Source organism: Parasynechococcus sp. (genome assembly GCF_045559935.1).
Taxonomy (GTDB): Bacteria; Cyanobacteriota; Cyanobacteriia; order PCC-6307; family Cyanobiaceae; genus Parasynechococcus.
In genome coordinates, this window is record NZ_JBJLJL010000010.1 from 1 (window position 1) to 47,925 (window position 47,925).

Consider the following 47,925-nt stretch of genomic DNA (forward strand, 5'->3'; position numbering starts at 1 on the left):
TTTCCATCGAGATGGTGGTGATTATTTGATTGTCTTCCATGGCTCACTCGGGTGGAGAGAAACTGAATTCAGAGGCCATGGGATTGGCGCACGATCCAGGCTGATGCGGCTTGCTGTTGTTTCCATGCCACCAACAGTTCTTTGGCGATGCTGCGCAGGGCTGGCACATCATCCGAGTTGTCGATCTCGCGTGAGAATTTCTCGATTTCAAATTTCTGGCCCAGAGTCAACGCAATCGGTTCCATCAGCTTGTGGCGTCGTGAGCGGAACGTACCCCAGAACTTCTGCTGCAGCAAATCAAAAATGTAGTGTTTGCAACCGATTGGAAGGAAGAATGATCAGCCCAATACATTTCCTCCGTTACAGAACATTTCTGAATGCCGCTGATCACTCGGATCGCCGAGGCTTATGGCTTTAGAAAACATTTGTAGGCCTGGCTCTGATGCATTTCTCCTGGGAAAAACATCGAGAATTATCTCGGAATGTAGCTGTTGCGTCAGACAACAACCAGGGAATGGCCCTCGCTCTCATGGGTATTGCATTGACGATGCTGGCTACGGATCTTCTGGTCCATGAGCTGCAAACCTCAGCCTTGCCGACTTCGAGATCCTGATGCTTCTGCAGGTCTGAGCTCAGATTGATCCCTTCGATCTTGGCCCGTGATTGTGTTCGGTCAGCTCAGGCTGATCAAGGAGATACCTGCAACAAACAGCAGAACGGACAGCACAAACAAGCCTCCAGTCATCGGTAGCCGTGCCTTTTGATTGATTGCATCCCCTGGCGTGCAGCCCGGCGCCCCAGATCCCAAGCTGCTTGGGCGATGTTTTTGATCGCATCCTTGGCGGAGCTGCGAACCCGGCGAGGGCTGCGCTGCATGGCATCGGGCCAGGATCCTTCCGGCCACCGCGGCATCCGGCCTGTGACTCGGTCACCAAGTTGAAGCAGGGATCGTCGCAGCTGGCCGGCCACAGCTCTCAAGCAACAGCATCAATCTGCTGGCGCCACGGCAAGGGTGCAGTGCCCAATGACACCAAGGGCGTCTGGTGCTTTGATTCGTTCCTTGGAGTTGGTTGATCAGGCCTGCTGATTTCCCGCCATCACCAAGACCAACAGTTCGGCCATCGAGCGTCTCTCCCACCAGCTTGCGCGAAGCCATTGTTGTCAGCTCGCATGGCCCTGAGTCCGGCTTTGATGTCACCGAGTGGCTTCATCCTTCTTTGGTTGCTGGGTCTCTGCGTTCTCCACTCAGGGGAGAGATAGCTGAGTGGTTGATCCGTTCAAAGCTCAGACAGGGCTGAATCAAGGCCATCGATGACGGCTGCCAAGAACGGCAGATCCAGGGTTTCGATCGTGTCGCTCATCTGGTGGTAGTTCGGATTCCGCATGAACGACGTGTCCGTCACCATCAGGGCGTCGTAACCGCGATCCCAGAAGGGGCTGTGATCGCTGAGCCTCACATCCGGCACATCACGGCCTGCTCTGGGCACCGGCAGCGCCTTGGTGATCACGTGTTGGCCCATGGCATGGGTGAGCTGAGTGAGCATCAACGCAGCCCCCGCATTGGCCACCAGTGCAATGAAATCACCGCGGTCGCCGTACACAGCCCTCATGGCGGGATGGGGGTAGTTCTGCTCTTCGCTGGTGTAGGCCAGCATCTCCAAACTCACCATCAGCTTCAGGGGCTGTTGGTCTGTACGGAGCTTTTCGGCCAGTGCGGCACTGCCGAGCATTCCCCATTCCTCCAGATCGAAGGCGACCAGCCACACCGGTCGCCGCGGTGGGTGGGCCGACCAGCGGCGTGAGAGTTCAAGCAATGCGGCCACTGCGCTGGCGTTGTCGTCGGCACCGATGGAATGCAGTGGGCCGTCGTAGTGCGCTCCAACCAGCAGGGGCTTCAGCGTCGGCTGACGTCCGGGCAGCTTGAGGATGAAATTGACACCTTCCTCGCTGTTGCTGATGAAGCGATGCTCCTCGACAGGTCCGATGGAGGCAAGCGATTCACGAACATGGCTGCGCACCGTCATCAGACCCAGCGGATCCCAGCGCCCGTGACGCGGGATCGCGATGGTGGTGAGGTCTTGAAGGCTGGTTGGAGTCAGCGCTGCCATCGCGTCAGTCTGTGAGCCGATTGGTCTTTCCGCTGTCAATTGGTAACTCCCCCTCGCGCCATGTCTTCCCATCACGCTCCGATCACCGGTCTGATCGAGAACAGCGAAAGCTGCCGACGCTGCTGTGCCGGATTGTGTGCACCAGGCCGCAAGCCTGCCCCGTTCGCGAGAATCGAGGTGTTGCTTTGATCGATCAGGGATGGAGTGGAAGACCCTGGCCCCCTGTGGCGCACTGTTGTCGGCGTTGCTGCTGTGTTCTCCCGGTCCGCTGCTCGCCCACGGCGATGCCAAGGGCCCGTCCGTGATGCCGTCCACGTCTCAGGCGACAGGTCCGGCCATGACGATCTACCGCTCAGCCAGTTGCGGCTGTTGCACCCAGTGGGGGCAACACATCGCCGCAGCGGGATTTCGCATCAACGATCAGATCAGGGAAGACATGGATCGCGTGAAGCAGGCCAACGGCATCGCCTCAGACCAGGCCTCCTGCCACACCGCCATTGTTGAGGGGTATGTGATTGAAGGCCACGTGCCGGCCACATCGATTCAACGCCTGCTGGCCGAACGGCCCGATATCCGTGGCCTGGCGGTGCCGGGGATGCCGATCGGCTCGCCTGGCATGGAGGTGAAGGGAAGTAAGGCGGATCCATTTGCGGTGATGGCCATCGCCCACGACGGATCAACAACCGTGTTCGATCGTTTCTGAACCATGGAGCTCCGGCTCGAATCCCGCTCGATCCAGCAGGCGCTGGCCCAGGCCAGCCAGCTGCTGAAGGATCGCCGCCTGGTTGTCGTCTTCGGGGATCGTCTCTCGCTCACGTCGTTTGCCCTGGCGGATCCGATCCGCTCCTCCCTGGTGGGGGCCGCCACCACCGAAGACGAAGGCGTTGAGCTGGTGCTGCGCACCCGGCCGGATCTGCTGATCTGCAGCTCGGATCTGGAGATCGGCTACGGCGTCAACCTGCTGCGGCGCGTGAAGGCGGAGTTGCCCACCTGTCAGCTGCTGATCGTGCTGGTGCGCGAAACCAAGGAGGTGGTGCAGGAGGCGATGCTGGCCTCCGCCGATGGGGTGATCTTCAAATCAAGCCTCGGCACCGGCCATGGTGATCTGATCGGCGCTCTGCAGACCATCGCCACGGGCGGTGTGTACTACCCCGCCGAGATCCGTCGCATCGCGGCTGCCGCCCCTCGGCCGGAGCTGCCGCCGCTGGTGGAGGAACTCACCCCTCGCGAGCTGGAGGTGGCAGCAGCGGTGGCCCGCGGCCTCACCAACAACGCCATCGGCGATCTGCTCGGCGTGTCCGTGGAAACGGTGAAGACCCACGTGGGCAATGCGATGGACAAGCTCGGTGCCCGCGATCGCACCCAGATGGCCGTCACGGCGATGCTCTACGGCTTGATTGATCCGTTGCCCTGATCGGCTTAGGTCACGGACTGTCCCCGGATTGGGGTGGTCGACCCGCCAGGCGCGAGGCATGGTGAGTGCGTTGCAGGCACTGGATCCTGCGGCACGTCAATCCAATGAAAATTGAACTCGCCCACGCCTACCCGATCGGCACGATGATCCTGGAAGGCCATCATCAGCCGTTTCACGCCCTGGCTTGTCCGCTGAAGCCTGTGATCATCAAACGCGCTCGTCGTTGAGTTCGGCCGATCAACGGGGCCTAAACGGCGACCTTCTTCGAGAGATCCGTCTGAATCATCAACATCAGCCGCTCCGGCGATTTGTACTGCCGCGGCAGGGAACGGTGAAGCAAGCGCAGCCGGTCCCAGCAGACGGTGCGTTGAAGTTCCCTGCCTGTTTTGCCTTGCCGGATCAGGATCTTCAGTGCCTTGCAGTACAGCGGGTAGCTGGCCTCGAGCTCACCGATGCTCAGGCTTGATGTTGTCATGCAGCACCTTCGTTTTTGCTGCGTCATTGTGCGCTGCCATGCCGGATCGCATCGCCTCCCATTTGGGGACATTCGTTCTGTCCCCGGATGGGGGTAGTGAGCACAGCCCGCATCGAGGTTGTATGACCTCGAGTTGCAGAACCACGGGTGGACACGATCGAAACCCATATCGCCAAGGACCGCGAGGAACTGGCCAGAGCCCAGGCCAGCGGTAACGAGGCCAAGGCACGGCATTACGCCACGGAACTGGAGGGGCTTGAGACCTACCGCAGCCATCACCCCGACGATCACAAGGATCCCACCTCGCTTGAGGTGCATTGCGATCTCAACCCAGACGCCCCTGAATGTCGCGTCTATGACGACTGACAACGGCGATTCCGGAATGATTCCTCTGCCTGGCAAGGATGGGCAGAGGGAGCAGCTCTGGGATGGATCTGACGCCGTATCTCCAGCACCAGCCAAGGTCGGTTGACGATGAGCCGCTGTTGTCTGTGGCGATCACAGGCAGGATTGCGCTGGCGATGAAGGGGCGTTTTTTTCTGCGTTGCTTCTGTGAAAGTCTCACGGAACGGGCCCAGATCGGGTGCGCCGTGACCGATGAAGAGTCCTGCTTGACGTATCTCGATCAGGACCAGTTTGAATTGCTTCTGTGCACCGATCTGCTGGAACGTGGCAATGGTTTTGAGTTGGTTCGCAAAGCAAGGGACAAGCAGCCGGATCTGAAGGTTGTTGTTCTGGCTCTGAGCGATGCCATCCCGGTGGAGTACGACGCTGCCCCCTGGCTTGAGGCTGTGGTCGCTGAAGCTGACATCATCGAAGATCGCAAACCCCTGGAAGCTGCCGTGCTGGCCGTGATGGGACATCACTCCTATCGCAGCCCTTCGCTGCGCTCCGACGAGCTTCCTTACCTGAGCTGCCCGAGGCTGACCCCCCGGGAATATGAAGTGCTGGATCGTCTTGCCCGCGGCATGTCCGATCGGGAGATCGCCGAGGATCTTGTGGTTACCGAAGAAACCGCTCGCACCTACACCAAGCGCCTGCTGCGCACGCTTGAGGTGAATAACAGAGTGCAGGCGGTGCTGAAGGGAATGCGTTGCGGAATGGTTCAGATCTGAGCCATTGATTCACCCCAGATGGGGGTAGATCCCGTTGGAACGGAGACGCGTTAATGCAACACAATCAACCCCACGGAGCTCATGACGGCTATCACATTCACCCATGAACCGACCATTGCTGAGCTCTGTGAAACCGAAGCTGTTTACATCCGTGCCATGGACTATCTCGTGGCCGATGGAGTGAAGGAAAGCGAAGCCTGCAAGAGCGTCTGCTGGCGTCGTCTGAATCGTCTGCATCAGGCCATGCCGGATCGCTACTGCGATCCACGCAGCCTGTTTCTCTCGCTTCACCAGGCCCGCCGGCGTCGCCTTGCCGTTCAGCCCAGCTCCAGGCATGCCAGACCGTAGATGTTCTGATCATGGCCGTTGTCCAGGCTGCCCCTGTACATGCGATGGGTGGCTCCCATCCGCCGGAACCCCTTGGCGCCCGCCACGGTTCGGGCGGATCGGTTATGGCCTGGGGTGTCGATGAGGATGATGCCCTTGTGCCGGTCCATGGCATTGCTCAGCAACAGGGATGCGATGCCCGGTTCTTCCGCCAGCAGAGGGCCGATGCGCCAGCCCTGCCCGATGGGCAGCAGGCATGGGCGGATGCGCACGTAGCCATGGCATTGCTGCGTTGCATCCATGGCCACGAACACATCCCCTGCCCGGTGATTCAGCCACTGTTCCAGGAAGTGAGGTCTCGGGCTGATTTCATGGCGTTCGTCATAGGCCTGAACGGCATCGATCGAGATGTTCCCGAGTGGAACAACCGTGATGTCGTTGCGATGCAGCAACCGGCTGCTCGGATGGGTCGATGACTCCTCCAGGCACAGATGTTGCCGCCGCGTGGTGATGGAATCCCTTCGGAACCCTTCACGCTGGTAGAACTCCACCATCGTCGGTGCGGCTTCCAGCCCGATGCACGTCACATCAGCGAGAGACGTCAGTGCGTGTTCCCACAATCGCTTGCCGACACCACGGCCGCGATGGTCCGGGTGAACCACGAAGAGACCGATGAAGCCGTAATCAGGGTTGTATTTCACGGCGGCGATGCAGCCCACGGGCTCGTCGTTCTGCCATGCCAGCCACACACCCTGGTTTCCCGTGTTGGCGTAGATCGCGATGTCGCCAACACCGGGAGCGAAATCTTCCTGACGCGCCAGTTGGGTGATGAAGTTGAGGTCCGTGTCCTGAAAGGCTCGGATCTCCAGGGACGACTTCACGGCAGCACTCACACCAAGCGTTGGCCGTTGTTGCTCACTTGTCGCTTCTCGGCCGTGCGATCCGGATCGTGCTTGGCCGCAGTGCACAGGCCAGAGCATGGAAGGGTTGGTGGGTTCCCTCAACAATCAGGCTTCCCATCGGTTGTGCCTGAGCCAAGTCGAGTTTCATGGCATTGCCTCGAACTGGTTCTGTCTACTCCGGCTGAGTCCTGAGGCCCAATCCCCATCTGGGGACAACCTTGCTTGCTGGATGTTTGTTGGCTTACACAGGCAAGTTGTGTTGCCTCCGCTTCTGATGTTCTGACGGATTGATGACAGACAGGCCCTCAATGACTTAGCAATCAAGAAGGAGCAACAGGATCGACATGGTCATGACACCGATGTCTGTCAAGCCGACCGAGGACACCCTGATTGATGCACTGCGGGGTTGCCAGGGGCGCCAGGAACTGAAGCAGCTCGAACAGCGACTCGCCACGGTGGAGGATGCGCCTCCCCTGTTCGACTGGATCTGCGACCTGCTGGTCAAGCGGCGTCTTTCCAGAATCCTGGCGGCGAAGCTGCTCTTGCAGCTCCATCAGACCTGATTCGCGTTCGGCTCGATCTGTTATTTGATGCCGTACGTCTCGATGGGATTCTCTTCCCCCATGGCCTGACGCCGCCTCAGCTCGAACTCCAGCTGCCGGAGCTTTTCGGCGTTTTTGATGTTTTCTCCTTCCGTCCAGTGATGCGGGTGAGCTAACCGCGACTGCAGCTCTGCGATGTGACTGATGAGTTGTCTCGCGGGGGCCTCGGAGCCTTGGGTCAACATCACTATGGTCGGCCCACCGCAAAGGTCACTCAGCGGTTCTACTCATGCGGCCCGCACGCCGGCGCTCATCCTGGGACCGCCGTTTCAGTGCCGCATGGCGGAACGCCGTTTCCAGCCGGGTGAGTCTTGGTTGTTTGTCCTTCACGGCCGCTTCCCCGCGGGCGCGGGCGGCGTTGATGAAATCGTCAGCCTTGGTTCCACTCAATCCGCTCATGTTTCGTGTTCATCTCTCTTCACGATGCCCGCAAGCTCGTGTGAACAGTTGCAATCAACAGCCCTTCTTTCGAATTGAAGCCTGAAAACCCCTTGGCATGAAGCCGGAAGTGCACAAAAAAACCGGGCCGATGTCGGCCCGGTTTGCAAGGTTTGGGTCTGGGCAATCAGCACCAGTTGGCAGCCATCTCCTCGTAGGACACGCCACGGACGTAGGTGTTGCCGCGGTAGGTGAGAGGGGTGGCTGGGTTGCCACCGGCAGCTCTGTTGCTCAGATAGCTGCTGCGGCGATAGGTGAGTTGAACCGGTGCGGAGGCATCAGCAGAAACCTGCTGGTTGTACTCGGCACCGCGATAAAGCAGAGCGGACATGATGAGTTCCTCGAAGCAAGCTCAGGTCCCCGTTCCATGGCCTGAGTCGAACTGCGCTTCGCAGCGATTGCGAAGTGAACGTGTGTAGCTGTTGCTACGACCCTTTTATAAGACTTTGGGCGGTTGGATGGTCGTTCAGGTTGATACCGAACTCTCAAGATCGTTCCCAAGGGGAAGGCCGCCCCTCCCGGATGGGAAGGACGGCCTATCTCGCTCGTTTGTGCATAGCAATCGACCTAATCAGTGATGCTTCAAGGGTGTTGGAACCTCAAGCAAATGGACTGAAGAAACGGTCGAAGCGTCTGGCTTGATGGCGCCTGGGGCCAGGGAGTCCAGAGGTTGGGCCGGCATCCTTCAGGGCACCTTGGTCTTGGGCGGTGCAGAGGATGGTCGACTGGTCGGACGCACAGCTGTGTCGTCGCAGACGAAAGGCCCACGCATGGGTGGAAACTGTTGGAGCAGGGGCCGGAAAGTCAGGCTGCTTCTGGGATGTGCTCAGGTGGAGTGTCGGCCGTCATGGCTCCTCCGATCTCGATGCACACAGTGTTGGTGTTCCAGGCGACAAAGACAATCGGTGTTAAGGCGCATTGCCTCGAGGCAGCGGAACGCCGAAGTTGGAGACGGCGTGCCTCGAGCGACTGGGATCAGCCGCTCAGAACATCGACATCGCCTTGATTTTGCTCACCTTCTTCTGATCCAGTCCCTGGAGATCATCCATGGCGATCAGCTTCTGTTTGATCATGTCGGCCAGTACGAACAGCACGTTGCCTTCCTCAAATTCAGAACGTCCTTCGTATTGATAACGTTCAGTACTGAGATAGTCGTGTAATTTCCAAACGGATTCTGCTGAATCAAGCTGGCTTGATTGCTCCTGCAATGTGTTGATCAAGGCAGTGATCGAACGATGCTTGCCGAGCTCAAAGGCATGTCGGGCAACGGTTTGTTCTTCGAGTGTCCAGTCTGTTGCCGACATGAAAAAGATTGTGGTGAGGGGGAATCAGGTGTGATCAGGGTCGATCAAGAGCGATGATGATCCCGAAGCAGTGGCAGCTGAAACCAGGGTGTGGATGGCGAATCATGATGTTCACGATGATAGCCAAAGTGGTAACAGGCTGCGAAAGACAAGACAGGATTGAGCGCCAGGCTGCGAGAGGTAATGCCCGGTTGTGACGTCACTCCTCTCCGGTGTGGCATCCAGGTTCCCACCAGAAACAACTGACATGAACTGATGATCAGTGGCAGAACGCAGAACAGCAGTAATGGCAGTGCATGATCGGTCTGATGGTGGCGCGTCAGGTTGAAGAGAACGAACCAGAAGCCACTCAGGTTCAGCAATTGTTTCCAGCTCAGATAGTTGCCCATGAAGTGGACATACCAACTGAAGATGCCGTCATTGGTGGAGCGTTGATAGTCAGGATCCCGATCGGATTCAGGTGCCTGATGATGGTGTCGGTGGTTCCGGCAGCAGAGCCTGTAGGACAGGCCGGCGTAAAGAAACAGGCAGACCCTGCCGATCAGGCGGTTCAGCCCAGGCTGTTTTGGAACGAGGCTGTTGTGCATGGCGTCGTGGGCCACGATGAACAGTCCCGTGTGCAGAAACGCCCTGACCAGGACAACCGCGCCGAGCAGCAGCGGTGGGATCTGATCCAGCGACAGGTTCAGGCTGAAGGCCAGCGTCAGCAGCCAGGCTGATCCGATCAGACCAGCCAGGGCAAGACCCTGCTGGCCCTGACGGTTCAACTCACTTACCACCCAGTTTGAGCAATTCAGCCGGGGAGGCGAGCAGGTCGATGGCCACAAAATAGATCTTGTCGTTTTCATCCAGCAGGAAGCGCCAGGCCACGTTCATGCCCACCTCGCGTCCGAACCAGGGCGTCTGCACCTTGCCGGTGACCTTGATCTGGTTGAAGCCGCCCTCGGTCGGCTCGCCGTATCCGCCCTGAGGCATCAGCTTCAGGTTCTGGCAATCCCGCTTGAAGAACTTGAGGATGGCGTCGCGTCCGACGATCGGACGCTGGAACGGGGGCTGCAGCGCGCCGTCATCCAGGAAAAGATTGATCAGCTGATCGAAGTCGTTGGCGTTGAGCAGCTGCATGTAACTCAGGATGGTCTGGTTCAGCACCCCGGGAATGAAGATCTCCTCGCGCTGATCCTCCGGGGTGGGAGCCACGATCGGCTCGGTCACCACATCGCTGTCGTTCACGTCAGGGTCATAGCCCATGTCGACCACGAAGTTGCGAAGCAACGTGATCTGCTGGCCCTGCTCCACTTTCTTGACGGCCTCCAGCACGGAATTGGCGTTGGCAGACAGCCTGTATCCCTGAGGGATCGGCGCCACCTTGCCCTGACGCATGAATTCGCCCAGTTCGTACCAGAAGCAGAGCTTCACGTTCACCGACCAGTAGGCGTAGCGAGCCGAAATCGGGCTGTTGATCTTGGCGGCCAGGTCACACATCACCTTGGTCTGCTCGTCGAAGCTCATCGCCAGGATCTCGTCCAGCGTCGGTCGAGCCAGAGCCATGCGGGCTGCGCCGGGGGCCGCCACCGTGATGGTCTGCCCCATCTCCAGATAGGCAAACCAGATCAGAGCCAGCTGGTCTTCCGCGCTCAGCAGCTTGAAGCGCGCCGTGATCGCCGGAACGGCATCCGCGGTCAACGTGTCCGGGAAGATCTGGCGAGCTTTGTCGAGCGTGAACATCCGCGGAGGGCACAGAGCGGCCGAACCGTAACACTATGTTTCGGGTTCGCGCGTACCTGGCGTGTCTTCGCGCTGTTGCGGCTGTGATCTGGTATAAGTCTGTCCGGTTTGTCCGACGGGTCGCCCCCGGTCACGGCTCGTCAGGCAGCGAAACGTCCGCTCCGCCTGGTGCTTTGCGGATCTGATCGGGCCCGTCTCAAAGGGGAAGGCCGCCCCTCCCGGATGGGAAGGACGGCCTATCTCGCTCGTTTGTGCATAGCAATCGACCTAATCAGTGATGCTTCAAGGGTGTTGGAACCTCAAGCAAATGGACTGAAGAAACGGTCGAAGCGTCTGGCTTGATGGCGCCTGGGGCCAGGGAGTCCAGAGGTTGGGCCGGCATCCTTCAGGGCACCTTGGTCTTGGGCGGTGCAGAGGATGGTCGACTGGTCGGACGCACAGCTGTGTCGTCGCAGACGAAAGGCCCACGCATGGGTGGAAACTGTTGGAGCAGGGGCCGGAAAGTCAGGCTGCTTCTGGGATGTGCTCAGGTGGAGTGTCGGCCGTCATGGCTCCTCCGATCTCGATGCACACAGTGTTGGTGTTCCAGGCGACAAAGACAATCGGTGTTAAGGCGCATTGCCGTGATGGCTGCCGCCGATCCAGTCTTGGGGTGGCGTGCCTGCCTCCGTGGTCACGGTCGGACACCACCATGTGAGAGGGTGGTACGGACCGCCTTTCTGGCCGAATTTTTTGACGATCTTCATTGGAAATCTCTCCTGGGACGCTGAGAGAGAGGACCTCATCCATCTGTTCACCCAGTACGGCGAAGTGAGCAAGTGCTCCATGCCCCTGGACCGTGAGACCGGCCGCAAGCGTGGCTTCGCCTTCGTCGACCTGGCGAATGAGGCGGACGAAACCTCCGCGATCGACGATCTGCAGAACGTTGAATGGATGGGACGCGGCATCACCGTGCGCAAGGCTGAGCCGAAGCGCTGACCCCGTTCGTTCGAACGGGTTCATGCAACATCCCCCGATCGGGGGATGTTTTTTCGTAGGCATCCGCTGAAGCTGATCCCATCCGGGGGAGTTCCCCTCTCCGCAAGCAAGCAGGTCGGCATGACCCCAGCACACGTCTGCTGTTGCCTGAGCGCACAGGCCTGCCGATGAAATGTGCATACTCTGGAGTCATGTCCGAGACCACCACGCCTCAGCAACTCGAGCGCGACCTTCATGTCGCCCGCCATCACGGCCGTTGGCTCAGTGATGAGGAACGTCTCGAGCTGGAGCGAGAGGAGTCTGAGCGACTGCAGAACGAGGAGCAGCAGAAGCAGCTGCGCACCAAGCTCACCGTTCTGGCCGGTGTGTGTGTCCTGCTGCCCCCCATGTGGCCGCTGGCCCTGGGTCTCACGCTTTACCTCCTGTTCCCGCGCACCATGACCCGCGTCGGCTTCGCCGCCGGCGCTTTCATCGTCACCGGCGCCATCGTCGGAGCAGGTCTGCTGATCGCGCTGATCGCCTGGTTGTTCACGGTTCTGCTTTGAGCTGTCGGTCCTGACGGCGTTGATACACCATTCGGCAGGTTGACTCGTTACGTTGTGTGAAAGGTGTTTGACCAGGGCATGGCGGGACGTTTCGGAATTATCGGTTGTGGGTATGTGGGCAGTGCTGTCGCTCTGCACATGCGCAACAACGGCATCGAGGTCACCGGCACCACCACAAGCCCTGATCGCCTGGGCGAGCTCTGCGCCGTGGTCGACCATCCCCGCATCTTCAAGGCCGGGGATCCATCCGCCGACACCAGCTTCCTCGACCAGCTCGATGGCCTGTTGATCGCCATGGCACCCACAACGTCGACCTACGAGGAAGATCAGTACAAGGCGGTCTACGGCGAGGCGATTCCCGCCCTGGTTCAAGCGATCCAGCAGCGTTCCGGCAAGCAGTCACTGCATGTGACCTACCTCAGCAGCGCCGGTGTCTACGGCGACAAAGCTGGACAGGTGGTCAACGAGCTCACACCCCCCGATCTCAGCAACCCCACCAACGCCCTGCTGGCGGATGCCGAGTCCACAGTTCTCACGTTGAACTCCTCCTCGGTGCAGGCCAGCGTTCTGCGTCTCGGCGGGATCTACGGCCCGGGCAAGAACATCGCGGATTACATCCGTCGTGCCTCCGGACGGCAGGTTCCCAAGAACGGCAATCACATCAATGCCTGGGTGCATCTCATGGACATCATCCGTGGTGTGGATTTCGCCTTCCAGCGTCGTCTGCAGGGGCTCTACAACCTTGTCGACGACATGCAGATGACCCGACGCGAACTCTCCAATGCCCTCTGCGATGAGGATGGCCTGCCCCCGGTGATCTGGGATAACCACGATCGTCCGGACACCCGTGTCTTCAATGCCCGTGTCAGCAATGCCCGGCTCCGGGCGATGGGATTCACGCCCAGGGTCGCCTCGATGCTTGAGCAGGTTCCTGCTCTGTAGTTCGCTGTTGGTCCTTTGAGCAGACCCCTGATCGGCCTGGCGGTGATCCTGACCCTTGCGTTGCTGGTCACCTGCGGTTCCAGGGTCAGGGTTCGCATCCGTTACCGGGTCGTGCCCCAGCAGCAACCTGAGCAGCCAGGGCTGCGAGGGCCGGTGGCTCCGTCCAGAGGACTGCTGATCTGATCAGACGTCAAAGTCCTTGCAGCCTTTTCTCCAGGGGTGGGTGGCACAGTCCATCGCCCAGTAGTCCAGGGGTGGTTTGTTCACCGGTGCGCTGGTCCGTGGATCGGCCACCGGCGCTGTGCGGCGCCGACCGATGCGGGGCAGATGGTCAGTGATCAGGCTCAGGTTGAAACGCGCCATCACGGATTCCTTCACTGATCAAGGTGTAACGCGCAGCACAGGGAATGTCCTTGGACGGATCTGAGTTTTTTCTGTGAAGGTGTGATCGGCTCACCAGAGCTGTGTTTCCGGCGCCAGTCGGCAGGCCCGGGGCATGAAAAAGGTTTTTTGTAGCAACTGGAACAGTTGACAGCCCGTCCCTGAGTTCTCATGGTTTCAGTCTGAACTCAATCCGTTTTGGATCTGATCACCACACCCTGTGATGTCGCCGGTCTCCACCGTCTCAGCATCGGAAGTGTGGTCGGTGCCCTCTGGCTGCAGACCCATTTCCCCAGCGCTGAATGGGACACCCTGCTGGCGGGTCAGGCAAGTTTCTCGTCTGACTGTGTCGATAGCCTGATGGCCGACGCACGCTCAGCTGGCCTGAATGTTCAGCAACTCGTTGTTGTCGAATCCTGAAAATCTGACCGTGTCAGGAGAGTCGAACTCTCGCTCGGTTCAGTGTTGTCGGTGACCTTTTTTCTGTTCAGCATCCATCAGAACGGTCACCAACAGCGTCAGCACGAATGGTCCTTTTTTACGACGACGAGGATCAGATCCTTCCACTTCTGATTCACCGTGTGGATGCTGGTATGCCACCCTGCCGCTGCAGGGATTGTGATGGCATCCTTCGTCGCATGAACGAGCTGGGGCTTTCTGAGCACGAAGAGGCTGCTCCACTTGTGGCTTGAAGCCAGGGACGGCGATCCGGGTTTGTGAACACCGATTGCGAGCATCCACAGATCGCACCGCCCAACTTTTAGAAATCTTGTGTGGTCTGAATGGCTTCAGTGTCAGAGACGTTCTGTCGTGACTTCGGTGTGTCTCTCGCAGTTCTGTTGCTCGAGATGAAGGCAACACTCGAGGATTTTGAAGACCAGCTCCTGAGCTCCGGACAAGCAGAGCCGGAGTTGGAAGGTGTGAGTGGATGATCGAGCAGATCCGCGCTGTTTTCGCTGATCCGCAGGTGTCCGGTCTGGATCGCCTCTACGACGCCATCAATGCTGCCCGGGATCTCGCTCCCGATTCTGATTTCCAGGCCTGCTACGACATCGTCATGGCCGGCGGCGGACCGGAGGCAGAGGCCTGGATCAGTTTCACGGTGAACACGGCGATGCGCTTCCCGATCGATCAGCAACCCGAGCCGGAGCAGTTCCTGGCCGTTCTGGAAGAGGTCTGTGACCGCCATCGCGGTCTGTGAGTCTCAGCTTTCGGAATACCTGAGAGCCTTCAGGCTCATCACCATGTGGGTGCGCACGCTGCCCAGTGCCATCACCTGCTTCGTTGTGCGCGTTTTGCCCACCGAATCGCCCTGTAGCTCCAGCCACTGCAGCAGTTCCCTGGTCTGGTCAGCCCAGGCCGACAGGGCAGCCCTCAGCAGATCATCCTCATCAACCCCCATCTCACGCTCCTGAGCACCCCTCTCAGCTGCTTTGAGCAGGGCGCTGAGCTGCAGATGGCTCAGGGCATCAGGAACAGAGGGATCGAAGTCGATGCTTAAGGAAATCTGAAGTGATGGCTCAACCGTAGGCCCGGATGCCCCTCGCGTGCCAGTGCTTGGTCTCAGATGTCATCCATGAGGCTGCTGATCCGGGTCCACGGGCAGTCCTCGCAGGCCGAGAGCGAGTCGGCGTGCCAGCAGCAGTCCCGGATACAGCGCTTCGGCGCGGCTGCGATCACGGAACAGATCCCGCAGCACCATCAGCAGCGGATCGCTCGGCTGCATCCGTCGGCTCAGTTCGGCGATGGCAGCGCTTCCGTGCCAGGCCTGTTCCCCCTCCATCAGCACGGCACCATCCGCCAGACGCATCCCTCTGGCTTCGAGCGTCCGCCGCAGGGCATCATCGGCCCGGCCATCAAGAATCTTCAGGTCCGGCAGGCCGCCGAGCAGCTCACTGCGGAGGGCGAAGCTGCGGCAGAAGAGGCAGCCGCCGTCGTAGACGAGGGTGAGTGGCATCACCGGAGTCTGTCGTGCTTCACCTGCTCGTTGCGGCCCTGCTGCTGATCCTGTGGGCCCTGCCGGTCTCCGCCGACTGGCTCTGTGACGGGGATCGGCTCCAGCTCGAGCGTGTCGCGGGGGCGGTCGATGTGCGCGGTCTTGCCGGTGGCATTCCCAATTCCAGCGATGGCACCCTGCCGGGGGATGGAATTCTGCTGACCTGGCGTGGAACGACCCTTCAGCTTCCGCGCACCAACAATGCGGGGCCGCCCAGCTACACGGATGGCCGCTGGTGGTGGCGTGAACCGGTCGGCGAAGCTCCGGAGTTCCTGGAACGGCGTGGTGACGTGATCGAACACGCCTGTGAGCCCCTCGTTGACGCACCAGTACAAACGCACTAGAACAGGTGTATCAGTCCAGCGCTTCCCATGGCTCCCAGCTCCCCCTACGCCACATTCCGTGCCGAGGAATGGATGCGTGCATCCCAGATCCGCCCCCGCAAGGTTCTCGCAGAGCTCTCCCCTGTGACGGTGCATCCCCCGCGTCGTCGGCAGACGCGTCGGCCAGCCTGCGGTGTGATTCAGGGCGAGCTGTTTCTCTATCCCGTCGTGGCCTGCTGAGGTCGCCGCTGTCTCCGGCGTCGGGTCCGCCTGCGGGTTCCTCCGTAGCGATATCCCTCCTCAAGGCTCGTCGTTGGCCAGCAGCCAGGGCAGACGAAATGCCACTCCGGTCTCGCTGTTGTCGACACCCGGTAGTGAAGGCTGCCGTCGCTGCTGCAACGCTCGCAACACGCCATGGGCAGGACGCACAGAAGCATCAGGTTTCAGTCGTAACAGTTTTTCCACATGACTGTGTGCTGTGATCGCGTCCTTTGTCGCGTTGATCTCAGAAAGTCCTCGTCAATCCGCCTCTTACGGTCTGTTGTGAAGACTGGATCCTGCCTGGATCATTCTGGCTTTTCACTGGTTGGTACCATTCGCTGAAAACGCCTACTGGAATTGGGGTTTTGAGGCTTCGTCGCAGTTCGGATCCGCTCTGATTCCGGAGTTTTTCGGCTTGGTTTCGACACACTCGGTTGCCTTGCTCCTGTCCTGTGTCAGCGCCCATTCAGGCCGCGCGAGGGGCCTGTGGAAAACCTGTGTAAAGCTTCGCTGATCAGGCTGCCGTCGCCGCTTTCAGGGCGGCCATTTCATGGGCGTCGCGACCGCTTTCGATCTCGTCAGGATGCGCTTCGAAATGGCGCAACCACTGCTGATAAGCCTGCTTTCGGGCCTCCGTTGCGTCCCGCTGACCGGCAACCGCCACCTCACCGATCTGCAGCTGGCTCTGCAGCAGTGCCAGCTGCGATTCCACGCAGCGCAGCCGTGCCTCCATCGCGATGGGCGGCGTGGTCTCGAGATGTTGCTTCAGGGCTTCCAGCACCACCTCGCCCCGGCTGGTACCGGTCTGCTCAGCCCTCTCTCTCAGGGCGCGCCGCAGCTGCCTCGGCAGTTTCAGCTTCAAGAGAGCCAGATGCCACCACGCATCAGGGTCTCCCAGAGTTCCTGCCGGGTCTGATCCTGTTCAGCGACCGCCACCGGTGCTGAAGACCGCAGGATGCGCTCCGGTGGCGTCCACCAGTCGTGCAGGCGATCCAGCCAGCCGGTGCGTCTGGGCCAGGGGCAGGAAGTCATGGCGCCTGCGGAAGCAATCTGGCTTCAGTGGAGCGCGCGCATCGCAAGACGGCATGCGTGCTTACACCTAATCGTTTCCGTGATGTCTCGGGGCCTGCCATCGTGCAGTCCGTTGCTTGTCGCCCGGGCATGAACGGTGAGGATCCAGTGACGCCGATGACGGCCCTGGTCGTCGACGCGGATGGCCGGCTCACCTACATGGGTGAGGACGGACGCCGCCGCGTCATCGTCGGTGATCAGGAGCTGCTCGACCGGCTGCAGAGCCTGCGGGCTGACTCCGACGACAACACCTTTGAGGGGGGGTGCGGGATCTGAACCCGGACTCCAGGCCCTACGTCAGCGGGCGGTTGTGCACCTCGGCTTCCCGGACCATCGTCTGCGCTTCCCACAGTCCTTCAACGCGACAGCAGTGGTGGTCGGCGTCGCAGGCCCAGTACCAGCCGTCCCCGAGGGATTCGATCGTGCTTCCACGCACCGTATGGATGATCAGTTGGTCCACAGGTGGATTAGTGACGTCTTTCAGTCTTGTCACAGATTGAGTCCAGAATGCAACCGATTTGGACCAGCTGGGGCTGGGCCGATGGATTCAGTTGCTGCGGCCGAGAGCCAGCACAGCATCCATGCGCTTCACCTCGGAATTCAGAAAGAAATCCGCCCACATGCTCATCAGAAAAGTGAGTGTGCCGATGGCGCGCACCTGTTCGGGAGAGCCGGCCGGTGTGTACTTGAAATCCATGAACATGCGATCTGCCACCTTCTGTTGCTCGCGGCAGCGGGCGTCGATCGACATCTCAGTTCTCCTTGCGCAGGCTGGGAAGGTCCGAGGGTTGCCTCAGCACGTAAGCGACCAACCCTGTCAGCACGAGGCTCACGGCGATCAGAGCTTCGATGGCAATGGAATAATCCGTCATTGAGGGCCTGTATGTGAAGAAAAGTTAACAAGGGTCGGCGTCGCTCTGTGGCGATGCTGTTGCTCAGTGCGCAGATCCGTTGCGGCGCAGTCCTGATTCCCGGGATGTCTGGCAATCTGATCGGTGATCTGCGTTGTTCGGCTCATGCTGTTGTTCGCCTCCCAGACGGCTCCCGGCGGTCCTGCCGTGATCCTTCCGGCCCTGTTGATCACCGGTCTTCTGGTGGCTGCCTCGCAGGCTTTCGTTCCCAAAGGCGGCAGCGACGACTGATCGCGAACCGGTTCAGCGGTCTGCCAGGGATGTCTCAGCCTGGCTTCAGAACCGGATGCCGACCTCTCCATACGTTGAGGAGACGTCGTTGTCGAAGCCGTGAAGCGTTTCCTGTTCTTCACCCAGCTGGTTCTGTTTTCCTCGTTTCTTCAGTTGCTCGATCCGGCGCTGGCTCTCTCCTGTCATCCCCTGTTTGGGGGATGTGCATCCTCTGAAGCTGAATTAATCAGGGATGGAGAGCCTCACCTGCCTCCATGCCCCCTGTCTACGACCTGATTCTGGAGGTGAATGGCGATCTGCTCATTCGCAGGATCCTGGCGAATGGCCAGCGGGATGCCTGGGCCATGGCCAGGCGGTTGCACAGTGGCCGGGTGAAGGGAATTGTGTGTCGCGATGGTGAGGAAGCGGATGCTCCGCTCGACTCCCACCGCTAGAACGTCAATGAGCATCGGGCTCTCCCGTGGATCTACGTGTCGGATCGCCGGAGATGCAGAGGGTCACCGCGGAATGCCGCGACCTGCTTCGCGGCCAGAGGGTGCTGCTCTGCTTCGGCGACCATCTGGCTCTCTGTGCCGTCGCGGATGCCGAGGTCTTCAGCGGGGGCGTCAAAGCGGCGGTGACCACAGAGGAGGAAGGGGTGCAGCACGCGCTGCGGCATCGCCCTGATCTGGTTCTGGCCAGCGAGGATCTCGAGCGCGGCTACGGCATCCGCCTGTTGCAGCGTCTCAAGCAGGCTCTGCCTCAGACCCGTCTGCTGATCTTTCTGCGCCGCGAAACGCAGGCGGTGGTGCAGGAGGCGATGCTGGCCGGTGCCGATGGCGTGCTGTTCATATCGGCCCTCGGCGGCGGCAGCGGCAATTTCGTCAAGGCCCTGCAGGTGACGGCCCGAGGCGGGTTGTTCTATCCGGGAGCGGTGCGTGCCGCTCTGAGGCCAGTCGGCGATCCTCCCTCGCGCCTGGAGGCCAGGGACACCCTCTCGGAGCGGGAGCTCGAGGTGGTGTCCTGCATCGCCGGTGGCTACCGCAACAGCGAGATCGCCGAGCAGCTGCAGATTTCAACGGAGACCGTCAAATCCCACATCAGTGCGGCGATCCAGAAGCTGGGCGTGCGTGATCGCACTCAGCTGGCCGTGCAGGCTCTTCTGCACGGATGGATCTCGGCTCAGTAGACCCCGTAACGGATGCCGCGGTAACGCAGCTCCAGCCCGGCGGTTGCCTGCTGTTGATCCCGATTCGGCTCATAGGACACGCCCCGGTAGCAGAGCGTCCTGCGGCTGTCCCGGCGCACGGCGGTGTGCTGTGTATCGGTGTGTTCGGCGTTGGCGTAGTCCCTCGTCATCTGCAGACGAGCCCGCTCGACGGCCTGACGGCGCATGGTGCGGGTTTTGATCAGTTGAAGCGTGTTCATCACAGGCTCCTTGTACAGCGCCCGCGTCCCCGTTGCCTGACGCGGGTCTGACTGCAGCCCCGATGGACGGGGCTCAACGTGCTCTGATCATAGAACATTTCTGTAGCAACAGCTACTTTTTTGCCGTCCGGATCCGGCTGCCAGCATGGCGCCATGGACCCCGCGATTCCCGTTCTCTGCATCTGCGGCCCCTCCGCCGCCGGGAAAACCACCTTTGCCGCTGCACTGGTTGACCATTTCCGTGGTCGCGGCCGGTCTCCGCTCACCGTCGCCTGCGACGACTACTACCGCAGCGACTGGACCCCGCATCCGCTGTTCGGTTACGACACGGTCGAGGCCATCGATACGGACGCCCTGCGCTCGGACCTCGAAGCGGCGCGATCCGGCCGGGCCGCCAGCCTTCGCCTCTACGACATGCGTTCCCGCACGGTCGGGCGTCGCGTCATCGACGCTGCCTACGACCTTGTGGTGCTGGAAGGGTCCTACGGCCCCCAGGATCTGATCCAGGGTTTTCCCTTCGATGGACTGATCTATCTCGAGGAGTCGCTGCCCGTCCGACTGGTCCGCCGTCTGAGCCGTGATGTGCGCCAACGCCACCGCTCACCCCGTTACGTGATCCGTCAGATGCTGCGGGAGATGCTGCCCGGAGAGCGCCGTTTCATCCGCCCGCTGCGGGAGCATGCCGATCTGGTGGTCCGGGATCCGCAGCACGGCATCACGGCCGTCGGTCGTCTGATCGGCGACAGCTGATCCGCCGAGGTCTGGCTAACAACCAGGCAGATCTCCTCGTTCCATGGCCACGTACAAGATCAGCATCGAAGGCGGTGCCAGCTTCGACTGTGCTGACGACGTCTACATCCTCGATGCGGCCGAGGAGGCCGGTGTGGATCTTCCCTACTCATGCCGAGCCGGAGCCTGTTCCACCTGCGCCGGAAAGCTGATCAGCGGATCCGTGGATCAGACCGACCAGAGCTTCCTGGATGACGATCAGATCGGCCAGGGGTTCGCACTGCTCTGCGTCAGCTATCCCACAGCGGACTGCGCCATCAAGGCCAACGCCGAAGACGACCTGAACTGATCACGCCTTTCGCGTGATCACCGGTTTGCGGCGGTCGGGATACAGCTCCCTGCAGAGGGGGCAGACCCGTCCGTCGCATCCGCGTGCCGTGCAGAATTCGCGCCCGTAGAAAATGATCTGGAGGTGGAGCCTGTTCCAGGCCCTCTCCGGAAACAGGGCCTTGAGGTCCCGTTCGGTGCGCGCCACGTTCTCCCCGTTGCTCAACCCCCATCGCTGAGCCAGGCGATGGATATGGGTGTCCACCGGGAAAGCGGGCACGCCGAAGGCCTGGGACATGACGACGCTGGCGGTCTTGTGCCCCACCCCGGGCAGAGCCTCCAGCTCCTCGAAACTCTGCGGCACGGCGCCGTCATGGCGCTCCAGCAGCAGCTGGGCCAGCCGGCGCACGTTCTTCGCCTTGGTCTTCGCCAGTCCGAGCTGGCGGATGAAGCCGAGGATCTCCCCCTCATCCAGCTCTGCCATCGCCGCAGGAGTCGGTCCTGCGGCGAACAGCGCCGGTGTCACCTCGTTCACCTTCTTGTCCGTGCACTGAGCGCTGAGCAGCACGGCGATCAGAAGCGTGAACGGATCGCTGTGGTCCAGGGGGATCGGTGTTTCGGGGTAGTGCTCCTCGAGGCGTTGCATCACCCGTTCGGCTCGCTCCTTCTTGCGCACGATCGATCAGTCCTCTCGCCCACCGCCGAAGCGGCGGAACAGTCCCTTCACCCGGTCCTTGGCGCGTCGCACCGCCCCCGCCCGGGCTGCCGGCGTTTCGCTGGCGGGCTCCGGCTCGGGCGATGGCTCCGGCGATGGTGTGGGTGTGGGTGTGGTGGCCTCTGCCTGGCTGGGCAGCCCTGCCAGTCCGGCGCCCAGTCGCCGTTGAAGATCGGTGCGGGCCGTTTTCAGCACCAGCACATCCCGGCGCCAGTGCGCGAGCACGGCGTCAGCCCGTTGCAGCTGCAGAACCAGATCCTGCACGTCCCTGGGCAGACTGTCCCGGCTGTAGCGGTTGCCGTCGATCTGAAGCAGCGGGGGCAGCGGAGAGGGGCCTGAACGCGTCATGTCGGGAGCCGCTGATCCTCGAACTCATTCTCCCATCGATTTCTGGGCGTGGGATATTGTTTAGATATGTGGTTAATATCGTAACGATATCGTGCAAAGTTGCCTGTTCCGCAACAGTGAGTCAGATCCTGTTCGATCTTGACGGTGCGCCTGCGGCGGCGGATTCGCTCTGCCTCCTGTCTTCTTGTCTCGCTGACCATGCTGACCCTCGGCTGCGGCCGGGAGCCGGTGCAGCAGGTCGCGGATCGCCGTCCGACGGTGCTCACCACCTTCACCGTGCTGGCGGATCTGGCCGCCAATGTGGCCGGCGAGCGTCTTCAGGTGCGCTCGATCGTCAAGCCCGGGGCGGAGATCCACGGCTATCAGCCCACCCCCAGCGACATCGAGCAGGCCGCGGGAGCGTCCCTGATCATCGAGAACGGATTTGGTCTGGAGCTCTGGGCCCGGCGCTTCACCGCCGCGGCCGGCGACATTCCCACGCTCACGCTGACGGAGGGAATGCAGCCGCTCCTGATCGGAGAGGACGCCTACGCCGGCAAGCCCAATCCCCATGCCTGGATGTCGCCGAAACGGACCATGGCCTATGTGGATCGTCTGGTGCAGGCCTTCACGCGTCTGGATCCCGCTGGTGCGGATGTCTTCGCCGCCAACGGCCGCCTCTACAAGGATCGTCTCAAGACTCTCGACGACGAGCTGCGCCGCACGCTGGCGGGGATTCCTGAGCAGCGGCGCGTGCTGGTGAGCTGCGAGGGGGCCTTCTCTTACCTCGCGGATGATTACGGCCTTCGCGAGGCCTATCTGTGGCCGGTCAACGCCGAAAGTGAGATCACCCCGAGGCGGATGGCCCGGTTGATCGACCTGGTGCGGGAACGGCAGGTGCCGGCGGTGTTCTGTGAGAGCACCGTGAGCGATGCGGCTCAGCGTCAGGTGGCAGAAGCCACCGGTGCCCGCTTCGGGGGAACCTTCTACGTCGATTCCCTGTCTTCAGCGGATGGCCCGGCATCCACCCTGCTGGACCTGCAGCGGCACAATGTGAAGCTGATCCGCGACGGTCTGGCCGGAGGCAAGGGGTGATGCGCATCGAGGCGGAGCAGCTCTGCGTCGATTACAACGGCACGGTTGCGTTGTACGACGCCAGCCTGCATCTGCCTGAGGGTTGCATCTGCGGGCTCGTGGGCATGAACGGTGCCGGCAAGTCCACCCTGTTCAAGGCGCTGACGGGCTTCGTGCGGCCATCCCGTGGCCACATCCGCATCAACGGCCGCAGTGTGCGGGAGGCCCAGCGGCAGCAGGCGGTGGCCTACGTCCCTCAGAGCGAGGGCGTCGACTGTCAGTTCCCAGTCTCTGTGTGGGATGTGGTGATGATGGGCCGTTACGGCTCCATGAATCCGCTGCGGATCCCCCGCAGCAGCGATCGTGTCGCCGTGGGCGATGCACTGCAGCGGGTCGACCTGCTCGAGCTGCGCAACCGGCCGATCGCTGCGCTCTCAGGCGGCCAGCGCAAGCGCACCTTCCTGGCCCGGGCCATCGCTCAGCGGGCTGATGTGCTGCTGCTGGATGAGCCGTTCAATGGCGTGGACGTGCGCACCGAACAGCTCATGGCTCAGCTGTTTCTGCAGTTCCGCGAGGAAGGTCGCACGATCCTGATCTCCACCCACGACCTCAGCCATGTGCGCGACTTCTGCGATCTGGTGGTGCTGATCAACAAGACCGTGCTCGCCTACGGAGAGACCTCTGAAGTGTTCACTCCTGAGAATCTGGCGATGACCTTCGGGGGGCTGCCGCCGGATCTGCTCACCGGCAACAGCACCCCTGAAGCCCCGCACTGATCACGCCTGGTCAGCGGTTGTCGAACCGCGTTCCATCACCCGGTTCAGCACGGCCTGTTTGATGCGGGCCCGGTCCCGCTCCACATAGATCTCGGCCCAGTGCTCGGGTTTGGATTTCTGCTGAACCGCCTCCAGCTCGCGTTCGAGTTCGTCGAACACGGCATCGACGAACCCATCCGGGTTGTCGCCGAAGCTGTCATGGCGGTTCAGAACCTTGTCGAGACGACGGATCAGTCGGGTGGCGCGGGACATGGCGGGGAGGGTGGAGATCGTGGAAGGGGATCAGGAGCCGTTGGAGGGCTCGGAGTCGTTCTGCAGCAGCCGGATTCCCGTGCTGTCCTGCAGCTGCTTGAGCAGGGTGGCCAGGGACAGGTTGACCTGCCCCTCGCGCTCGCCGATCAGGGTCACTTCTTCAACCTCGACCGGCTGAACCGTGTCGCTCAGCATGGTGAGCAACGGCTCCAGCTTTTGCAACAGGAACAACCGTTTGGCGTCGTCGCCGGAGCGTCGGAGCGACTCCACCAGTTCCCGGAGACCCTCGGCCTGGGAACGACCCTGTTCCACGATCGTGGCGGCCTCACCCTTGGCATCGGCGATCATCGTCAGCGATTCGGATTCCGCCGGTGCGATCACATCGGCTTCGAGCTGTTGCATCACCTGCTTGATGCGTTCCTCCTGCACAGGCACTTCGGCCTGGGCCCGGGCCAGCTCGGCTCCGACCATCGCTTCCACCTCCGCCACCAACGCATCACGGCCGGTGAGGGCATCCTGCATGCGTTTCTCCGCCTCCGCCGTCGCCACGGCCAGCTCCTTGTCCAGTCGCCGCAGCGCGGTGATCCGCTCGTTCTCGGCCTTCTTCACCGCTGACTGGGAGCTGGCCTCCGCTTCGGCGATGCGCGAGTCCCGCTTCAGCTCCACCAGCTGCTTGCGACCGATCGAATCGAGATAGCGAACGTCATCGGAGATGTTCTGGATCTGCAGGGTGTCCAGCACCAGTCCGAGTTTCTGCAGATCGTCCTCCGCCTCCTCCAGCAGGGTGCGGGCGAAGGTCACCTTGTCCTCGTTGAGCTGCTCGGGGGTGAGGCTGGCCATCACACCGCGCAGATTGCCCTCCAGCGTCTCCTTGGCGATGTGTCGGATCTCGTCCTGTGATTTGCCGATCAGGCGTTCGATCGCGTTGTGGATGCCCGGCTCATCACCGGAGATCTTGATGTTCGCGACGCCGGAGACGTTCAGGGGAATCCCGCCCCGGGAGTAGGCGTTCTCCACCCTCAGGTCGATGATCATGTTGCTGAGGTCAAGGCGCATCACCTCCTCAAGCAGGGGGATGCGCAGGGCGCTGCCGCCTCGCACGGTGCGATACCCCACCGGCTGACCGCTGCCGGTGGTCCGCCGCAGGCCAGCGAAGATCAGCACTTCACTGGGCTGGCAGATGTAGTACAGCTGACGCAGCAGCACGACGAACGCCCAGATGCCGGCGGCGCCGGTGAGACCGAGTGCGATGAACATCAGTGATTCTCCTGGGAGTTGGTCAGGGTGCCGAGCAGATCGATGCCGAGAATCTCGTTCACCTGCTCGAAGAACTGGCGCACCACCACGTGGTTGAGGGCCACAAGACTGGCGAGGGACTGGGCGCCGTTGCCATCCAGAGCGGTGACCCGCTGAAGTTTCAGGCGGGCCGGCAGACGCGTGGCCTGGGAGAGCACCATCTCGATCTGCTGCAGCAGAAACACCAGCTCCGCGGTGCTGCCCGCTTCCTCCCACACCTGGGTGAGCAGGTCATTGACCAGAGCGCTGGCCTTGACGTCCTCCGCCGTGGCCGCCGCCTGGCCCCGGGCCCGCAGTTCCTTGGCCTTCTGACTGGCCTGGGCCGGCAGCACCTCCTCCGCCTTCAGCCGCAGGCGCTCCAGCTCCGCACGCACCCTCTGCAGCTGCTGCTCGGCGCGGGCCCTGGCCTCCTGCTCAGCCGCCTTCGTGCGCTCCTCCTCGGAGCGGGCCTGCTTGTCCATCTGCGCCACCTTGGTGCGCACCTCATTGGTTTTCTGCAGCACAACGGTGTCCGCCTCGGTGCGCATCACCTCGGCCACCTCCTCCATCTGCGCTTCCACCCGCTCGGCCTGACCGATCGCCTCCGCTTCGGCGATCTCCGCATCGCGGACGATCTGGGCGACGCGGCGTCGGCTGATCGAATTCAGGTAGTCCACGTCATCGAAGACGCTCTGGATCTTGAGCGTGTCCAGCTGCAGCCCCAGTCGACGCATGTCCTGACCGACATCCTCGGCGATCTGCTCGGCGAAGCGGAGCCGGTCTTCGTTGACCTGTTCGGGGGTGAGCTGGGCCAGCACACTGCGCAGATTGCCCTCGAGGTTCTCCTTGGCCACCTGCACGATCTCCGAGGGGTCATGACCGAGGAAGCGCTCGATGGCGTTGTTGCGCACCTCCGGATCGGTGCTCACCTTGACGTTGGCGATGGCCTGGATGTTCAGCGGGGTTCCGCCGTGGGAATAGGCGTTGCGCACCTCCACCACCACCGGCAGCAGCGTGACGTCGACACGGCGGGCGGTTTCGAGAATCGGCTTGACGAAGGTCCAGCCACCGTTGGCCACCACCCGGTATCCCTTCATGCCCTGGCTGCCCTGGTCCGAGTTGGAACCGGTCACCACGAGCATCTCGTTGGGTCGGCAGATGCGGATCATCCAGCGGCTGATCAGAGTCAGGGCGATCAGGCCGATGAAGACACCGCCGACAGCGCCCAGCACAACGGAGTTGTCACTGCGCCCGTTGCTCCACATCGGCGGGGATGCCGGTTGCACCTGCAGCAGGGGCTGCTTCTGAAGTGGTGGCCCTTTCATTCGATTCGGCAGGAGATGTCTTCCCTAGCGCCGATCCTGTCGATCCGCCATCAAATGCGATCCACCCGCAGGGTGTGCCCGTCACTGGCCACCACCACCACCGTGGTGCCCTGAGGCAAGCTTCCCCCGTTGCTGACGGCCGGTCGGCGGATCAGGCTGCCGCGGGCCGTCAGCTCCACGAAGCCGCGGCTCTCCGCTTCGATCGCCAGGGTGACGATGCCCTCCCGCCCGATCAGATCAGCGCTGCGCACCAGGCTGTCGACGTCCCGCCGGCCCATCAGGCCCAGCAGCCGTGCTGCGGCCAGTCCCATGGCCACTCCCATCCCAAGAGCCACGACCACCGTCGGCAGAACGGTGCCGCTGCGGGTCAGCAGGCTGAGCAGCAGACCGCACAGACCGAACCCGCACAGGCCGAAGGACCAGAACGGGGTGCTGAACAGCAGGCTGAGATTGCCGCCCGCTCCATCGGCGTCGGCCCCGCTGTCGCCCTCCAGAGACAGGGCGATGAGCACACCCCCGGCAAGCAGGCAGAACAGGTAGGTGAGCAGCATGGTTGGCGGTGCTCACTCCAGTCTGGCTCGCATCAGCTCCGTGAGTGCCTGCTCGAGATCGTTGGTGAGCTGCTGCACGGCCCGGCGGCGGTTGCTGCGGTAGTCGGCCACCCGTGGTTGCACGGCGAGCGCCTCCCCGAGACTCAGTTCGACCCGCTGCGGACCGAGGGAAGGCTTGCCGTTCCAGGGGCTGGCCTCGATCCATCCGATCGCCTCCTCCACCAGCAGCACCATCTCGGCGAAGCGGTCGAAGTCCGGTTGATCGCTCACGTAGTGACCGCTGACGCTGGTGAAGTGCTCCACCAGGCGCATGCGCGTCAGCTGCTGATCCGCTTCTCGCGCCTCCCAGTCCGCCAGGCTGCGCTCGAGCGGTGGCAGCTGATCGAGGTTCTCGCGGTAGATGCGGTCCCAGGCCGCCTGTTCGATGCGGCGGCAGCGCTCCTGCAATGTGCCGCTGGCCCGCAGTCCGAAATGGCTTTCAGCCTTGCGAAGTCCATGCAGTCGGTAGGCCTCGATCCGCTGGGTCAACGGTTGATCCGGCTCCGGATGCAGCCGTTCCAGCTGTTCGAGGGCCTCGATCAGCTCCGCGCCGATGCGCAGAAGCCGTTCCCGGCGGTTCCCCTGATCCTCCGGGCTCAGCCCGAGGTGCTGCTCGAGTGCGGTCAGCCGCGCTTCCAGAGCCGCCCAGTCCGGTCGACGCCAGCTGTAGCGGATGCCGACAGGAATCACATGAAGCGGACGGGGATCGTCCGCTTCATCCATGTCTTCCGCTGCCCAGAAGGCCAGCTGGGCCACCCCCGGTTCGAGGGGAGCCATCTCGCCGGAGAGGTTGTTGGTCGCTCCTTCAGGGGCCACCACCAGGGCGTGGCGACCCTGGGCCAGAGCATCGCGGGCCTGTTTCAGTGCAGGTCGGTCGAGCCGTCCCCGGTGGATTGCGATGCCGCCGCACCGCTGCAGCAGCCAACCGATCAACGGTCCGGCCCAGAGCGGGATGCCGCGGTCGTAGAGGAACCGCAGTTCGATCGGGCGCGGCAGTGTCAGTCCAAGCCGGCGCGCAGCCTCAGGCACCCGCGTCCAGAACAGATCCGCCAGCACCAGCGGATCCCGCGGGCTGGGATGCCGGAAGGCGAGCAGAAGGGTTCGCTCCCCCTGCTGCTGGGCGGCGAATTCCCGCGCCAGCCCCTCGTCGGCATTGCCATGGTCCAGTTGCAGCCGCTGACTGGCGAACACCCAAGGCAGCAGACGACGCAACACGCCCTGCACCGTGCGGCTTGCCCGGGTCGGCAGACGCCTCAGGGCTGGTCTGGCGGACTGGATCGAAGCGTGCGGCACGCGTCAGAGGCAGACCACCCGAGCCTGATCGGCTGCTGGGGAATCAGGTCCCTCCCCGGGACGGACCCGCACCTGGACCTGCCCGGTCGACCGGACTGAAAGACTGAGGTCTGCGGCCCGATGCGGCGGTGATGTCGTTCCTGCTGGACCCCCTCAGTCATGCCTTCATGGTGCGGGCGCTGCTGGTCAGTGCCCTGGTGGGAGGAGTCTGCGGTCTGCTCTCCTGCTACATGACGCTCAAGGGCTGGGCGCTGATGGGCGACGCCGTTTCCCATGCGGTGCTTCCCGGCGTGGTGGTGGCCTATGCCCTCGGCCTGCCGTTCTCCCTCGGTGCCTTCGTCTTCGGCGTCGGCTCGGTGGCTGCCATCGGCTTCGTCAAGCAGAAATCGCGCGTGAAGGAGGACACGGTGATCGGTCTGGTGTTCACCGGTTTCTTCGCCCTCGGGCTGGTGCTGGTGTCGAAGACCCGCAGCAACATCGACCTCACCCACATCCTGTTCGGCAACGTTCTGGGCATCTCCTCGGCCGACCTGCAGCAGACCCTGCTCATCTCCGCTCTGGTGGTGTCGCTGCTGCTGCTGTTCCGGCGCGATCTGATGCTGTTCTGCTTCGATCCCACCCACGCCCGCTCGATCGGCATCAACACCGGACTGCTCCACTACATGCTGCTGGGGCTGCTGTCGCTGGCTGCCGTCGCCGGTCTGCAGACCGTCGGCATCATCCTGGTGGTGGCGATGCTGGTGACCCCCGGGGCCACGGCTTACCTGCTCACGGATCGCTTCGATCGGATGACCCTGCTGGCGGTGCTCAGCAGCGTGCTCTCCAGTGTGCTGGGGGTGTTCATCAGCTACTGGAGCGACAGCTCCACAGCCGGTTGCATCGTGCTGGTGCAGACGGCCCAGTTCCTGCTGGCCTTTCTGCTGGCCCCCCGCCATGGTGTGCTGAGGAGTCACTCCAACCTCAGCCCCTGATCCGCGGTTCGCATCCATGACCGAGACCACTGTTCTGGATTTCAGGCTCAGCAACAGCTTCGAGGAGTACCGCGATCACATGAACGCCCCGGAGCAGCAGGCGATGTTCGCTCAGATGGGCGTCAGCACCTTCTACATCGGTGTCTGCAAGGACGATCCGACGCGGGCCACCGTGATGTTCCAGGGGCCTGAGAACGTCCTCCACGATGTGTTCATCAACCCGGAGACCAAGCCTGTGGTGGAAGCCTCCGGACACGTCTACGACGGCACCGTGATCACCCGCTGGCTGGCCTGAAGGCCGGCAGCACCTGCCGGTAGCCGTTGGCCTCAACCACGGTGAGATCGGTGTCGAACAGAGCGCTCAGCCGCTCGGCGGTGAGCATCTGTGCCGGTGATCCATCCCCCACCACAGTTCCACCATCCAGAAACAGCACCCGCTGCATTTCAGGAACGATGGTGTCGATGCGATGCGTCACCTGCACCACCGTCGTGCCGTTGCGGCACAACTGCCGCAGGGTCTGCAGCAGCTGATGGGCGGCCTTCAGATCAAGGGCACGGCTCGGTTCATCGAGCACCAGAACCTCGGGCGAGTGCACGAGGGCGCGGGCGATCATCAGCCGTCGTCGCTGGCCATCGGACAGCTGCCCGAAGCGCTGCTCTGCGATGGTCTCCAGACCCAGCTGGTGCAGCAGGGCATCGCCATGGCGGCGTTGGTCGGGGGTGGGCGTCTGATCCCGGCCGAGACGCATCGAGCCGAACAGGCCGCTGAGCACCACATCACGGGCTTCGACCCCTGGGGGAAAACGCGTTTCCAGCTCCGTGGTCACCACCCCGAGCCGGCTTCGCAGCTGCCAGAGATTCACCGTCTCGCTGCCGAACAGCTTCAGGTGGGCGTCAGCCTGCACGATCGGATGGAGGCTGCGCTCGATCAGTTTCACCAACGTGCTTTTGCCGGCCCCGTTGGGTCCCAGCACCGTTGTCGACTGCCCCAGTGCAAGGGTCAGATTGAGCTGTTGGATCACGGGCCTGCCGCTCAGCCAGGCCTCCACCTGCCGGGCTTCGAACCACACCTCAGCCATCGGCTTCCGCCAGCAGCCGGTCGATCACCACCCGGAGGCCAGGAGCGATCGGCCGCGTCTCGCCGCAATGATCGCTCCAGACGTGGCCGCTGCTCAGTTCCTCCAACGATGTCAGCTTCAGGTCCTGCCCCTCCTGCAGATGCAGACGTTCGATCGGATCGGTCAGGTCTCCTCGGAACACATGGGCGATGCGGCTGCCGTTGTCGTGGCTGAACCAGAGCGGCAGGGCCGTCTCCGGTCTCCAGCCGATCTCCTCCTCCAGTTCGCGCAGCACCGCCTGCTCCGGGGCCTCTCCCGCTTCGACGTGTCCGCCGAACAGACCCCAGTGGCCCGGGTAGATGATCGTGTCGATGTCATCGCGCAGCTGCAGCAGCCAGCAGCCGTCGCGTTGCAGCATCGCCAGGGCGACGGAGTAGGTCATCGAACGGTCTGCCGAATCATTTGATGGGCAGCAGCTTCGGGTGAACGTCGGCGCCGACCTTGCCCTCCACTTTCACCGACCCCCCGATGCGGACCGTGTCGTCCACCTTCACCGTTCCGGTCACGGGGAAGCTGTCCCTGGCGGTCACGCTGATGGGTTGTTCGATGGCATCCACCCGGGCTGTCACCGCACCACCGACCTTCACCGGGGCCTCGATGCTCCGAACGGTGATCGGGCCCTTGATCGCCAGCGGCGCCTGGCCGCTGATCTCGACCTGATCCTTCACGCCGACCGTGCCTGTCACGGGCAGCGGGTCTTCGGTGCGGATCGTGATGGCCGCGGGCATCACCAGACGTTCCACATCCAGTCCGCCCTCGATGCGCACCGGGATCGGATTCCTCAGCAGACGGACCGCGGTCCAGGCGAGCACCACCGCTGCCGCCGCGAGCACGATGCTGGAGACCACGATGGCTGCGGGCCAGCGGTAAGCCAGCAGCAGCTCGTCGCGACGGTTGGATGTCGTCATGGGGAACAGGCGCTGCGGTCATCACATCCCCTCGTCGGATCGGGTGCAAGTCCCTGGTCCCGTCTGTCTCGCCTAGCGCATCCAGAGGGCCAGTCCGCCGCCGCGTCCTCTGGCGCTGAGCCGACCCTGTTCCCGATCCAGACCGATCAGCGCGAAGAACGGCATGCGTCGGGCGTCGGGCTGCGGCAGGCCCCGCTCGAACAGCGTCAGCGTGCCAAGGCTGAGGCGAACGCTCCTGAAGCTGAACATCAGCAGCGGCCGTCGACCTGTGAGTTCGGCCTCTCCATCGAAGCGAAGACGCAGCGAACCGAGATTCACCTGATTGGCGATCCGCAGGGCTCCGTCCGTCTCCTCTCCGCTGAGGATCAGGCAGGCGCCGAGTCCTCTGAGCAGGGCCGCGGAGGCTGCCGGAGCCGGGGTTCCGTCACGGCTCCATGTGGCCCTGAGCCGCCAGGTCCCGATCAGGGAGGCCATGGTGATGCCGCTGCCGCTGCGGCGGCACTGCCGCTCGAGAGCCAGCAGATCCTCGCCGCTGGGAAGGCTGTCGCTGGGAAGGCTGTGGGTTGGGATCATGGGCAGACGCAGCCCTGCCATCTTTGACGACATTTCTCCTGCGTGGCCTCCGCATCGGATCCAGCACGATTGCGATCGTTGAACTGCTGCGCAGCGACTGGGTCGGCGGTGGTCTGGCCAGCCTCGCCTGGCTCGTGTTCGTTCAGGTGGAACGCCGTCGTTCCGCAGGTGAAGAGGACGGACCCAACGACGACGCGTGAACGGGCTGAGCCTCAGCTCTTCTGACCAACCGCAAATTCCAGGTCAGCCCAGCTCAACTCCACCCATTTCAACCCCTCCTCGATTTCCAGCCTGAGAGCGGCAGCGTCTTCCGCAGCCCCTGCGTCGACCAAGTCCAGATACCTCTGGTACTCGGCCATCCAAGCGACGAGATTCGGGGTGCTGTTGGTCATGAAGCCATTGAACACCGAGGGAAGCGGAGCTTGTTGGTTCAGATCCAACCGATAGCAATTGCACCTGTTTGGGGGTATCGATCCGTTTCGTCCTGTTGGGAGGTTGGTCCCATCAAGGCAGGAGGCAGCAATGGCCCCGTCGGCTTTTCATCAAACGTTCACCGGTCGAACCTGCTTGAAGTGGTCTGCGGATGGCTCCCTGTCTGAGCACGACCATCAGGAGCTGATGAAACGTCTCTGCTCGGTTGATCCAGTCCTGGCTGAAACCGACGTCTGCGACGTCCAGAACGATGTCGCGCTGACCGGTTACGAGTCGGCCCAGATGAAACGCTTCCTTCGCTCCCAAGCAGAAGACCCAGAGTCCCGGGAGGTGGCCTGATCCATCGAATCCCGGAGTGATTCAGCACCCCATTTGGGGGTATCGACAGCATCACTCCCAGGGGTTCACTGCGTTCACCGAGGTCTCAACAGGAAGAAGACCTTGGTTGCGTCGCGGTCTGGAGGTGATGCCACCTCCAGATTTTCCTCGGGTCGTTCCCGTGCTGATCGGTCTCTTCCAGATGTTGCACGACTGGCCTCCTCAAGCTTCAACCTTCAAGCTCTGGTGATCCGTGCTGTTCATAGTTGAAATCCTGCAGTCCGTACTGAGCCAACCGTTTTCCGGAGCGACGATCACTCAACGCCACCACCAAATCGCTCTCGCTCCAGTTCCGTCGGTTGATCAGCTCATTGAAGGCTTCCATCGCTTCGTCGAGATCCTCGTAGTCGCCCACCTGGCGGTACTGCCGCGAGTCTTCGCCGACTGAAATTGCGAACGTCATTCCTCAGGCAGTTCCCGATGGGAGGAGTCTGGCCAATTCGCCTGATCACCGATCGATGTCAACCTGCCGTTGACGCCACCCCTTCATGACCCCACCTCAGCCCCTGCTGGACCGTCTCGCTGAAATCCCCGAAATGCAGCGGGGTTGCCGGCGACTGGTGCTGCTGTTCAGTCAGCTCGGGGATTTCGACTCCCTGGAGTACGCCCAGGCGTTGGTGCCGGCACTTCCTTCTCTGGATCGGGCCGGCATCCGCCTGCTGGCCATCGGCATCGGGGATTCTGCTGGAGCCGAGCGTTTTGCGACCTTCACCGGCTTTCCCCGCGATCGGCTGCAGGTGGAGAGCGATGCGCAGCTGCACCGCGCCTGTGGCCTGTACGAAGGACTCGCCACCGGGGCAGGTGCCTGGCCTGATCTGCTGCTGATGTGCGCCGGGTTCGGCTCCCCTGGAACCCTCGCCGAGGTGTTCCGTGGTTACAGCGGCGATCGCTCGGCAGCGCAGCGGTTTGACAGCCCCCTGTTCCGGCTTGCTGGGGGCGACGGGTTCCAGAGACCGTTCGAACTGGCCACGGTGCGGTTGAACAACATGATCGAGGTGCTGGGTCGCTGGCGCCGATATGTGCCGGACGATCGCTGGATGTGTCAGCGCGGCGGCACCTTTCTGCTCGAAGAGGACGATTCCCTGCTCTACGAGCATCGCGATCGCGGCATCCTCGGGTTCTCCGAAACGATGAATCGTCCTCTCCAGTTTCTGGATCCCTATCTGGCGGTCTGAACGATCCTCACCGTCAGGTGTCGAACAGGTCGTTCAGGGACAGATCGTCTCGACGCAGCAGGGCGAACGTGGTGCCGGCATTGCCGCGGCAGATGCGCAGCTGCTGATCCAGCACGGTGATGTCGAGCCAGGCCGGGAAGCTCTGCTGCACATCCCGCAGCAGTTGCAGGCGTCCGCCACCGGGCAGCTGCGGTCCCACCCAGCCTCCGCGGCGGAAGCGGACCTCCACACGACATCCCTCCAGCTGTTTCAGATCGGCCTGAACGCTGATGCCGGCGAGAACCCCCAGAGCACCTCTCAGCCGCAGCAGGTTGCAGCCGCGCCCATTCTCCGGATCCAGGGCCTGCAGGTTGTCCAGCCAGGGAGCCTGTTTCAGCCAGGGTTGCGTCGAGCTGCTCCAGCGCAGCTCCCAGACCCCGCTCAGCAGATCAGCGTCAAGGGGCAGGTCCGCCGGCTGCTCCTGTTCCAACCGGTCCACCAGCTGGGGTAGATCCTTGGCGGAAGGGTCGTGGCGCAGCCGCTCCAGCAGTGTGTTCCGCGTCTGTGTCACCGTCCCTGCAGTTCAGGTGCCGCCATGCTGTCCGGTCCGCGTCCGATCCGCCGTCGTCTGTGTGGCCTTCTGCTGGCCCTGCTGACGGCTCCTTTGACGGCCCCTCATCCGTTGCTGGCATCGGAGGCCTGGGCGCCGGCTGCGGAGCCGGAGGCCTGGAGGATCCGCCGTGATCGTCTGCTCGCCTCCGGACGCCTTCCTGCTGCGGACTGGGTGTACATGGACTCGATGGGCACGGATCGCCTCGAGGCCGGCGAGTATCTGAGCAATCCCAGCCGCTCCGGAGATGTGGTCACCTTCGAGGCGGCTGTGATGCTGCGGCGGGCCGGAGAGCGAGCCTGGACCGTGCGATCGATCCCGATGCGCGCCCGCTGTGATCTGGGCGTGATGGAACGCCGGAATGAATCCGGTGAGTGGGGCCCCTACCCCGGTCGACCCGACACGGCCGTTAAGGTCCGCTGGATCTGCAGGCAGTCATGACCCGCCCGGCCTTTCTGTACGAACAACCGGAGCGATTCGGGGAATCCCTCACCACCGCCCGCCCGTGGAACACAACGGCCCTGGCTTCCGTCGAACGTCTCAACGGCAGAGCCGCGATGATCGGTTTCACGGCCGCCGTGGTCGGGGAACTGATCAGCGGACACGGCATCGTCGGTCAGCTGACGGCGGTGGTGCGCTGGTACCTGGAGCTGGGCTGAGCGATGCCCGCCGTCCGCGTTCTTGAAGAGTCCCAGCGCTACAAGCTGGATGGCAGTGACGATGCTCTCTTCTACAGCGAGCCCCGCTTCGTGCATCACCTGGATGCCGGCTTCCGGGCGACCCTGACGCAGCTCTACCGGGAGCGGATCCCCCCCTGCGCCGTGGTGCTGGATCTGATGAGCAGCTGGGTCAGCCACCTGCCTGAGGAGATCGCCTACGACGAGGTGATCGGTCACGGTCTCAATGACGAGGAGCTGGCGGCGAATCCACGGCTCGACCGCCACTGGGTCCAGAACCTCAACCGCGATCAGGTGCTGCCGCTTGAGGATGCCAGTGTTGACGTCACCCTGATCGTGGCGGGCTGGCAGTATCTGCAGCAGCCGGAGGCCATCGCCGCTGAGCTTCTTCGAGTGACCCGGCCGAACGGGGTGCTGATCTGCGCCTTCAGCAACCGGATGTTCTTCAGCAAGGCACCCCAGATCTGGACCGATGGTGACGACCGCGATCACCTCTCCTACGTCGCCACCGTGCTGATGGCCCAGGGATGGCCGAAGCCCGAGATCATCGCCGAACAGACCCGTGGGCAGGGCGTGATGGGTCTGCTCGGAGGCAAGGGCGATCCGTTCTTTGCGGTGGTGGCCAACAAGGCTCTGGGCTGATCAGATCAACTCAGGGTGGTTCGGATCCCCTTTGAAGGGTCCCTCCACCCGGGAGGTGATCCAGCCTCCGTAGAACCCCCCCTGTTGCGGGATGACCCGTTCTCCCTCAACCCAGCACCCATCCATCATCTGTGGATAGAGGGCGAACCAGCCGGCCAGCTCGCGGAATCGCTCCGATGGACTCGGATAGGTCCAGACCGCTCGGGCCAGACGTCGGTCTGCAACGACGACATCGAAGTAGCTGGCGACCCCCTTCCATTCGCAGAACGATGGTCGTCCGCCCACCGGTTGGATCAGATCCGATCGCATCGCCTCCGGCGGCAGGTAGTAGGTCGGTGGATGAAAGGTCTCGAGCACCCGCAGGCTGCGGGTCGTTTCCACCAGGGTCTGCCCCAGAGCCTTCACCAGGATGTGCTCATGGCTGGGCTCGAGGCGAGGGGGTCTTGGGTAGCTGCTGACCCGTTCCACGGTCATGATTTCGTGATAAAGACGCGATGAAATTGATGCTGGTGAGCAATTCTCTGCCGCAGAGGTTTTTATTCTGAAGGGATTATTAAGACTCTCCCCGGCTTAACCGAATCGTTCCCATTTCAAGGCTGGACATGTGCCAATAGTGGGGCATCTTTCGGATACCGACAGGTCCGGCATGACATTCACCCTTCCCGGCCTGCTCCCCTGGACGTTCCGGATCGTTCTCATCGGTCAGCAGATCGTTCTGGAAGCCACTTCGGAAGGCCAGCGTCTGAGCACCGTTCTCGATCCCCGTGCGAGTCGCATCCGCAGCGGCTACGACCTGATCAGCACTCCGCAGTGTGCATTGATCAATCCCCCTTCTTTCGCCTGAGTCACTGCGATCAGGCGGGCTCACACGTCTCGCTTGATCAGCCCGTCCGGTGGTTCTGGAGACCTGAGCGTCACCCAGATCACTTGAGACCGAGCCCGCGATCAGTCATTGTGGCGCCCTTGTACTGACGTTCACGGTGGCGAAGACAGCGGGGTTCGGTGGCAGTGACGGCGGCGGCGGCAAGCGTGGCAGCGGCGGCAAGCGAAAACCCGGCAAGTCGAATCACCGGCGTGAGCAGTGCCCGATGGGCCGCGATCCCGACATTGATGCGATCAAGGCCCGTCAAAGCCTCGGTCTGCCGCTCACCGGTCGTCTCACCGAGCAGCAGGTGAAGCGTGCTCACAAGCTGCTCGCCGTGCAGCACCACCCCGACAAGGGCGGAGATCCGGAGATGATGACCCGATTCAACAACGCTCGCGACGTTCTGCTCGAACCTGAGATGGAAGCGATCCCGGGCTGAGGATCAGCCGTTGCTGCGCCCGATCACCAGCCAGCAGATCAGCAGCAGTCCGCTGAGGCTCACCACCGTGTAGATCCAGTCGGCATACGGGGTCCAGAACAGCGCGACGACGGTCGGCGTCACTTCTCCCAGATCAGAACCAGAACCACGAACAAGGCGCCGAAGACGAGGAACGGCGTGCCGATGGTGATGATCTGCTGGGTGTCCATTTCCAGTTGTGTCCGGATCGAACGTACCACCGAAAAGCCAGGCGCCTCAGCGGATCAGGTTGATCTTGAAAAAGCCCTGGCCGAGCCCGAAGCTGGATGGTCGATCCCTGTGAAGCGTGATCGAGACGTCGAAGTCGAGCAGCCCCTGCGCTTCGATCTGGTCCCGTGACAGACGTCCGCGGCTCTGCTCCTGATAGCGACCGATGATCTCCTCCTTGTGGTCTCCCAGATACGTGACCACTTCCTGGAGCAGGAAGTCTCTCCACTCCTCCCGATCGTGATCCGGCAGCGGTGGTGTCGGTGTGCTCATCTGTCGGCCTCGGCCTCACGGGAGAGAACGAGGTCATGAACCTGTTTCACCAGGGCGGCATTGGCCCGCTTGCCCCGCGACAGGCTGCGGTTGCCGGCGGCCTGCTCGATCAGCTCCTTCATGCCCTGCAGCTCCTGCGCGCGGGCCGCGGGCTCCAGGCGCAGAACCGTGAACGCGGAGGCGCTGACCAGAAAATCAATGCGGCGACGCAGATGTCTGTTCTGACGGGAGCCGATCACGGCCGCGGCGGCAGCACCGCCGGCTGCGGCGAGGACGGGCACGAGCCAGGTCAGCATGTCGCCGCGAGCGTGAATGTCGAGGCAACCGTAGGGGTGATGCGGCGCTAAAGCACCCGATAGCCATACCAGTCCGGTGTCTCCGGAGGGTCCTCGCCGTGATCCAGCGGGGTCAGCTGCAGCCGCCAGCGTCCGTTCCCTTCGATCGGCAGCAGATCATCCAGCTCCTCCGGTGGTGCCAGACCGTGCAGATCATCCTTGTGCACCTGGTCGTATTCCCTCAGCCACAGCCGTTTCGCCCTGGCCTTGGCGGCCTGGGATGAGGTGGCCACCAGCAGCCCGAAGCGATGGCGTTCCGCCATGTCGTTCGGGTCATAGGCGCCCAGGTTCACGAACCAGAGTTGCGGTGTTCCGCTCCTGCGGGCCTCCGTCTCCGGTTCTTCCAGCACCTCCACACGGTGGCCATCCACACGGGTGATGCGCCGGTAGCTGTCCACATGCATCCCCCGGCGCTGACCGATCCACTGCCGGCGCAGATCCGGGATGGTGTCGTCAAAGCAGTCGCCCACCACCCAGCGCACGTCGTGAAGTTCCACATGACATCCCTTGATTCGGCCGCCGAGAACGACGAGGAACAGATCCATCTCAGACCAGCGCTTCGATCAGCACGCCGATCATCAGGGCGATGGCGATCAGTGGCAGTGGTTTCATCCGCCCGCTGACGCTCAGCCAGAGGCTCACGACAAACAACGGCAGCTGAATCCAGGGCAGTCCCACCTGCAGCGCTGTTGCGCTGATCGACACCGCCGCCCCGGCCACCGCTCCCGGAACGCCTGCCAGCAATCCCTCCAGAACCATCCGCACCCGTGGCTGTCGGCGCAGGCGCTGCAGCAGCGGCGTCGCCAGCAGGATGAAGCCGAAGCTGGGCAGGAAGATTCCGATCGTGGCAGCCGCCGCGCCGGCCAGGCCCGCTGCGAAGCCTCCGGCATTCCAGCCCGCCTGGTAGCCGACGAAGGTGCTGGTCAGCACCACAGGCCCGGGGGAGATCTGTCCGATCGCCACACCGTCGAGAAACTCGCCGGGGCTGAGCCAGCCCAGCTCCACCACCTGCTGCTGCAGGAGCGGAATGATCACCAGCCCCCCGCCGAACACCAGCAGACCGGTCTTGAAGAACACGCTGAACAGCCCTGTCATCAGACCGGTTCCGGCGCTGCCGGCTCCAGCGGTCAGACCCAGGGGCAGTGGCAGCAGCAGTGCCGCTCCCTTCGACTGGTCCAGCGGGGCGCTGAACAACCGGGCCAGACCCGCCAGCAGCAGCAGCAGACCGGCGGGAAGCGGCAGGTCGCCCAGGGTATTGAGCAGAACCCCCAGCATCACCAGGGCGGCGGTGAGGATCTGCCACCGCTCGGTGCGCCGGCGGATCAGTTTCCAGGCGAAGGCCCAGATGATCGCGGCCACCACCGGTTGGATGGTCTGCAGCGCGGTCGTGAAGCTGGGAAGTGCCTGCCCGTTGCGCCAGAGCTCACTGAGCAGCAGCACGATCAGCATCCCGGGCAGCAGGAAGCAGGTGCCGCTCACCAGTCCGCCGATCCAGCCATGGCGAAGCCATCCCAGGTAGATCGCCATCTGACTGGAGGCCGGCCCCGGCAAGGCTTCACAGAGGCCGAGGCCTTCCTCGAAGCGCTCAGGATCCACCCACTGGCGGATCTCCACGATCTCGTTGCGCAGCATCGCGATGTGGGCCTGGGGGCCTCCGAAACCCAGCACCCCGATGCGCAGGAACAGTCCGGCGAACTGAGGCCAGGGCACGTTCTGTTTCTCCGGCACAGCTGATGGCGTCGAGCTCATCCGCCCGGTGTGACGATCCGCCCGAAACTTAGATCTCTCCTGAGATCAGCAGCGTGATCTCACGCACCTGATTGCTCCCGTCGGAGCGCCTCCTCCTGCATCCTCTGAATGCGTTCCAGAACGGTTTCGTTGCTCATGCGGTTGTTGAGCCGCTCCACCAGCAGCGGGAAGGCCAGGGGGCCGGGCCGCGGCGTTGCCACATGCAGCCATTCCTGCTGTGCAGCCCGCTGCAGAGCTGCCTCCAGGCGCGACAGCTCCAACTGTTCATCGAGCACCTCACGGCGCGCCTGCAGCAGCAGACGGTTCTGCGGTTCATGGCGTTCGAACACGTCGAACAGCAGCGAGGCACTGATCTGCAGCTGTCCGGTGCTCTTGCCAGATCCTGGAAAGCCTCGATGCATCAGGCCGGCCACCTGAGCGATGGCACGGAAGCGTCGCCGTTGCAGTTCCGAGAGGTTGAGGGCCGCTTCCAGATCGCGTTCCAGATGGTCCGTGTTCAGCAGCAGATCGCTGTGGTCCTCCAGCAGTTCCGCCATCGGGTAGGTCTTCGGTGCCAGCAGCTCGAAGCCGTAGTCGTTCACCGAGACGGTGATCGTGCCCCGCTCCAGCTGTGTGAGACGGGAGGCCCACAGAAAGCCGATGCCTTCATGCACGAAGCGTCCCTCGAAGGGGTAGGCGTAGAGATGGGTTCCCTCCCGCGTGCGGCAGGTTTCGATCAGCAGCTGACCGATGCGGGGGAGAACCGAGAGATCCTGCTGACGTTCGAACAGCGGTGTGAGGGCCTGCAGTTCCGGAGTGTCCAGCTCACCGCGGCTCGCCCGATCCACCTCGAGACGCAGGTGGTGGGTCAGCAGATCCGAGAGCGCCATCTGACCTCCCGCCCAGGCCGGCACAGTGCGGCTCTTGCGGTTGCTCACCTTCACGTAGGCGGTCATGTCCCGCAGCCGCACGAACTCCAGCTGGCGGCCAGAGAAGAAGAACACATCCTTGGGCTTCAGCTGGCCGATGAAGGTTTCCTCCACGTGGCCGAGCACGGCACCCCGCACGAAGCGCACCGTGATCGCTGGTGCAGCGGTGATCGTGCCGATGTTCAGCCGGTGCAGCCGTGCAATGGCGCTGTCCCGCACCCGGAAGCGCTGCACCGCTTCATCCCATTCCAGTTTCCGGTAGCGGGGATAGGCCGCCAGGCAGTCGCCGCCGTGTTCCAGGAAGCGAAGGCACCAGTCCCAGTCCTCCTCAGCCAGGTTGGAGAAGGCGGCACTGCTGCGCACGGCCCGCAACGTCTCCTCCGGGTGGAATCCCGCTCCGCAGGCGAGGCTCGTGAGGTGCTGCAGCAGAACGTCCAACGGTGCATTCGGTGGTTTGCGCTGTTCCACCAGCCCTTCCTCCAGACCGCGTCGAACCGCACTGAGTTCGAGCAGCTCCAGCGCATTCGTGGGCATGAACAGCACCTGGGAGGTTCCGCCCGGCAGGTGCGCGGAGCGTCCCGCCCGTTGCAGCAGCCGCGCCAGGTTCTTGGGGCTGCCGATCTGAACCACCTGCTCCACGGGCTGGAAGTCCACCCCCAGATCCAGGGAGCTGGTGCACACCACCCAGCGGATCGTGCCGGCCTTCACCGACGCTTCGATCGCCTCCCGTTCGCTGCGGTCGATGGCGCTGTGGTGCAGAGCCAGGGCTCCCTCCATCTCCGGGCAGGCGAATCTGAGGCACTGGAACCAACGTTCCGACTGGTTGCGGGTGTTGGTGAACAGCAGTGTGCTGATGCCTGGGTTCATCGCCGCCACCAGGTCCTCGTACATCCGCAACCCGAGATGTCCGGCCCAGGGGAAGCCATCGATCGTTTCCGGAAGCAGGCTGCGGATCTCCGTGACCCGTGCCGGTGCTCCCCCGATGATCACCGGGTCGCCGTCCGTGCCGAGAGCGTGGCGGGCGGCCTGAGCGAGGTTGCCGATGGTGGCGCTGATCGCCCAGGTCTGCAACGACGGCCGCTGCTGACGCAGCCAGCTGAGGCAGAGCTCGGTCTGCGTGCCGCGCTTGCTGCCCATCAGTTCGTGCCATTCATCGAGCACCACCGTGTCGAGATGGCGGAACAGCTCCTCCGCTTTGCTGTTGCTGAGCAGCAGGGTCAGCGATTCCGGTGTGGTGACCAGGATCTGGGGAGGTGACTTCAGCTGTTTCGAGCGTTCGCTGCTGCTGCTGTCGCCGTTGCGGATGCCCACGCGCAAGGGCCAGCGCATCTCGGTGATCGGCTCCCGGATCGCCAGGGCGAGATCACGGCTGAGCGCGCGCAGGGGGGTGATGTACAGCAGTCGGATGCCCGGATGGTCCCCCGTTTCCGCCAGCATTGCGGCGATCGGTCCCATCACGGCGGCGAAGGTCTTGCCGGAGCCGGTGGGCACCTGAATCAGACCGCTGCGGCCCTCGAGATAGGCCGCCCAGCTGCGCTGCTGAAAGGGAAGCGGGCTCCAGCCCCGGCGTTCGAACCAGGACTGGATCGGCACCAGGATCGGGTCAGGGCTCACGGCGCGATTCCGTTCTGCAGCTGTCTTAACCATCCGCACCTAGTGCACGGGAAGTGACAGCCCCCGCTCCATGACCGCGCTCATTCAACGGGACAGCAGCCAGCAGCTTGTGGTCGAGGAGGCGGACTTCCGCAAGGAGACCATCTATTTCATCGTTGTGGACCGCTTTTTCAGCGGATCGGTCGACAACGACGAGGTCGGCCGGGCCGGTCTGTTCGATCCCTCCCATCAGCACTGGGGCAACTACTGGGGGGGAGATCTGGAGGGCCTGATCGCCAAGGCGGATTACCTCTGCTCCCTCGGTGTCACCGCCCTCTGGCTGTCTCCCCTGTTCGAGCAGGTGGACGACAAGCTTCACGAGTTCGCCCCGATGCATGGCTACTGGACCCGTGACTTCAAACGACTCAATCCCCATTTCATCGATGCCGGCGATGACACCTGTGTGCACCGCTCCAGGACCCTGCGTCGGCTCGTGGACACCATGCATTCCCGAGGCATCAAGTTGATCCTGGATGTGGTGTGCAACCACAGTTCGCCCGAGATCAACGGCAGCAAGGGAGTGGTGCTCGACGACGGTCAGCCTCTGGCTGATTTCAACAATGACGTCAATGGTTTTTACCACCATTACCCGAGCATCACGGACTGGAACGACGAGTTCCAGCTGATCCACTTCGAAATGATGGGGTTGGCGACCTTCAACGAGTCGAATCCCGACTATCGCCGTTACATCAAATCAGCGATCTGCAGCTGGCTGGATGCCGGATTCGATGCCCTTCGCATCGACACCGTGAAGCACATGCCGGTGTGGTTCTGGCAGGAATTCGTCACGGACATCCAGGCGCACAAGCCCAGCACCTTCATCTTCGGCGAATACGGCTTCGGCAACCCCGAGGAGCCGCGCACGGTGGAGTACGCGAATCACACCGGGATGTCGATTCTCGACTTCGGCCTCTGCGATGCGGTCCGCGAGGCCTTCACCAATTCCCAGCGTGGGTTCTGCGCCGTGCAGGACCTGCTGGGGCAGGACCCCGTCTACGACAGGGCGAATGAGCTGGTGACCTTCTTTGACAATCACGACATGCCGCGGTTCCTCTCGATCTGTCCGGATCACGGCAGGCTCGAACTCGCCACAGTGCTGCTGCTGACGCTGCGCGGGATCCCGTGTCTCTTCTACGGCACCGAGCAGTACCTGGTGAACAGCACCAACGGTGGAGCCGATCCCTACAACCGGCCGATGATGACCTCCTGGGATGTGGACGGCGTCCTGGTGGGCCTGATCCGGATTCTCACGGCGCTGCGTCAGGAGAACCGCGCACTCGCCTATGGATCCCACCGGCAGCACTGGATCAATCCCGCGACCTACGTGTTTTCCCGCCGGTATCGGGACAACCGCGTTCTGGTGATGCTCAACCAGGGCGAACCGCTCACCCTGGGCATCCCGCAGTGCGACCTGCCCGATGGTCTGCACCGCTGTCTGCTCACGGGGGAGACCGTTCAGGTGACCAACGGCTCCATTGACGAGATCCGCCTGGAACCGATGGCCCGGCGGGTGTTCAGCGTGGTCGGGGACTCCGTTGAAGCCCCGGTGGTGCTGAAGGTGGCCGTCAACGGCTACGCCACCCATCCCGGAGAGCGCATCGTGCTCACAGGCGATTGTCCGGAACTGGGGGAGTGGGATCTGGCTGCTTCCGTGGAGCTGGAGTACATCAACGGGGATTGCTGGTTTGCAGAGGTTCCGTTCAGCCGCAGCATCGGACGCAGCATCCGCTACAAGGCCGTGGTGCTGGGGGATGGAGGTCCTCCTGTTTACGAGAACGTCCTGCATCGCCACTACACCCTGCCGCTGCAGGGCCGCCTGAAGCTCAACCTGAACTGGAGCCGTCTCTGATCAGGTTCAGCGCAGCATCAAGCCGGTCGGCTTCCCCGGCCGGTTTGTCACGACGCCAGCGCAGGATCCGCGGAAAACGAACCGCCAGCCCTGACTTGTGGCGTCTGGAGGGATGGATGCCTTCAAAGCCGATCTCGAAGACCAGTTCGCAGTTCACGGAACGGGCGGGCCCGAACCGCTGCACGGTGTTGCGGCGGATCCAGCGGTCCAGCTCAAGGATCTCCGCATCATCGAGGCCGGAGTAGGCCTTGGCGAAGCTCACCAGCTGCGGTGGATCCTCGTCATTCCAGAGCCCGAAGGTGTAGTCGGTGAACAGGTTGGCTCTCCGACCGCTGCCGGCCTGGGCGTACAGCAGCACGGCGTCGAGGGTCATCGGCTCGAGTTTGTGCTTCCACCAGTGGCCGCGGCGGCGGCCGGTGAGATAAGGGGAGTCCAGGCGTTTCAGCATCAGCCCCTCGGCCCGCTGAGCGACGGCCCGCTGACGTTCGGCATCCAGCTCGGCCCAGCTCTCCAGGGACCAGCCGACGCTGGCGGTCAGACGCCAGCGCTCGGGATGGCTGACCTGCTCGAGCACGGCCGAGAGCTGCTGGCGGCGTTGCCTCAGCGGCTGATCGCGGATGTCCGCACCGTTCAGCTCCAGCAGGTCGTAGGCGATGAAGCGCATCGGGCACTCCCGCTTCAGGGTGGTGCCCACCGTTTTGCGACCCAGCCGTCGTTGCAGTGTGTCGAACCCCAGCGGAGCGGCGGCACCCTCGTTCCAGCAGATGATCTCGCCATCCAGTGCGGTTCCATCCGGCAAGGCGTCGCCCACCGTCACCAGTTCAGGGAAGCTGTCGTTGACCAGCTCCTCGCCCCGGCTCCAGAGGTACACCCCTGTGCCGCGATGAATCAGCTGGCCGCGGATGCCATCCCATTTCCACTCCAGCAACCAGTGCTCCGCTGGTTCTCCGGACAGCCGCTCGGGATCCAGGGGGCTGGCCAGGAAGAACGGGTAGGGGGCGGCACTGCTGCGACTCTCCTCCGAGCCGGCCGGTGCGGTGAGCCGGGAGAAGGCCTGTGCCGATGGTTCGAACCCTCCCATCAGGCGCTGCACCACCAGGCTTTCATCGAGCGAGAAGGCCTCGGCCACCGCACGGCTGATCAGACCTGTGGACACGCCGACCCGGAAGCCACCGGTGAGCAGTTTGTTGACGATGAAATGCAGGGGCTCCGGCACCTGACACCAGAGCTTCAGAACGGCTTCCGCCTGTTGCTCATCCTGCTGGCGGCTGAGCTCAGGCAGCAGGGATTCCATCCACCAGTGCAGCGGACGGGTCTCGAGTGATTCGCCTCGGAACGCCTGCTCGTCCCCGAGGGTCTGCCGCACCGCCGGCCACAACAGGCTGATGGTTTCGGCCGAGTCGCCCACCTGGCCGTGGCAGTCGTCGATCAGCCACTGGGGCATCCCGCTCTGCTCCTGCAGGATCTCTCTCAGGCGCCGTCCGGTGATCATCCGGCGTCGGCGTTTTCCCAGCAGCAGGCTGAGTGCCCAGGCGGCATCCGCTGGCGGCACGGTCCGGAAATGGTTCACCAGGGCCGTCACCTTGGCTCGGGTGCCGGTGACCTGATCCAGCCGGTCGAACAGAACCTGGAACGCCTGCATGCCGATCGGGCGGTCACCGCCATCCTGACGGGGCCGCTCTGCCTCCGTTGCCGTGGTGTTTCTGCTTTCGAAGCTGCTGCCCCTGCTTGTGCTGCCGCTCGGTCTGAGTCTCGGGCTGTTGCTTCTGGCTGGGTTCACCCGGTGGCGATGGCCGCTGATCTCGGCGATCACGGTGCTCTGGGTCTTCAGCACTGGCGTGGTGTCCCAGTGGTTGTGGCGAGGCGTGGAACGGCCCTGGCAACGCCGTTCAGCGCCATCGGTCCCGACGGCTGACGCGATCGTCGTGCTCAGCGGAGGACGTCACGCCGCACCCGGCCCCTCCCGCGTTGTGGAGTGGCATGACCCCGACCGCTTTCTCGCTGGTGTGGAGCTGTTCCGGGCCGGCAGGGCTCCAAGGCTGCTGTTCACCGGGGGGCAGAACCCGTTCCGCAAGGGCCTCGCTCCCGAGGGGAGTCTTTACCTCAGCGAGGCCAGAGCTCTCGGGATTCCGGCTGATGCCATGACCTCCACAGGGCCGGTGCTGAACACGGCAGAGGAGGCCAGGGAGATCCGGGCGCTGCTGCCCTCCGGTCGCCGGCGGGTGCTGCTCGTCACGAGTGCTTTCCACATGCGCAGGGCTCAGCGCCTGTTCGAGCGCCAGGGCATCGCTGTGGTGCCGTTCCCGGTGGATTTTCAAGCCCGTGGTTCCTGGGCGGGGTCGCCATGGGCGGATCCACTGCAGTGGCTGCCAACCGCGAGCGGACTCGATGGCAGCTCGCGGGCCTTGAGGGAACTTCTCGGGAGGATCGTCTACCGCACCTGGTGATCCCGCTGGTTCCGCGATCAGACCACCTGTTCCTGCTGAGCTGCGACGTCTGGGAAATGCTCTTCCATGCACGATTCACAGATGCCGTGACTGAAGTTCAGAGTGCTGTGACGCATCATGAACTCCTCGAGCGGATGCCATGTGCCCTGGCTGTCACGAACCTGGCGGCAATAACTGCATGAACACAACATTCCCTTCTGTTGATGCAACCTGCAGAATTCATCGAGCAACGACAGAGAACGTTTGCGTAGTTCCAGAAGAGTGACGACCTGGGCTGCCAGTCGCTCCATGATTTTGTATTGCGTTGATGTCAGCGATTTCGGCATTCTGTCGATCACACACAACGTGCCGATCCGGTGATGTCTGTTTGTTTGCAGGGGGAATCCCGCGTAGAGCCTGATGTGGGGATCTTTCTTCACCAGGGGATTGTCCTTGAAGCGATCATCGAAGAGGGCGTCCTCAACGATCATCGGCTTCGGAGAGAGGATGGTGTGGGCGCAGAATGACCAGTCTCTCGGTGTTTCCTCCGTCTCCAGACCGACCTTGGATTTGAACCACTGACGGTCGTGATCAACGATGGAGATCAGAGCAATCGGAGCATGGCAAATGAGGGCCGCCATGCTGGTGATGTTGTCGAAACTTTCCTCCGGTTTGCTGCCAAGAATGCGGTATTCACTCAGCGCGCGCAGCCTCGCCACCTCGTTATCCGGTTTTGGCGCAGGACCGGTCATTCAGCGTGGCGCTTTTCAACCTTCTTGCTAAAGCAAACCCCGGCCCAATAGCTATAAAGATCCGTGAAGATTAAGAGAACCTTTGTAAGGATTCGCCGTTGCAGCCCAGCTGGGTCTCCGAGATCGACAGCTGATCGCGATGGAGCAGCCTCAGTCGCTTTCTCCCTCGAACAGGGTCTCCAGCGGTTCGGCATCGATCCCTTCCACCTCCCTCAGGTAACGGGCCAGAACATCGCTCTGACCATGGGTCACATAGACCTTCCTGGCACCTGATTCGCGCACCGTCCGGATCAGGCCAGGCCAGTCCGCGTGATCGCTGAGCACGAATCCGCGTTCGTAACCCCGCCTGCGGCGCGCGCCGCGCACCGCCATCCAGCCTGAGGCGAAGCCGGTCTGTGGCGTGCGGAACCGCCTCATCCAGCTGGATCGGTGGGCTGACGGCGGGGCGAGCACGAGACGACCGGCCAGAGCCTCGTTCCTGGGAATCTCGCTGACGGGTCGGCTCGGTGTCATCGGGACTGCCGCCTCGCGGTAGTGACGGGTCACCGTCTCCACGGCACCGTGCAGCAGCACCTCCTCCTCGACACCGATCGCCTTCAGTTCCGCCAGCAGCCGCTGGGCCTTCCCGAATGCGTAGCAGAACAGCAGGGACGGACGGCTGCGGTCCCCCTGCCACCAGTCGCGGATCTCCGTGGCCAGCTCGGATCCGGGCTTCCAGCGGTAGATCGGCATGCCGAAGGTCGCTTCGGTGATCAGCACGTCGCAGGCCACCGGTTCGAACGGTGCGCAGCTCGGATCATCGTCACGCTTGTAATCCCCGCTCACCAC

The 47,925-nt window shown here is 62.8% G+C and carries 79 protein-coding genes (1 of these 79 only partly in view); 35 read left to right on the top strand and 44 right to left on the bottom strand.

Annotated features, from left to right (window positions below):
* Nucleotides 1–68 precede the first annotated feature (68 nt).
* Nucleotides 69–245, bottom strand: coding sequence for a hypothetical protein (locus ACJ0G7_RS09790; RefSeq protein ID WP_407395960.1), 177 nt, complete (start codon nucleotides 243–245; stop codon nucleotides 69–71).
* A 1,032-nt stretch (nucleotides 246–1,277) separates the two neighbouring features.
* Nucleotides 1,278–2,108, bottom strand: a complete 831-nt coding sequence (locus tag ACJ0G7_RS09795; protein WP_407395962.1) for a M20/M25/M40 family metallo-hydrolase — start codon at nucleotides 2,106–2,108, stop codon at nucleotides 1,278–1,280.
* Between the two features lie 199 nt (nucleotides 2,109–2,307).
* Here ACJ0G7_RS09795 and ACJ0G7_RS09800 point away from each other — a divergent pair, with 199 nt between their 5' ends.
* The 3 genes from ACJ0G7_RS09800 (at nucleotide 2,308) to ACJ0G7_RS09810 (ending at nucleotide 3,749) form a co-directional block, all read left to right on the top strand.
* On the top strand, nucleotides 2,308–2,811 hold the full coding sequence (locus tag ACJ0G7_RS09800; protein ID WP_407395963.1) for a DUF411 domain-containing protein: 504 nt from the start codon (nucleotides 2,308–2,310) through the stop codon (nucleotides 2,809–2,811).
* Nucleotides 2,812–2,814: 3 nt separating this feature from the next.
* The gene (locus ACJ0G7_RS09805; RefSeq protein ID WP_407395965.1) at nucleotides 2,815–3,522 is read left to right on the top strand and encodes a LuxR C-terminal-related transcriptional regulator; all 708 of its coding nucleotides are present in this window, start codon (nucleotides 2,815–2,817) and stop codon (nucleotides 3,520–3,522) included.
* 104 nt (nucleotides 3,523–3,626) lie between these two features.
* A complete protein-coding gene (locus ACJ0G7_RS09810; protein ID WP_407395966.1) occupies nucleotides 3,627–3,749 on the top strand; it encodes a hypothetical protein in 123 nt (40 codons plus the stop codon).
* Nucleotides 3,750–3,769: 20 nt separating this feature from the next.
* Here the strand turns inward: ACJ0G7_RS09810 and ACJ0G7_RS09815 are convergent, their stop codons facing one another.
* The gene (locus ACJ0G7_RS09815; protein ID WP_407395967.1) at nucleotides 3,770–3,997 is read right to left on the bottom strand and encodes a DUF3136 domain-containing protein; all 228 of its coding nucleotides are present in this window, start codon (nucleotides 3,995–3,997) and stop codon (nucleotides 3,770–3,772) included.
* A 147-nt stretch (nucleotides 3,998–4,144) separates the two neighbouring features.
* On the opposite strand from ACJ0G7_RS09815, the gene ACJ0G7_RS09820 reads away from it, so the two are divergent.
* The 3 genes from ACJ0G7_RS09820 (at nucleotide 4,145) to ACJ0G7_RS09830 (ending at nucleotide 5,460) form a co-directional block, all read left to right on the top strand.
* Nucleotides 4,145–4,363 (top strand): CP12 domain-containing protein, encoded by a 219-nt coding sequence (locus ACJ0G7_RS09820; protein WP_407395968.1) that lies wholly within the window; start codon nucleotides 4,145–4,147, stop codon nucleotides 4,361–4,363.
* 62 nt (nucleotides 4,364–4,425) lie between these two features.
* Nucleotides 4,426–5,112 carry a LuxR C-terminal-related transcriptional regulator gene (locus tag ACJ0G7_RS09825; RefSeq protein ID WP_407395969.1) on the top strand — a complete coding sequence of 229 codons (687 nt, stop codon included), beginning with the start codon at nucleotides 4,426–4,428 and terminating at the stop codon, nucleotides 5,110–5,112.
* Between the two features lie 81 nt (nucleotides 5,113–5,193).
* Nucleotides 5,194–5,460 carry a DUF3136 domain-containing protein gene (locus tag ACJ0G7_RS09830; RefSeq protein ID WP_043690845.1) on the top strand — a complete coding sequence of 89 codons (267 nt, stop codon included), beginning with the start codon at nucleotides 5,194–5,196 and terminating at the stop codon, nucleotides 5,458–5,460.
* Here ACJ0G7_RS09830 and ACJ0G7_RS09835 read toward each other — a convergent pair.
* Nucleotides 5,430–6,320: a GNAT family N-acetyltransferase gene (locus ACJ0G7_RS09835; protein WP_407395970.1), complete on the bottom strand. Its 891-nt coding sequence runs from the start codon at nucleotides 6,318–6,320 to the stop codon at nucleotides 5,430–5,432. The two genes, ACJ0G7_RS09830 and ACJ0G7_RS09835, sit on opposite strands and share 31 nt — an antisense overlap.
* Nucleotides 6,321–6,685: 365 nt before the next feature.
* Here ACJ0G7_RS09835 and ACJ0G7_RS09840 point away from each other — a divergent pair, with 365 nt between their 5' ends.
* A complete protein-coding gene (locus ACJ0G7_RS09840; RefSeq protein ID WP_407395972.1) occupies nucleotides 6,686–6,904 on the top strand; it encodes a hypothetical protein in 219 nt (72 codons plus the stop codon).
* 249 nt (nucleotides 6,905–7,153) lie between these two features.
* On the opposite strand, the gene ACJ0G7_RS09845 is transcribed toward ACJ0G7_RS09840, so the two are convergent.
* From ACJ0G7_RS09845 to ACJ0G7_RS09865, 5 genes are all read right to left on the bottom strand, one after another.
* Entirely contained in the window at nucleotides 7,154–7,342 is a 189-nt protein-coding gene (locus ACJ0G7_RS09845; RefSeq protein ID WP_043690853.1) for a hypothetical protein, read from the bottom strand.
* A gap of 166 nt (nucleotides 7,343–7,508) precedes the next feature.
* Nucleotides 7,509–7,712, bottom strand: a complete 204-nt coding sequence (locus tag ACJ0G7_RS09850) for a DUF4278 domain-containing protein (RefSeq protein WP_043690856.1) — start codon at nucleotides 7,710–7,712, stop codon at nucleotides 7,509–7,511.
* Nucleotides 7,713–8,364: 652 nt separating this feature from the next.
* Complete coding sequence (locus ACJ0G7_RS09855) at nucleotides 8,365–8,685, bottom strand: hypothetical protein (RefSeq protein WP_043690858.1); 321 nt, start codon at nucleotides 8,683–8,685, stop codon at nucleotides 8,365–8,367.
* A 44-nt stretch (nucleotides 8,686–8,729) separates the two neighbouring features.
* Nucleotides 8,730–9,533 (bottom strand): fatty acid desaturase, encoded by an 804-nt coding sequence (locus tag ACJ0G7_RS09860; protein ID WP_407395974.1) that lies wholly within the window; start codon nucleotides 9,531–9,533, stop codon nucleotides 8,730–8,732.
* Nucleotides 9,454–10,410 (bottom strand): orange carotenoid-binding protein, encoded by a 957-nt coding sequence (locus ACJ0G7_RS09865; RefSeq protein ID WP_043690864.1) that lies wholly within the window; start codon nucleotides 10,408–10,410, stop codon nucleotides 9,454–9,456. Before ACJ0G7_RS09865 ends, ACJ0G7_RS09860 begins: the two co-directional genes overlap by 80 nt.
* A 732-nt stretch (nucleotides 10,411–11,142) precedes the next feature.
* On the opposite strand from ACJ0G7_RS09865, the gene ACJ0G7_RS09870 reads away from it, so the two are divergent.
* The 4 genes from ACJ0G7_RS09870 to ACJ0G7_RS09885 all read left to right on the top strand — a co-directional run bounded on the left by ACJ0G7_RS09870 (nucleotide 11,143) and on the right by ACJ0G7_RS09885 (nucleotide 13,058).
* A complete protein-coding gene (locus ACJ0G7_RS09870; RefSeq protein ID WP_043690867.1) occupies nucleotides 11,143–11,388 on the top strand; it encodes an RNA-binding protein in 246 nt (81 codons plus the stop codon).
* A gap of 191 nt (nucleotides 11,389–11,579) precedes the next feature.
* Nucleotides 11,580–11,933, top strand: coding sequence for a hypothetical protein (locus tag ACJ0G7_RS09875; RefSeq protein WP_407395976.1), 354 nt, complete (start codon nucleotides 11,580–11,582; stop codon nucleotides 11,931–11,933).
* A gap of 78 nt (nucleotides 11,934–12,011) precedes the next feature.
* On the top strand, nucleotides 12,012–12,875 hold the full coding sequence (locus ACJ0G7_RS09880; RefSeq protein ID WP_407395977.1) for an SDR family oxidoreductase: 864 nt from the start codon (nucleotides 12,012–12,014) through the stop codon (nucleotides 12,873–12,875).
* A 15-nt stretch (nucleotides 12,876–12,890) separates the two neighbouring features.
* Nucleotides 12,891–13,058 carry a hypothetical protein gene (locus ACJ0G7_RS09885; RefSeq protein ID WP_407395978.1) on the top strand — a complete coding sequence of 56 codons (168 nt, stop codon included), beginning with the start codon at nucleotides 12,891–12,893 and terminating at the stop codon, nucleotides 13,056–13,058.
* Here the strand turns inward: ACJ0G7_RS09885 and ACJ0G7_RS09890 are convergent, their stop codons facing one another.
* Nucleotides 13,059–13,238, bottom strand: coding sequence for a hypothetical protein (locus ACJ0G7_RS09890; RefSeq protein WP_156957065.1), 180 nt, complete (start codon nucleotides 13,236–13,238; stop codon nucleotides 13,059–13,061). It lies immediately after the preceding gene.
* 216 nt (nucleotides 13,239–13,454) lie between these two features.
* Between ACJ0G7_RS09890 and ACJ0G7_RS09895 the strand changes: the two genes are divergently transcribed.
* Nucleotides 13,455–13,676, top strand: a complete 222-nt coding sequence (locus ACJ0G7_RS09895; protein WP_043690876.1) for a hypothetical protein — start codon at nucleotides 13,455–13,457, stop codon at nucleotides 13,674–13,676.
* A 39-nt stretch (nucleotides 13,677–13,715) separates the two neighbouring features.
* Here the strand turns inward: ACJ0G7_RS09895 and ACJ0G7_RS09900 are convergent, their stop codons facing one another.
* Nucleotides 13,716–13,856 carry a hypothetical protein gene (locus tag ACJ0G7_RS09900; RefSeq protein WP_156957066.1) on the bottom strand — a complete coding sequence of 47 codons (141 nt, stop codon included), beginning with the start codon at nucleotides 13,854–13,856 and terminating at the stop codon, nucleotides 13,716–13,718.
* Nucleotides 13,857–14,184: 328 nt separating this feature from the next.
* Here ACJ0G7_RS09900 and ACJ0G7_RS09905 point away from each other — a divergent pair, with 328 nt between their 5' ends.
* On the top strand, nucleotides 14,185–14,457 hold the full coding sequence (locus tag ACJ0G7_RS09905) for a hypothetical protein (RefSeq protein ID WP_043690881.1): 273 nt from the start codon (nucleotides 14,185–14,187) through the stop codon (nucleotides 14,455–14,457).
* 3 nt (nucleotides 14,458–14,460) lie between these two features.
* On the opposite strand, the gene ACJ0G7_RS09910 is transcribed toward ACJ0G7_RS09905, so the two are convergent.
* Both ACJ0G7_RS09910 and ACJ0G7_RS09915 read right to left on the bottom strand, forming a co-directional pair.
* A complete protein-coding gene (locus ACJ0G7_RS09910; protein ID WP_156957067.1) occupies nucleotides 14,461–14,658 on the bottom strand; it encodes a hypothetical protein in 198 nt (65 codons plus the stop codon).
* Between the two features lie 168 nt (nucleotides 14,659–14,826).
* Entirely contained in the window at nucleotides 14,827–15,213 is a 387-nt protein-coding gene (locus ACJ0G7_RS09915) for a hypothetical protein (protein ID WP_407395980.1), read from the bottom strand.
* 14 nt (nucleotides 15,214–15,227) lie between these two features.
* On the opposite strand from ACJ0G7_RS09915, the gene ACJ0G7_RS09920 reads away from it, so the two are divergent.
* Both ACJ0G7_RS09920 and ACJ0G7_RS09925 read left to right on the top strand, forming a co-directional pair.
* Complete coding sequence (locus tag ACJ0G7_RS09920) at nucleotides 15,228–15,596, top strand: hypothetical protein (RefSeq protein ID WP_407395981.1); 369 nt, start codon at nucleotides 15,228–15,230, stop codon at nucleotides 15,594–15,596.
* A gap of 27 nt (nucleotides 15,597–15,623) precedes the next feature.
* Entirely contained in the window at nucleotides 15,624–15,815 is a 192-nt protein-coding gene (locus ACJ0G7_RS09925; protein WP_043690890.1) for a hypothetical protein, read from the top strand.
* 60 nt (nucleotides 15,816–15,875) lie between these two features.
* Here the strand turns inward: ACJ0G7_RS09925 and ACJ0G7_RS09930 are convergent, their stop codons facing one another.
* The 3 genes from ACJ0G7_RS09930 to ACJ0G7_RS09940 form a co-directional block, all read right to left on the bottom strand.
* Nucleotides 15,876–16,004 carry a hypothetical protein gene (locus tag ACJ0G7_RS09930; RefSeq protein WP_256381026.1) on the bottom strand — a complete coding sequence of 43 codons (129 nt, stop codon included), beginning with the start codon at nucleotides 16,002–16,004 and terminating at the stop codon, nucleotides 15,876–15,878.
* 346 nt (nucleotides 16,005–16,350) lie between these two features.
* Nucleotides 16,351–16,698 (bottom strand): ribbon-helix-helix protein, CopG family, encoded by a 348-nt coding sequence (locus ACJ0G7_RS09935; RefSeq protein WP_407395982.1) that lies wholly within the window; start codon nucleotides 16,696–16,698, stop codon nucleotides 16,351–16,353.
* Nucleotides 16,695–16,868, bottom strand: coding sequence for a hypothetical protein (locus ACJ0G7_RS09940; RefSeq protein ID WP_156957068.1), 174 nt, complete (start codon nucleotides 16,866–16,868; stop codon nucleotides 16,695–16,697). The genes ACJ0G7_RS09935 and ACJ0G7_RS09940 overlap by 4 nt, the downstream gene beginning before the upstream one ends.
* Nucleotides 16,869–16,970: 102 nt before the next feature.
* Between ACJ0G7_RS09940 and ACJ0G7_RS09945 the strand changes: the two genes are divergently transcribed.
* On the top strand, nucleotides 16,971–17,183 hold the full coding sequence (locus ACJ0G7_RS09945) for a hypothetical protein (protein WP_407395983.1): 213 nt from the start codon (nucleotides 16,971–16,973) through the stop codon (nucleotides 17,181–17,183).
* 16 nt (nucleotides 17,184–17,199) lie between these two features.
* Here ACJ0G7_RS09945 and ACJ0G7_RS09950 read toward each other — a convergent pair whose 3' ends face one another.
* Together ACJ0G7_RS09950 and ACJ0G7_RS09955 are read right to left on the bottom strand one after the other, a co-directional pair.
* Nucleotides 17,200–17,367 carry a hypothetical protein gene (locus ACJ0G7_RS09950; RefSeq protein WP_173402112.1) on the bottom strand — a complete coding sequence of 56 codons (168 nt, stop codon included), beginning with the start codon at nucleotides 17,365–17,367 and terminating at the stop codon, nucleotides 17,200–17,202.
* 87 nt (nucleotides 17,368–17,454) lie between these two features.
* On the bottom strand, nucleotides 17,455–17,658 hold the full coding sequence (locus tag ACJ0G7_RS09955; RefSeq protein ID WP_043690896.1) for a hypothetical protein: 204 nt from the start codon (nucleotides 17,656–17,658) through the stop codon (nucleotides 17,455–17,457).
* Nucleotides 17,659–17,902: 244 nt separating this feature from the next.
* On the opposite strand from ACJ0G7_RS09955, the gene ACJ0G7_RS09960 reads away from it, so the two are divergent.
* Complete coding sequence (locus ACJ0G7_RS09960) at nucleotides 17,903–18,049, top strand: hypothetical protein (RefSeq protein WP_156957069.1); 147 nt, start codon at nucleotides 17,903–17,905, stop codon at nucleotides 18,047–18,049.
* Between the two features lie 45 nt (nucleotides 18,050–18,094).
* Here ACJ0G7_RS09960 and ACJ0G7_RS09965 read toward each other — a convergent pair whose 3' ends face one another.
* A complete protein-coding gene (locus ACJ0G7_RS09965; RefSeq protein WP_156957070.1) occupies nucleotides 18,095–18,235 on the bottom strand; it encodes a hypothetical protein in 141 nt (46 codons plus the stop codon).
* Nucleotides 18,236–18,303: 68 nt separating this feature from the next.
* Here ACJ0G7_RS09965 and ACJ0G7_RS09970 point away from each other — a divergent pair, with 68 nt between their 5' ends.
* Both ACJ0G7_RS09970 and ACJ0G7_RS09975 read left to right on the top strand, forming a co-directional pair.
* Nucleotides 18,304–18,483 (top strand): hypothetical protein, encoded by a 180-nt coding sequence (locus ACJ0G7_RS09970; RefSeq protein ID WP_043690899.1) that lies wholly within the window; start codon nucleotides 18,304–18,306, stop codon nucleotides 18,481–18,483.
* Nucleotides 18,484–18,509: 26 nt separating this feature from the next.
* Entirely contained in the window at nucleotides 18,510–19,217 is a 708-nt protein-coding gene (locus ACJ0G7_RS09975; RefSeq protein WP_043690902.1) for a response regulator transcription factor, read from the top strand.
* Here ACJ0G7_RS09975 and ACJ0G7_RS09980 read toward each other — a convergent pair.
* Nucleotides 19,211–19,456, bottom strand: coding sequence for a hypothetical protein (locus ACJ0G7_RS09980; RefSeq protein ID WP_407395985.1), 246 nt, complete (start codon nucleotides 19,454–19,456; stop codon nucleotides 19,211–19,213). The two genes, ACJ0G7_RS09975 and ACJ0G7_RS09980, sit on opposite strands and share 7 nt — an antisense overlap.
* A 153-nt stretch (nucleotides 19,457–19,609) precedes the next feature.
* Here ACJ0G7_RS09980 and ACJ0G7_RS09985 point away from each other — a divergent pair, with 153 nt between their 5' ends.
* Together ACJ0G7_RS09985 and ACJ0G7_RS09990 are read left to right on the top strand one after the other, a co-directional pair.
* Nucleotides 19,610–20,206: a nucleoside kinase gene (locus ACJ0G7_RS09985; protein WP_043696428.1), complete on the top strand. Its 597-nt coding sequence runs from the start codon at nucleotides 19,610–19,612 to the stop codon at nucleotides 20,204–20,206.
* Between the two features lie 43 nt (nucleotides 20,207–20,249).
* Complete coding sequence (locus tag ACJ0G7_RS09990; RefSeq protein ID WP_043690908.1) at nucleotides 20,250–20,534, top strand: 2Fe-2S iron-sulfur cluster-binding protein; 285 nt, start codon at nucleotides 20,250–20,252, stop codon at nucleotides 20,532–20,534.
* Here the strand turns inward: ACJ0G7_RS09990 and nth are convergent, their stop codons facing one another.
* The gene (gene nth / locus ACJ0G7_RS09995) at nucleotides 20,535–21,188 is read right to left on the bottom strand and encodes an endonuclease III (RefSeq protein ID WP_407395986.1); all 654 of its coding nucleotides are present in this window, start codon (nucleotides 21,186–21,188) and stop codon (nucleotides 20,535–20,537) included.
* 6 nt (nucleotides 21,189–21,194) lie between these two features.
* Complete coding sequence (locus ACJ0G7_RS10000) at nucleotides 21,195–21,575, bottom strand: DUF6447 family protein (RefSeq protein WP_407395988.1); 381 nt, start codon at nucleotides 21,573–21,575, stop codon at nucleotides 21,195–21,197.
* A 198-nt stretch (nucleotides 21,576–21,773) separates the two neighbouring features.
* Here ACJ0G7_RS10000 and ACJ0G7_RS10005 point away from each other — a divergent pair, with 198 nt between their 5' ends.
* Both ACJ0G7_RS10005 and ACJ0G7_RS10010 read left to right on the top strand, forming a co-directional pair.
* Nucleotides 21,774–22,649, top strand: coding sequence for a metal ABC transporter substrate-binding protein (locus ACJ0G7_RS10005; RefSeq protein WP_084188073.1), 876 nt, complete (start codon nucleotides 21,774–21,776; stop codon nucleotides 22,647–22,649).
* A complete protein-coding gene (locus tag ACJ0G7_RS10010; RefSeq protein WP_043690918.1) occupies nucleotides 22,649–23,404 on the top strand; it encodes a metal ABC transporter ATP-binding protein in 756 nt (251 codons plus the stop codon). Before ACJ0G7_RS10005 ends, ACJ0G7_RS10010 begins: the two co-directional genes overlap by 1 nt.
* Here ACJ0G7_RS10010 and ACJ0G7_RS10015 read toward each other — a convergent pair whose 3' ends face one another.
* From ACJ0G7_RS10015 to ACJ0G7_RS10035, 5 genes are read right to left on the bottom strand one after another with little or no spacing between them, the layout of a single operon-like run.
* Nucleotides 23,405–23,656 carry a hypothetical protein gene (locus ACJ0G7_RS10015; protein ID WP_043690920.1) on the bottom strand — a complete coding sequence of 84 codons (252 nt, stop codon included), beginning with the start codon at nucleotides 23,654–23,656 and terminating at the stop codon, nucleotides 23,405–23,407.
* A gap of 30 nt (nucleotides 23,657–23,686) precedes the next feature.
* Nucleotides 23,687–24,913 carry a flotillin family protein gene (locus tag ACJ0G7_RS10020; RefSeq protein ID WP_043690922.1) on the bottom strand — a complete coding sequence of 409 codons (1,227 nt, stop codon included), beginning with the start codon at nucleotides 24,911–24,913 and terminating at the stop codon, nucleotides 23,687–23,689.
* Nucleotides 24,913–26,256: a flotillin family protein gene (locus tag ACJ0G7_RS10025; protein ID WP_407395990.1), complete on the bottom strand. Its 1,344-nt coding sequence runs from the start codon at nucleotides 26,254–26,256 to the stop codon at nucleotides 24,913–24,915. The genes ACJ0G7_RS10020 and ACJ0G7_RS10025 overlap by 1 nt, the downstream gene beginning before the upstream one ends.
* Before the next feature lie 50 nt (nucleotides 26,257–26,306).
* The gene (locus ACJ0G7_RS10030; RefSeq protein WP_407395991.1) at nucleotides 26,307–26,807 is read right to left on the bottom strand and encodes an NfeD family protein; all 501 of its coding nucleotides are present in this window, start codon (nucleotides 26,805–26,807) and stop codon (nucleotides 26,307–26,309) included.
* Between the two features lie 12 nt (nucleotides 26,808–26,819).
* Complete coding sequence (locus ACJ0G7_RS10035) at nucleotides 26,820–28,139, bottom strand: lysophospholipid acyltransferase family protein (RefSeq protein ID WP_407395992.1); 1,320 nt, start codon at nucleotides 28,137–28,139, stop codon at nucleotides 26,820–26,822.
* Between the two features lie 131 nt (nucleotides 28,140–28,270).
* On the opposite strand from ACJ0G7_RS10035, the gene ACJ0G7_RS10040 reads away from it, so the two are divergent.
* Nucleotides 28,271–29,110, top strand: coding sequence for a metal ABC transporter permease (locus ACJ0G7_RS10040; RefSeq protein WP_043690934.1), 840 nt, complete (start codon nucleotides 28,271–28,273; stop codon nucleotides 29,108–29,110).
* 16 nt (nucleotides 29,111–29,126) lie between these two features.
* Entirely contained in the window at nucleotides 29,127–29,405 is a 279-nt protein-coding gene (locus ACJ0G7_RS10045) for a DUF3764 family protein (RefSeq protein WP_043690936.1), read from the top strand.
* Here the strand turns inward: ACJ0G7_RS10045 and ACJ0G7_RS10050 are convergent.
* The 4 genes from ACJ0G7_RS10050 to ACJ0G7_RS10065 form a co-directional block, all read right to left on the bottom strand.
* Nucleotides 29,386–30,189, bottom strand: a complete 804-nt coding sequence (locus ACJ0G7_RS10050) for an ABC transporter ATP-binding protein (protein WP_407395993.1) — start codon at nucleotides 30,187–30,189, stop codon at nucleotides 29,386–29,388. The genes ACJ0G7_RS10045 and ACJ0G7_RS10050 overlap by 20 nt on opposite strands.
* Nucleotides 30,182–30,610 (bottom strand): NUDIX hydrolase, encoded by a 429-nt coding sequence (locus ACJ0G7_RS10055; protein WP_407395994.1) that lies wholly within the window; start codon nucleotides 30,608–30,610, stop codon nucleotides 30,182–30,184. The genes ACJ0G7_RS10050 and ACJ0G7_RS10055 overlap by 8 nt, the downstream gene beginning before the upstream one ends.
* 16 nt (nucleotides 30,611–30,626) lie before the next feature.
* The gene (locus ACJ0G7_RS10060) at nucleotides 30,627–31,136 is read right to left on the bottom strand and encodes a hypothetical protein (protein WP_043690944.1); all 510 of its coding nucleotides are present in this window, start codon (nucleotides 31,134–31,136) and stop codon (nucleotides 30,627–30,629) included.
* 72 nt (nucleotides 31,137–31,208) lie between these two features.
* Nucleotides 31,209–31,730, bottom strand: a complete 522-nt coding sequence (locus ACJ0G7_RS10065) for a hypothetical protein (RefSeq protein WP_407395995.1) — start codon at nucleotides 31,728–31,730, stop codon at nucleotides 31,209–31,211.
* 2 nt (nucleotides 31,731–31,732) lie between these two features.
* Between ACJ0G7_RS10065 and ACJ0G7_RS10070 the strand changes: the two genes are divergently transcribed.
* Nucleotides 31,733–31,909 (top strand): hypothetical protein, encoded by a 177-nt coding sequence (locus ACJ0G7_RS10070; protein ID WP_371257641.1) that lies wholly within the window; start codon nucleotides 31,733–31,735, stop codon nucleotides 31,907–31,909.
* A 12-nt stretch (nucleotides 31,910–31,921) separates the two neighbouring features.
* On the opposite strand, the gene ACJ0G7_RS10075 is transcribed toward ACJ0G7_RS10070, so the two are convergent.
* Nucleotides 31,922–32,101, bottom strand: coding sequence for a hypothetical protein (locus ACJ0G7_RS10075; protein ID WP_071839757.1), 180 nt, complete (start codon nucleotides 32,099–32,101; stop codon nucleotides 31,922–31,924).
* Between the two features lie 175 nt (nucleotides 32,102–32,276).
* On the opposite strand from ACJ0G7_RS10075, the gene ACJ0G7_RS10080 reads away from it, so the two are divergent.
* Nucleotides 32,277–32,480, top strand: a complete 204-nt coding sequence (locus ACJ0G7_RS10080) for a hypothetical protein (RefSeq protein ID WP_407395997.1) — start codon at nucleotides 32,277–32,279, stop codon at nucleotides 32,478–32,480.
* A 208-nt stretch (nucleotides 32,481–32,688) separates the two neighbouring features.
* Here ACJ0G7_RS10080 and ACJ0G7_RS10085 read toward each other — a convergent pair whose 3' ends face one another.
* Nucleotides 32,689–32,922, bottom strand: coding sequence for a hypothetical protein (locus tag ACJ0G7_RS10085; RefSeq protein WP_043690950.1), 234 nt, complete (start codon nucleotides 32,920–32,922; stop codon nucleotides 32,689–32,691).
* 85 nt (nucleotides 32,923–33,007) lie between these two features.
* Here ACJ0G7_RS10085 and ACJ0G7_RS10090 point away from each other — a divergent pair, with 85 nt between their 5' ends.
* Complete coding sequence (locus tag ACJ0G7_RS10090; RefSeq protein WP_407395999.1) at nucleotides 33,008–33,694, top strand: peroxiredoxin-like family protein; 687 nt, start codon at nucleotides 33,008–33,010, stop codon at nucleotides 33,692–33,694.
* A gap of 13 nt (nucleotides 33,695–33,707) precedes the next feature.
* Here ACJ0G7_RS10090 and ACJ0G7_RS10095 read toward each other — a convergent pair whose 3' ends face one another.
* Nucleotides 33,708–34,244, bottom strand: a complete 537-nt coding sequence (locus ACJ0G7_RS10095; RefSeq protein WP_407396001.1) for a PAP/fibrillin family protein — start codon at nucleotides 34,242–34,244, stop codon at nucleotides 33,708–33,710.
* Between the two features lie 24 nt (nucleotides 34,245–34,268).
* On the opposite strand from ACJ0G7_RS10095, the gene ACJ0G7_RS10100 reads away from it, so the two are divergent.
* The 3 genes from ACJ0G7_RS10100 to ACJ0G7_RS10110 are packed head-to-tail and all read left to right on the top strand — an operon-like array spanning nucleotide 34,269 to nucleotide 35,602.
* Nucleotides 34,269–34,724, top strand: a complete 456-nt coding sequence (locus ACJ0G7_RS10100) for a hypothetical protein (protein WP_407396003.1) — start codon at nucleotides 34,269–34,271, stop codon at nucleotides 34,722–34,724.
* The gene (locus ACJ0G7_RS10105) at nucleotides 34,721–34,942 is read left to right on the top strand and encodes a chlorophyll a/b-binding protein (RefSeq protein ID WP_186485413.1); all 222 of its coding nucleotides are present in this window, start codon (nucleotides 34,721–34,723) and stop codon (nucleotides 34,940–34,942) included. Before ACJ0G7_RS10100 ends, ACJ0G7_RS10105 begins: the two co-directional genes overlap by 4 nt.
* 3 nt (nucleotides 34,943–34,945) lie before the next feature.
* Nucleotides 34,946–35,602 carry a class I SAM-dependent methyltransferase gene (locus ACJ0G7_RS10110; protein ID WP_043690959.1) on the top strand — a complete coding sequence of 219 codons (657 nt, stop codon included), beginning with the start codon at nucleotides 34,946–34,948 and terminating at the stop codon, nucleotides 35,600–35,602.
* On the opposite strand, the gene ACJ0G7_RS10115 is transcribed toward ACJ0G7_RS10110, so the two are convergent.
* A complete protein-coding gene (locus ACJ0G7_RS10115; RefSeq protein WP_043690961.1) occupies nucleotides 35,603–36,076 on the bottom strand; it encodes a DUF427 domain-containing protein in 474 nt (157 codons plus the stop codon). It lies immediately after the preceding gene.
* Between the two features lie 172 nt (nucleotides 36,077–36,248).
* Between ACJ0G7_RS10115 and ACJ0G7_RS10120 the strand changes: the two genes are divergently transcribed.
* Complete coding sequence (locus tag ACJ0G7_RS10120) at nucleotides 36,249–36,446, top strand: hypothetical protein (RefSeq protein ID WP_043690962.1); 198 nt, start codon at nucleotides 36,249–36,251, stop codon at nucleotides 36,444–36,446.
* A gap of 136 nt (nucleotides 36,447–36,582) precedes the next feature.
* Complete coding sequence (locus tag ACJ0G7_RS10125; RefSeq protein WP_407396005.1) at nucleotides 36,583–36,906, top strand: molecular chaperone DnaJ; 324 nt, start codon at nucleotides 36,583–36,585, stop codon at nucleotides 36,904–36,906.
* Between the two features lie 3 nt (nucleotides 36,907–36,909).
* Here the strand turns inward: ACJ0G7_RS10125 and ACJ0G7_RS10130 are convergent, their stop codons facing one another.
* From ACJ0G7_RS10130 to ACJ0G7_RS10155, 6 genes are all read right to left on the bottom strand, one after another.
* Complete coding sequence (locus ACJ0G7_RS10130; RefSeq protein WP_071839758.1) at nucleotides 36,910–37,008, bottom strand: adenylosuccinate lyase; 99 nt, start codon at nucleotides 37,006–37,008, stop codon at nucleotides 36,910–36,912.
* A gap of 153 nt (nucleotides 37,009–37,161) precedes the next feature.
* A complete protein-coding gene (locus ACJ0G7_RS10135) occupies nucleotides 37,162–37,425 on the bottom strand; it encodes a hypothetical protein (RefSeq protein ID WP_407396006.1) in 264 nt (87 codons plus the stop codon).
* Nucleotides 37,422–37,721: a hypothetical protein gene (locus ACJ0G7_RS10140; RefSeq protein ID WP_407396008.1), complete on the bottom strand. Its 300-nt coding sequence runs from the start codon at nucleotides 37,719–37,721 to the stop codon at nucleotides 37,422–37,424. Before ACJ0G7_RS10140 ends, ACJ0G7_RS10135 begins: the two co-directional genes overlap by 4 nt.
* A gap of 47 nt (nucleotides 37,722–37,768) precedes the next feature.
* Nucleotides 37,769–38,305, bottom strand: a complete 537-nt coding sequence (locus ACJ0G7_RS10145; protein ID WP_407396010.1) for a DUF1543 domain-containing protein — start codon at nucleotides 38,303–38,305, stop codon at nucleotides 37,769–37,771.
* Between the two features lies 1 nt (nucleotide 38,306).
* A complete protein-coding gene (chrA, locus tag ACJ0G7_RS10150; RefSeq protein WP_407396011.1) occupies nucleotides 38,307–39,509 on the bottom strand; it encodes a chromate efflux transporter in 1,203 nt (400 codons plus the stop codon).
* A gap of 59 nt (nucleotides 39,510–39,568) precedes the next feature.
* Complete coding sequence (locus tag ACJ0G7_RS10155) at nucleotides 39,569–42,031, bottom strand: ligase-associated DNA damage response DEXH box helicase (protein WP_407396013.1); 2,463 nt, start codon at nucleotides 42,029–42,031, stop codon at nucleotides 39,569–39,571.
* Nucleotides 42,032–42,101: 70 nt separating this feature from the next.
* Here ACJ0G7_RS10155 and ACJ0G7_RS10160 point away from each other — a divergent pair, with 70 nt between their 5' ends.
* Nucleotides 42,102–43,919 (top strand): alpha-amylase family glycosyl hydrolase, encoded by a 1,818-nt coding sequence (locus ACJ0G7_RS10160; RefSeq protein WP_407396015.1) that lies wholly within the window; start codon nucleotides 42,102–42,104, stop codon nucleotides 43,917–43,919.
* Here ACJ0G7_RS10160 and ACJ0G7_RS10165 read toward each other — a convergent pair.
* Entirely contained in the window at nucleotides 43,894–45,561 is a 1,668-nt protein-coding gene (locus ACJ0G7_RS10165; RefSeq protein ID WP_407396016.1) for an ATP-dependent DNA ligase, read from the bottom strand. The two genes, ACJ0G7_RS10160 and ACJ0G7_RS10165, sit on opposite strands and share 26 nt — an antisense overlap.
* Before the next feature lie 52 nt (nucleotides 45,562–45,613).
* Here ACJ0G7_RS10165 and ACJ0G7_RS10170 point away from each other — a divergent pair, with 52 nt between their 5' ends.
* On the top strand, nucleotides 45,614–46,366 hold the full coding sequence (locus tag ACJ0G7_RS10170; protein ID WP_407396017.1) for a YdcF family protein: 753 nt from the start codon (nucleotides 45,614–45,616) through the stop codon (nucleotides 46,364–46,366).
* Nucleotides 46,367–46,383: 17 nt separating this feature from the next.
* Here ACJ0G7_RS10170 and ACJ0G7_RS10175 read toward each other — a convergent pair whose 3' ends face one another.
* Both ACJ0G7_RS10175 and ACJ0G7_RS10180 read right to left on the bottom strand, forming a co-directional pair.
* Nucleotides 46,384–47,097, bottom strand: a complete 714-nt coding sequence (locus ACJ0G7_RS10175) for a GAF domain-containing protein (protein WP_407396019.1) — start codon at nucleotides 47,095–47,097, stop codon at nucleotides 46,384–46,386.
* Nucleotides 47,098–47,247: 150 nt separating this feature from the next.
* Nucleotides 47,248–47,925, bottom strand: the 3' portion of a protein-coding gene (locus tag ACJ0G7_RS10180; RefSeq protein ID WP_043690979.1) for a ligase-associated DNA damage response exonuclease. The gene runs 309 nt beyond the window's last position; the window shows 678 of its 987 coding nt (coding positions 310–987); its start codon lies beyond the right edge, outside the window; it ends in the stop codon at nucleotides 47,248–47,250.

What these genes read in the sequence shown, in the direction of transcription:
- ACJ0G7_RS10085 (WP_043690950.1), bottom strand. Translation starts at nt 32,922, where the DNA reads ATGACGTTCGCAATTTCAGTCGGCGAAGACTCGCGGCAGTACCGCCAG.
- ACJ0G7_RS10005 (WP_084188073.1), top strand. Translation starts at nt 21,774, where the DNA reads ATGCTGACCCTCGGCTGCGGCCGGGAGCCGGTGCAGCAGGTCGCGGAT.
- ACJ0G7_RS10060 (WP_043690944.1), bottom strand. Translation starts at nt 31,136, where the DNA reads ATGACGACATCCAACCGTCGCGACGAGCTGCTGCTGGCTTACCGCTGG.
- ACJ0G7_RS09830 (WP_043690845.1), top strand. Translation starts at nt 5,194, where the DNA reads ATGACGGCTATCACATTCACCCATGAACCGACCATTGCTGAGCTCTGT.
- ACJ0G7_RS09955 (WP_043690896.1), bottom strand. Translation starts at nt 17,658, where the DNA reads ATGTCGATCGACGCCCGCTGCCGCGAGCAACAGAAGGTGGCAGATCGC.
- ACJ0G7_RS09965 (WP_156957070.1), bottom strand. Translation starts at nt 18,235, where the DNA reads ATGACAGGAGAGAGCCAGCGCCGGATCGAGCAACTGAAGAAACGAGGA.
- ACJ0G7_RS09840 (WP_407395972.1), top strand. Translation starts at nt 6,686, where the DNA reads ATGGTCATGACACCGATGTCTGTCAAGCCGACCGAGGACACCCTGATT.
- ACJ0G7_RS10135 (WP_407396006.1), bottom strand. Translation starts at nt 37,425, where the DNA reads ATGAGCACACCGACACCACCGCTGCCGGATCACGATCGGGAGGAGTGG.
- ACJ0G7_RS09860 (WP_407395974.1), bottom strand. Translation starts at nt 9,533, where the DNA reads ATGAAAACGACAAGATCTATTTTGTGGCCATCGACCTGCTCGCCTCCC.
- ACJ0G7_RS10105 (WP_186485413.1), top strand. Translation starts at nt 34,721, where the DNA reads ATGACCCGCCCGGCCTTTCTGTACGAACAACCGGAGCGATTCGGGGAA.
- ACJ0G7_RS10065 (WP_407395995.1), bottom strand. Translation starts at nt 31,730, where the DNA reads ATGGCAGGGCTGCGTCTGCCCATGATCCCAACCCACAGCCTTCCCAGC.
- ACJ0G7_RS10055 (WP_407395994.1), bottom strand. Translation starts at nt 30,610, where the DNA reads ATGACCTACTCCGTCGCCCTGGCGATGCTGCAACGCGACGGCTGCTGG.
- ACJ0G7_RS09850 (WP_043690856.1), bottom strand. Translation starts at nt 7,712, where the DNA reads ATGTCCGCTCTGCTTTATCGCGGTGCCGAGTACAACCAGCAGGTTTCT.
- ACJ0G7_RS10075 (WP_071839757.1), bottom strand. Translation starts at nt 32,101, where the DNA reads ATGACCAACAGCACCCCGAATCTCGTCGCTTGGATGGCCGAGTACCAG.
- ACJ0G7_RS09915 (WP_407395980.1), bottom strand. Translation starts at nt 15,213, where the DNA reads ATGCCACTCACCCTCGTCTACGACGGCGGCTGCCTCTTCTGCCGCAGC.
- ACJ0G7_RS09865 (WP_043690864.1), bottom strand. Translation starts at nt 10,410, where the DNA reads ATGTTCACGCTCGACAAAGCTCGCCAGATCTTCCCGGACACGTTGACC.
- ACJ0G7_RS09855 (WP_043690858.1), bottom strand. Translation starts at nt 8,685, where the DNA reads ATGTCGGCAACAGACTGGACACTCGAAGAACAAACCGTTGCCCGACAT.
- ACJ0G7_RS09825 (WP_407395969.1), top strand. Translation starts at nt 4,426, where the DNA reads ATGGATCTGACGCCGTATCTCCAGCACCAGCCAAGGTCGGTTGACGAT.
- ACJ0G7_RS09810 (WP_407395966.1), top strand. Translation starts at nt 3,627, where the DNA reads ATGAAAATTGAACTCGCCCACGCCTACCCGATCGGCACGATGATCCTG.
- ACJ0G7_RS09795 (WP_407395962.1), bottom strand. Translation starts at nt 2,108, where the DNA reads ATGGCAGCGCTGACTCCAACCAGCCTTCAAGACCTCACCACCATCGCG.
- ACJ0G7_RS10115 (WP_043690961.1), bottom strand. Translation starts at nt 36,076, where the DNA reads ATGACCGTGGAACGGGTCAGCAGCTACCCAAGACCCCCTCGCCTCGAG.
- ACJ0G7_RS10045 (WP_043690936.1), top strand. Translation starts at nt 29,127, where the DNA reads ATGACCGAGACCACTGTTCTGGATTTCAGGCTCAGCAACAGCTTCGAG.
- ACJ0G7_RS10090 (WP_407395999.1), top strand. Translation starts at nt 33,008, where the DNA reads ATGACCCCACCTCAGCCCCTGCTGGACCGTCTCGCTGAAATCCCCGAA.
- ACJ0G7_RS10160 (WP_407396015.1), top strand. Translation starts at nt 42,102, where the DNA reads ATGACCGCGCTCATTCAACGGGACAGCAGCCAGCAGCTTGTGGTCGAG.
- ACJ0G7_RS09925 (WP_043690890.1), top strand. Translation starts at nt 15,624, where the DNA reads ATGGCTCCCAGCTCCCCCTACGCCACATTCCGTGCCGAGGAATGGATG.
- ACJ0G7_RS10100 (WP_407396003.1), top strand. Translation starts at nt 34,269, where the DNA reads ATGCTGTCCGGTCCGCGTCCGATCCGCCGTCGTCTGTGTGGCCTTCTG.
- ACJ0G7_RS10025 (WP_407395990.1), bottom strand. Translation starts at nt 26,256, where the DNA reads ATGAAAGGGCCACCACTTCAGAAGCAGCCCCTGCTGCAGGTGCAACCG.
- ACJ0G7_RS09940 (WP_156957068.1), bottom strand. Translation starts at nt 16,868, where the DNA reads ATGACTTCCTGCCCCTGGCCCAGACGCACCGGCTGGCTGGATCGCCTG.
- ACJ0G7_RS09875 (WP_407395976.1), top strand. Translation starts at nt 11,580, where the DNA reads ATGTCCGAGACCACCACGCCTCAGCAACTCGAGCGCGACCTTCATGTC.
- ACJ0G7_RS09800 (WP_407395963.1), top strand. Translation starts at nt 2,308, where the DNA reads ATGGAGTGGAAGACCCTGGCCCCCTGTGGCGCACTGTTGTCGGCGTTG.
- ACJ0G7_RS09905 (WP_043690881.1), top strand. Translation starts at nt 14,185, where the DNA reads ATGATCGAGCAGATCCGCGCTGTTTTCGCTGATCCGCAGGTGTCCGGT.
- ACJ0G7_RS10015 (WP_043690920.1), bottom strand. Translation starts at nt 23,656, where the DNA reads ATGTCCCGCGCCACCCGACTGATCCGTCGTCTCGACAAGGTTCTGAAC.
- ACJ0G7_RS09910 (WP_156957067.1), bottom strand. Translation starts at nt 14,658, where the DNA reads ATGGGGGTTGATGAGGATGATCTGCTGAGGGCTGCCCTGTCGGCCTGG.
- ACJ0G7_RS10165 (WP_407396016.1), bottom strand. Translation starts at nt 45,561, where the DNA reads ATGCAGGCGTTCCAGGTTCTGTTCGACCGGCTGGATCAGGTCACCGGC.
- ACJ0G7_RS09985 (WP_043696428.1), top strand. Translation starts at nt 19,610, where the DNA reads ATGGACCCCGCGATTCCCGTTCTCTGCATCTGCGGCCCCTCCGCCGCC.
- ACJ0G7_RS10120 (WP_043690962.1), top strand. Translation starts at nt 36,249, where the DNA reads ATGACATTCACCCTTCCCGGCCTGCTCCCCTGGACGTTCCGGATCGTT.
- ACJ0G7_RS10145 (WP_407396010.1), bottom strand. Translation starts at nt 38,305, where the DNA reads ATGGATCTGTTCCTCGTCGTTCTCGGCGGCCGAATCAAGGGATGTCAT.
- ACJ0G7_RS10110 (WP_043690959.1), top strand. Translation starts at nt 34,946, where the DNA reads ATGCCCGCCGTCCGCGTTCTTGAAGAGTCCCAGCGCTACAAGCTGGAT.
- ACJ0G7_RS09890 (WP_156957065.1), bottom strand. Translation starts at nt 13,238, where the DNA reads ATGGCGCGTTTCAACCTGAGCCTGATCACTGACCATCTGCCCCGCATC.
- ACJ0G7_RS10000 (WP_407395988.1), bottom strand. Translation starts at nt 21,575, where the DNA reads ATGACGCGTTCAGGCCCCTCTCCGCTGCCCCCGCTGCTTCAGATCGAC.
- ACJ0G7_RS09805 (WP_407395965.1), top strand. Translation starts at nt 2,815, where the DNA reads ATGGAGCTCCGGCTCGAATCCCGCTCGATCCAGCAGGCGCTGGCCCAG.
- ACJ0G7_RS09790 (WP_407395960.1), bottom strand. Translation starts at nt 245, where the DNA reads ATGGAACCGATTGCGTTGACTCTGGGCCAGAAATTTGAAATCGAGAAA.
- ACJ0G7_RS09815 (WP_407395967.1), bottom strand. Translation starts at nt 3,997, where the DNA reads ATGACAACATCAAGCCTGAGCATCGGTGAGCTCGAGGCCAGCTACCCG.
- ACJ0G7_RS09880 (WP_407395977.1), top strand. Translation starts at nt 12,012, where the DNA reads ATGGCGGGACGTTTCGGAATTATCGGTTGTGGGTATGTGGGCAGTGCT.
- chrA (WP_407396011.1), bottom strand. Translation starts at nt 39,509, where the DNA reads ATGAGCTCGACGCCATCAGCTGTGCCGGAGAAACAGAACGTGCCCTGG.
- ACJ0G7_RS09980 (WP_407395985.1), bottom strand. Translation starts at nt 19,456, where the DNA reads ATGAACACGCTTCAACTGATCAAAACCCGCACCATGCGCCGTCAGGCC.
- ACJ0G7_RS10040 (WP_043690934.1), top strand. Translation starts at nt 28,271, where the DNA reads ATGTCGTTCCTGCTGGACCCCCTCAGTCATGCCTTCATGGTGCGGGCG.
- ACJ0G7_RS10030 (WP_407395991.1), bottom strand. Translation starts at nt 26,807, where the DNA reads ATGCTGCTCACCTACCTGTTCTGCCTGCTTGCCGGGGGTGTGCTCATC.
- ACJ0G7_RS10175 (WP_407396019.1), bottom strand. Translation starts at nt 47,097, where the DNA reads ATGACCGGTCCTGCGCCAAAACCGGATAACGAGGTGGCGAGGCTGCGC.
- ACJ0G7_RS10020 (WP_043690922.1), bottom strand. Translation starts at nt 24,913, where the DNA reads ATGTTCATCGCACTCGGTCTCACCGGCGCCGCCGGCATCTGGGCGTTC.
- ACJ0G7_RS10010 (WP_043690918.1), top strand. Translation starts at nt 22,649, where the DNA reads ATGCGCATCGAGGCGGAGCAGCTCTGCGTCGATTACAACGGCACGGTT.
- ACJ0G7_RS09990 (WP_043690908.1), top strand. Translation starts at nt 20,250, where the DNA reads ATGGCCACGTACAAGATCAGCATCGAAGGCGGTGCCAGCTTCGACTGT.
- ACJ0G7_RS09970 (WP_043690899.1), top strand. Translation starts at nt 18,304, where the DNA reads ATGCCCCCTGTCTACGACCTGATTCTGGAGGTGAATGGCGATCTGCTC.
- ACJ0G7_RS09845 (WP_043690853.1), bottom strand. Translation starts at nt 7,342, where the DNA reads ATGAGCGGATTGAGTGGAACCAAGGCTGACGATTTCATCAACGCCGCC.
- ACJ0G7_RS10050 (WP_407395993.1), bottom strand. Translation starts at nt 30,189, where the DNA reads ATGGCTGAGGTGTGGTTCGAAGCCCGGCAGGTGGAGGCCTGGCTGAGC.
- ACJ0G7_RS10140 (WP_407396008.1), bottom strand. Translation starts at nt 37,721, where the DNA reads ATGCTGACCTGGCTCGTGCCCGTCCTCGCCGCAGCCGGCGGTGCTGCC.